This is a genomic window from Jeotgalicoccus aerolatus, from assembly GCF_014635205.1.
Classification (GTDB): Bacteria; Bacillota; Bacilli; order Staphylococcales; family Salinicoccaceae; genus Jeotgalicoccus; species Jeotgalicoccus aerolatus.
Map to the genome: position 1 here is coordinate 1 of NZ_BMCN01000002.1, position 57,536 is coordinate 57,536.

The window sequence follows — 57,536 nt, forward strand, 5'->3', positions numbered from 1 at the left end:
CATGATTGGAGAACTTAAACTTAAGCTCTGTTGATACTGCTGACAGTATCTCGTTTGCGTTTATATTGTTCGCCTCAATCTGTGCTCCTATATAATAGAAGACTTCTTTATTCGGAATTAAACGTTGACATATTGTCATTCAGTTTTCAATGTTCTTTGTGTTAAACTTTGTGTTTTTTCTGTTAAGCTCTTGTTGACTGCTTTATTAGTATAGCATGTGAGGTTTTCAATTGCAAGCACTAATTTGTTTCTTTTTGTTAATTTCTTTGTTGTGTTTTGTTGCGCGCTTGTTTCGAACCCGACAAGAGATAACTATACAGGACAATCGAAAAGAACGCAACCCTTTATTTAAATTTCTTATAAAAAAATTATAAGAGCCTTTCGGCTCTTATATTTCGGTTCTATATTCAATGGCTTTTGACAAGGTCACTTCATCCGCATACTCAAGATCTCCGCCTATCGGCAGCCCGTGAGCGAGCCTGGTCGTCTTAATCCCTATCGGTTTAATCAGACGTGTTAAATACATGGCTGTAGACTCCCCTTCTATATTCGGGTTTGTCGCGAGGATCAGTTCATTAACTTCCTCGTCTTTTAAACGTTCTAATAATGAAGGGATGTTTATATCTTCAGGACCAATACCGTCCATTGGGCTGATTGCCCCCTGCAGTACATGGTACAGTCCATTATACTCGCGCATTTTTTCCATGGCGATGACATCTTTCGTATCCTGCACAACGCAAATTGTTGACCGGTCTCTATTTTTATCTTCACATATATAGCATGGATCCACATCGGTGATGTGACCGCAGACGCTGCAGAACGTCAGCTCCCGCTTCACCTGCATCAGGCTCTTCGAAAAGTCGACAACGTCGTCTTCTTTCATATTAAGTACATAAAATGCCAGGCGCTGAGCTGTCTTTGGCCCAATACCTGGCAGTTTCATGAAGCTGTCTATCAGCTTGGATATCGGTTCAGGATAATGCATTTACATCATCCCTGGAATATTTAAGCCTTTAGTATGCTTGCCTAAACGTTCGCTTGACAGTTCATCCGCTTTATTTAAAGCTTCGTTTGTTGCAGCTACGATTAAGTCCTGCAGCATATCGATATCATCAGGATCGACAACTTCTTCTTTGACGATAACGTCGATGACTTCTTTATGTCCTGATACTACGACTGTCACCATACCGCCGCCAGCTGTACCTTCAACTTTTTCTTCTTTTAATTTTTCCTGCTCTTCTTCCATTTTCTTTTGCATTTTCTGCATCTGTTTCATCATGCCTTGCATGTTATTCATACCACCGCGCATGTTTTCATCCTCCGATACATTATTTTTATCACTTACATATTATATATGATTACTATCTTTTTACAAACTATCAATCATTAACTTCTACGATATCTCCAAACATTTTTTTAGCAATGTCCGAAGACTTTTCCGGCTGCTGTTGCTTTTCCTGAATATCGTTTCTGTGGTTATCGATATAATTTTGGCGAACTTGCTGCCAGCTCGAGTCAGGTACTCCGACAACCTGCACCTTTTTCCCTATAATAGTAGGAATTAAATTTTCAAGTTCTTCTTTCTTCTCTGCGTTCTGGTTAATCAGCTCTGAATGAACATCGTTATCGAACTTAATCAGCACGTGCGTATCACTCGCTGCGACTGGTACAGAGTCTTTAATCAGTGCACGAAGAGACTGAAGACCTTTTTCTTCTATATATTGATACACACCGGGCCAGCCGTCTTTCAGTTTAACCAGGTCATCCTTATTAGCTGAATTTAATACGCGTTCAATTTTTTCAACTGAGAATCCCTGCTTACTTCTCGGCGCCGAAGGTCTTTTCGGCTTCTCTTTTACCGTCACACCTGACGCTATTTTTTGCTCGAGATGTTTAAGCTGAGTTCTCAGTTCTGCGATTTCATCTGACGATGCACTGCTAGCTACCGCCGCAGGTTCAGGTGCATCGAGCACTCTGATCAGTTTAACGATAACAATTTCCAAGTGGACACTCACGTTAACTGAAAAACGCATGCTGACCATAGCATCATTCAGCACGTCGATCATTTTATAGAGCAGGTCGTCTTCAACGTGCAGGAAAGCAGTTTCTTCTGATGTTTGACCCGAGTGCTTCATCAGTATGACATCTCTTATAAAATATACGAGTTCGTGGATAAGGCGCGTCGGATCTTTCCCTTCATCAATCAGCTGATGGAACTTTTTAAACGCCGCTTCAGAATCCTTCTGTTCAACTGATTTCATCCAGTCGTTCAATTCATCTCTTTCAATACCGCCTGTGATCATTACGGCATCCTGCATTGTTATTTTATCATTTGAAAATGCAATGACCTGATCCATGATTGACAATGCATCGCGCATACCGCCCTCGGCAATACGCGCAATATATAGAAGGGCGTCTCTGTCGTAGGATGTGTTTTCCTGCTCGGCAACGAATTCAAGACGTTCTGTAATTTCATTCAAATCGAGTGATTTAAAATCAAAGCGCTGAGTACGCGAAATAATTGTTGCCGGTATTTTATGAGGTTCTGTTGTAGCCAAAATGAAGATAGCATGCGCCGGCGGTTCTTCCAGCGTTTTTAACAGCGCGTTAAATGCGCCCGTCGTTAACATGTGCACTTCATCTATAATATATACTTTAAACTCCGCTTCAGCAGGAGCGTATTTTACTTTATCTCTAATATTGCGAATTTCATCTACACCGTTATTACTCGCAGCATCGATTTCAATGACATCATTGGCACTGCCGTCAGTAATAGAGACACATAATTCGCATTCGTTGCACGGCTCACCGTCTTGTTCATACTGACAGTTTAAAGCCTTGGCAAACACTTTAGCAATACTCGTCTTGCCGGTACCCCGGGGGCCGCTGAACAAATAAGCATGCGATTCTTTATTTCTTATAATTGCATTCTGCAAAGTTTTTGTGACGTGATGCTGGCCGACGACATCGCTGAACTTCTGAGGCCGAAAAGCTCTGTATAACGCCTGGTACTCCATTAGTATGGCACCTCAACTTTTCATAATTTCTAGCTGTAATTATAACACACAGCCTGCTCTAAATTCCTTTTTTAGGCATAAAAAAAGACCTCATCCAATATGAAGTCAAAATAAAAACCGTGCACCACTTTGTCGAATATGATGAACAAGCGTTACTCGACAGACCAGCTCAACCACGGCAACCCTACGGCACATAGAATGGGCCACTTAATGCTGCTTCCTTCCGGACCTGACATGATTCATGACGTTCTATTGCATAGGACCGCGATCTCAGCACTGGAACTGTCGAGGCAGTCCTCACACTTCAAATCCTCAAAAGTGGAATTCAGCCTTGCTAGAGCGGATTGCAAGTACAGGGCACCGCTACCTCCCCACTTAGCACGGTATGTTTTATAATACCAAAATAGCTTAAGTGATGCAAGAATTCTTTTATCGCTGTGATAATTTCCTGAATAAAGCAATACCCACCGCTGCGAGCAGAAGTATTGTACCTGCTGAAATTAAAATCAGCTCAAACGCAGACATGCCGTCGGACGCATCTGCTGACTGCTGATCTGTCTCAGCTTCTTCTACAGGCAATTCCTCTTTAGTTTCTTCTTTTTCTTCAGCTTCTTCCTCAGGCGCTTCCGCCGGCGGCTCAGTTTCTTCTGCAGGTTCTACCGTAATTTCATAACCCAGCTTGTTGCGATTTTCGACTGTCACTTCCAGAGGTTCCGACACCGCTTCATAGGCATCGCTGTCAGCCGCAGACAATGTATAAGTCCCGTTAGCAACGTCAGTAAAAACAAACTCTCCGGATGCGTCAGAAACAGTTTCGATCGTATCACTGCCGTTCGAAAGTATAAGTGTGACATTTTCAGCCGCTTCATCACTGCCTGTCACAACACCGCTGACAGTATAGCCTTCTCCCTGCACTTCATTAATAGAGAGTTCAGGTTCCGGTTCAGACTGCACTTCCGGCTCGGGTTCCGGTTCAGGCTCTATATACACCTCGGGTTCGGTATATTCTTCTTCCGCTTCCTCATAAGGTTCAGTGTAGGGCTCAGTATATGTTTCTGCGGGTTCAGTTTCTGTATAAGGCTCGGTATATGGTTCAGTATAAGACTGTCCATTTTGATTATTATAACTTTCATTACCTGTACCGTTATTATAGCTTTCATCATAGCCATTATTAGCTCCGCCGCTATTCCAGTCTGTGCTATTTTCAGCACTATTATTCTGATCTCCCCCGTTTTGATAACCTCCATTGTAACCCGGGTCTTCATATGTATTGTTGTACTGCGGTTCTTCGTAGTAAGTATTTCCCTCTGCACTATTGTCGTACATAGTATTCTCATCGCCCTCTACTGCCAGAGCACGTTGAGGAAGAAACATTAATAGTGCTGCCGCTAATGTTATTGCAAATTTCTTAGTCATTATTACCCTCCGCATCATTTACAACCAGCCATGGTCTGTCATTTTCAAAAAATACTTTAACTCGTGTTTTGTACGTTTCACTCAGCAAATCACTAGTCAGGACTTCCCGCTTCGGCCCTGCTGCAACGATCTTTCCGTCTTTAATCAGAAGCACATGTGAAATTGCACTTGTTAACTCTTCGATATGATGTGTGACGTAAAGCAGATGCCTCTGTTCTTCAGGAATGCGCTGTACAATTTTTAAAACATCTTCACGTGCACGTATATCCAGACCGCTGCATGGTTCATCTAATATTAAAAGCTCCGGGCTCGCCATTAATGCACGCCCAATTAAAATTCGCCGTCTCTCACCTTGTGAAAATGTATGATACGTTCTGTCAGCGAGGGACTCCAAACCTAGATCCCTCATAATCTCTTTCGCTCTTTTAAAATCGTCTTCATCAATATCCTGATAAATGCCAAAAGACGAAAACTTACCGCTCAGTACGATATTCAGACCTGTCTCTTTGTTCAAAGTCTGATGGAATTTATCTAAACTCGAACTGACATAACCAATCTTTTTACGCATTTCAGGGAGACTGGCTGCACCAAATTCAGTACCGATTACTTTCGCACTGCCGCTCGTCGGATAGTTATAGCCCATAATAATATCGAGTATCGATGTTTTGCCGGCACCATTCAGCCCAAGTATCGCCCACTGCTCGCCTTCATTTACTTCGAATGTGACATCATCTAAAATTGTATCGCCATGTCGCCGCCAGAAGACATTATTTAATGAAAGAACTTTTTGCATCGTCATCACTCCAACAACATATTCTTTTCTATTATAACCAGAAAATGAAGGTTACAGCATTATAAAAAACGGGATATTTACCGAAGTATTACATTCGGTAGATATCCCGCTGCTGTTCCTACTCTTCGACTTCAGTATAACCTTGCTGCTCCAGCATTTCTGCGGAACGTTCCATACTGACTCCTTCAGATGGATCTCCTTCACCTTCAAAGTTCATACCTTGTACGCCTTCTAATTCTTCTGAGTCAACCTCATCGTATACGATGGTCAATGTTTCAGTCGCTTCTTCATCACCAAATTCAAAACTGTGTTCTACGCCAGATAAGCCTTCGTACTGCTCAGCCATACTGCCGAACATTTCTTCAGCCTGCGCTTTATCCATCCCAAGTTCTTCATAATTAATGATGTTCTCCGTTGATTGACTGATGACTTTATCATCATCATGAGTATAAACCAGTGTACTTTCGATACCCTGATCGCTCATTTCGAATGTTCTGGTCTCCTCATTGCTGCCGCATGCCGTAAGTACAATCATCACTGCGGCAAATAAAAATAATGCCCACGCTTTACGCATAATTATCCTCCTAGTTTCCTCTTACTATTATACATACCTTATACCGCATCAAATAAACCAGCAAAATAACATTAATAAACATTCTCTTATGTTTCAGAAAAAAAGAAGCGGGTAGATTACTAACTGTGACACAGATGATTAAAAATAATTATTATCAAATTGAAAAAAACTATCTCTTGGAGGGGAATATTAATGAGCAGAATCGAAAATTACGTTACAGAAAATGATGCCTTAACACGTGTTGAAGAATTACGAAATGAAGGTATCGCAGACAGTAACATCACGGTCTTATCACAACAGCCTATCCAAAATGATGCTTTTGCTAACAGCGAAGTAAACTTTAGAGATGCAGAAGGTTCAGCTTGGGATAAATTCGTTTCATTCTTCTCAGCAGATGATCCAGAAGAGAAAGTTTTAAATGACTTAGGACTGAGCGAATCAGAACAAGTACAATACAGAAATTCACTGAATGCCGGCGAAGTTTTAGTTTATGTTGATGCAGCAGATCACACTGAAAATGCAGCCGCTATGGACTACGGAGAAACTCGCAGCACTTCAAATGATAATTATGACTATAACAACACTGATACTGCAGCTGCGGGTATCGCAGGTACAGCAGGCAGCAATGCAGATAATAACTACAATGCTACTGAAAATGCAGGTGCTGAATATAATACGTCTGCAGATAACGACTCCGAACTTGATGCACGCGCAGTTGAACGTGAAGACGGTCTAACTGAAGAAGAGAAAATCCAGCTTCGTGAAGAACGTGTCAATGTCGAGAAAGAAAACGTTCAAACTGGTGAAGTCAAAGTTGATAAACACGTTGAGACTGAAACACAGGAATTTGATATCCCTGTAGAACGTGAAGAAGTAGTCGTTGAACGTAATCCAGTTGACAGCGAACCGGTAGAAGGCGGCCTACCTGAACAAGAAGATGTGGACGAAGTGCGCATCCCTGTAAATGAAGACCGCGTGAATGTGAATAAAGAAAATGTTGTGAATGAAGAAGTAACTATTAGAAAAGAAAGTCATGAAGATGTAGAACATGTTTCTGAAAATGTTCGTCATGAAGAACTGGACGTTAATGAAGACGACCTTAGAAAATAATATTTAAAGATTAATGTTACCCGGGAAATATCCCGGGTATTTTTATGTTTAAATGACTATAATGAAATTAAAGACAGAGGAGGTTTGTTATGACTTTTGATGAATATGCTGAAGCTGTAGATGACAAGTGGAAGGATGCATTTTTAAAAACATGGGAGACAATTGAAACTCACCTGCCACCCGGTTTTGAAGTAGCCGTTTCTCATGGCATGCCTGGTTTTCAAGTCCCGCTTGAAAAATACCCGGAAGGATATCACGTCGATCACGAACCGCTGCCGTTTATCGGCATCGCTGCTCAAAAAAGACATCTGGCAGTGTACCATATGGGGATGTACCGCGAACCCGAAATTTACGACTGGTTTACTTCTGAGTATCCGAAACACATGACGACTAAGCTGAACATGGGCAAGAGCTGTATACGATTTACCAACCCCAAAAAAGTGCCCTATGATCTTCTTGGCGAACTTGCAGAAAAAATGACTGTAGATGAGTGGATTGAACTGTATGAATCCCGCCGTACAGGACCCGACGCATAAAAAAACCGGCATTCAGCCGGTTTTTTTACGGTTTCAATATGTCACTCAATAGATAAGGTGTCTCTTTTTTGGGAATAAATGGCGTCATGCCGTTCTTCCTCAGTGCTGTTCCCTGTTTTTCAGGTTCAAATGTATGCCAGGGTACCACGCGTTGTGGATTGACAGATTCTGCAATAGTTAAAATATCTGCTTTAGACGCATGTCCTGAAACACTGTAATCCTTAAATTCAAATTGACTGCGCTGCAGGATTGTTTGCATGATTTCATACCTTGGATCGTAATCTCCAAGCGGCTCTCCGTTCATGTGTATATAAGTCCCTGGTGATAATCCGCTGATTTTTTCAATATCTGAAAAGTGCAGCTGAATCACACGATGTTTTGTATCCTCTAAGTCTGTCCATGTATGCACCGGATCATCCGTATATATTTTCAGCAGTTTTGAAAACTCTGCATCCCAGTATATCGGACGGTCCATTTTAATGCTTAAGCGGTTCAAACTAGTTAGACGATCAATATTCCTCGGATAAGGATTAATCACAATGTTCTTATCCTCATCGATGAGAAGCTGTGTAAAATCATCCAGTAAATCACGCTCTGTTCTCTGTACATCATCGCTGCTATCCGATAAAAAACTGAACGATGTGCCTTCTATCATTAACAAATCCACTGGTTGTGCCTGTTCGATAAATGTCTCCATATTTCCCGGGTGATAACCATTTTTACGAACATCACCGCTATGCAGTATTCTTTGATTGCCGCCTTCAATTAAGATGCCGGCAGAACCGATAGTATCGTGATCATTTTCAATAAAAGAAACTGAATAATCACCGACTTGGACCGTTTCATTAAAAGGGACACCGTGCAGGTCAGCGGCAACTTCAACTTCCATTCCGCACATCAATAAAGCGTCGTAAAGATTCTTAGCTGCTTCTGACATATACACATCAGTACCTTCAGGCAGATATTTTAATCCTGAGTTGTGATCTAAATGAAGATGACTCACAAATACTGCCTGACTTTGAAATTCACTGTCATGAATTCCCGGAAATCTTTTAGTAAATTGACGTGTATCAAATAAATAGGGTATTTTCGGCAGTTTCCCTGCTGATATTAGAGCTTCAGCTGCCGGCATACCTGAATCATGATCGTAATTTTCATCAGGCATGCCAAAATCCATAATTACACGATTTTTTCCGTTATCTAAAGAGAATATGTTGGAACCAATTGTATGGAGTCCATTCCAGAATGTAATGCAGTCCACATTTTCAGCCCCTCGTCATTAGTTATTTTCTTCAATAATCTGTGTTGTTTCTTCCTGCAGATTCTGCATTGTTTCTGTCACTTCTGCACCATCGATTAAAATTGCATCCTGAGCCTGTGTCATTGCATCGCGGTATTCACCAGAACCTGCAAACATCGGTGATGCGATTGCATATTCAGTTTCTGCTGCAGCCGCTGCCGCATTCGGGTTTTCTTCCAGATAAGTCTGATAGACTTCTGTATTAATTCCTTCATTCGTGACCGGTACATAACCTGTCGCCATTGCCCATTCCGCAGTATTTTCAGGCTGCAGTAGGAAGTTCATGAATGCAGCTGCACCTTCTTGTTCCTCGTCAGTTGCTGAAGAGAAGACAGTTAAATCATTACCTGCTAATAACGTCAGAGGCTCTCCGCCGCCGTATACTGGCAGTTCAGCTGTCGACCATGAAATTCCACTTTCTTCAGCTCCTGGCTCAACGTGTGATAAACCTGCTGAAGATCCTAAGTACAAGGCAACATCACCGCGGCCAAACGGACCAGACATGAAACCATCTTCCCCAGCAGTTCTTGCCCATCCTGCATCAATTCCGTCTACGATGTACTGCATTGGTTCTGTCGCATTTTCTTCACCGATATCTACAGTCGACAAGTCATCAGAAATCCATTCTGCTCCATTTTGTCTTGCCATTGTTTCTAATTCCATTTCAACACCTGCTTCTAAACCAAGTGCAAAACGATCATCTCCAGCAGCCTGCATTTCTTCGCCAAGTGCTTGAATATCTTCAAAACTTGCTGGTACTTCAGCGTCATATTCTTCTAAAATATCATCGTTAACGTACATAATTCTAACTGATTTCGCAAAAGGCACAGCCATCATCTGATCCTGGTATGACACGCCTTCCAGAAAGCCCGGGATAATATCATCTAACACTTCCTGATCGAAGTTTTCACCTGCTAATAAATCATCTAAAGGGACGATTAAATCGTTAGATGCCCAGTCGGGAATATTTGATGCAGTTGCCTGAGCAAGTGTCGGCAGATCATCTGAGACACCTGAAGCCATAATGCTTTGATTTAAAGTAGAGTAATCGCCCTGATTTTGTTCAACAACTTCAAACTCGTCCTGTGATTCGTTAAAATTATTTGTTAATTCAGTGATTGCTTCCTGATGCGGTCCGTTCATTGCATGCCAAAAAGTTACAGTTGTTTTATCACCGGAAGCCTCATCTTCGCTTGCATCCTCAGTCGTTTCAACCGCTTCATCACCGCTTGCTTCCTCTTCTGACTCAGTTGACTCTTCACTGCTATTTCCACAAGCTGCTAAAACAAACACAAACATCGCCAGCATTAAACCAAGTAAAAATTTCTTGTTCATTATAAATTATCCTTTCGTTCCGGTATTCGCGATACCTTTAATAATGTATTTTTGGAAAATCATGTAGAACACAATCATTGGAACAATGACAAAAGTTGATGCAGCCATCAGCAATTCGAATCGTGTGCCTGCTTCAGTCGTAAATGACTGGAGTCCGACAGGCAACGTTCTCATCTCTGTAGCATTCGTTACAAGAAGCGGCCATAAGAAAGCGTTCCATGAACCGATTACTTTTAGGACAACCATCGTAATAATTGAAGACCTGCTCAAGGGTACCAGCACTTGCCATAAAAACCGAAAGTCAGAACACCCGTCAATTTTTGCTGCATAGTACAAATTATCCGAAATTGATTCGAATCTTTGTTTGACGATAAAGACCGAAAATACACTGGCCAGCCAAGGTACAATCAGTGCCATGTAAGTATTAATCCAATCCAGATTTGCCAGCGTAACAAAGTTCGGGATAATCAGCAGCTCCCCTGGCACCATCATCGTTGCTAAGAGCAGTGCAAACAGAATATCTTTGCCGTAAAAGTTTAAGCGCGCGAAAGCAAAAGCTGCGAGTATCGCTGTTAATACTTCACCAATAGTGCTGAGCAATGTAACAAAAACACTGTTAAGTAAATATCTGCCGAACGGTGCGACCTGGAAAGCTTCAACATAGTTGCTAAACTGCATTGAGCCCGGCCACCAGACCGGCGGCATAGCTGTTGCTTCTCCTGCTGTCTTTAACGATGTTGCAATCATCCAGTAGAAAGGGATTATCATCGTTAATGCACCAAGTCCAAGCAGTATATAAATCAATGTTTTTTTGCTGATTTGTGCCATGAATGCCCTCCTATCTGTAATGAACAAATCGTTTATTAAACCAAATCTGAACAATCGTAATGACGAAGATGATTAAAAACAGCACAATGCCGGAAGCCGAAGCAACACCGTAATCAAATTCGGTATAGAACTTTTTATACAAGTAATATACAACTGTAATCGTCGAGTTGGATGGTCCAGGCTGCCCGTTGAACAGGGCGTATATTTCATCAAACACTTTGAAATTATTAATAATCGAAATAATTGATACGAGGAAGATCGTCGGACCGAGCAGCGGCACTGTAACGTTGACAAAACGCTGCCAGGCATTTGCTCCATCAATTTTTGCAGCATCATAATAAGTCTTTCCGATATTATTAAGCCCGACTAAAAATAAGAGAATGTTAAAACCTAAGCTTTTCCAGATTGCCATAATAATTGCTGCAGGCATGGCCCAGTCAGGATTCGTCAACCAGTTTATCGTGTCGATGCCAAATAAACTGAGCACGTAATTAATCAGCCCGTATTCGGAGTGGTACAGCCATCTCCAAACAATTGATATCGCAACTGTACTGGTAACAAACGGCAAAAAATAAATCGATTGAAAGATTGGCTTTAGCCGTTTGATGTTGTTGAGCAGTATTGCGACGGCCAATGCTAAAATAATCGATATCGGCGTAACAAAGAGCACATACACAAATGTGTTCATCAATGCCTCAGCAAACTCCTCATCACTGACCAGAGTTTCAAAGTTAGTTAAACCGTACCCTCCGATTTCACCGGAAAAGATATTGAAATCATCATAGAACGCCATAGCAAACGACTTAATAATCGGATATATATTAAATACGCCGATAATTATAAACAGCGGCAATATATACCAGAAAGCCTGAAATGTTGCTTTCCAGGTTTTTTTATTCTGCATCGGTTGTCACCACGCGATTTCCATCACCGTCAAAGAAAAACATATTCGATATGTCCGTTCCAAAAGATACCATATCTCCTTCACGGAAATTAATCTCTACATCAGCAATATCAACCATCTGTCCGCTTTCAAGAACCAGACTGACCTTGCGTTCTTTACCGACAATTTCTATACGTTCGGTTATACCTGTAATGACAGCCTCTTCGGAGTTTGTATGTATCCAAGACTCGGGACGGATACCTGCAAGGACCGCGCCCTGCTGCTTAAGTCTGCCTGAAATGTTTTGCGGCAAGCTGTCTTCAATGTCTTCCATTTCGAATATATTCATCTCTGGACTGCCTAAAAACCTTGCTACAAATAAATTGTCCGGGTCATCATACAGCTGCTGCGGATTGCTGTTTTGCTGAATCACTCCTTCATTCAGGACCATTACTTTATCAGAAATACTGAGAGCTTCTTCCTGATCGTGAGTGACAAATACCGTCGTTACACCAGTTTCCTTTTGAATTCTGCGGATTTCTTCGCGCATTTCTGTCCTTAACTTTGCATCAAGATTGGATAACGGTTCATCCATCAGCAAAATAGAAGGCTCTTTGGCAAGTGCCCGGGCAATAGCAACACGCTGCTGCTGACCACCTGACAACTGTCCCGGTTTTTTGTTCAAGTGCTCTGAAATCTGTACCAGATCCGCAAGTTCCTGTGCTTTTTCTAAACGTTTCTTTTTGTTTACTCCTGCCATTTTTAACGGGAACATAATATTGTCCTGAACTGAAAGATGAGGATACAGCGCGTAGTTCTGAAATACCATTCCAACTTTCCGCTGCACTGCATCTTTTTTAGTTACATCTTTGTCGTCGAAAAATATTTGTCCATCCGTCGGAAAGAGCAGCCCTGATATAAGCATGAGTGTCGTAGACTTACCGCACCCTGACGGACCAAGAATGGACACTAAAGAATGATTTTCTATATCAAAACTCATATCCTTTAATACTGTTTTATCATTTTCATCATATTGCATAGATACGCTGTTAAATCTGACTTCCATGTAAATCCTCCTTGCTCCGTCTCTCTAACCGGGCATCTCTAAGTCTAACAAGCCACTTTTAAACGTATGTAAATTTAAAGAAAAGTTATTGTTTCCTTGGATGTTTTGTTGTATTCTATAGTGCTACTCTCTTATAGATTTCTAATATTTTTATCGATTAATCCCTTTATAACTGCCATCTAAGGCTTGAAACCGTGAGATAAAAGCCGATTCAACACCTCCGCTTTGTTAAGAAGGTGTAAATTCCTCATGAAAATGTACTGTGTTTTACTCATTATATTCAGGGTAGATAAAGAGAGAGATGAATCTCTCTAGGAGGGGATAGAATTGGCTAGATTAGAAACATATGTAAACGAAGATGATTTACTGAACCGTATTCACTTATTACGGAGAGAAGAAAACGTAACGAATAATCAGCTGACTATTTTTTCGAATACTTCATTTGAAAGTGTTGAATTAAACGAAGACGTTAAAACGAAAACAATCGACGGTACTGCCGGCGATAAGTTCGTCACTTATTTCTCTGCAGGTGACCCAGAAGACCGGCGTATCGCTGACCTCGAGTTGACACATGAACAGGAAGCGCTCTATGAATATGCACTTGACCATCACCAATTTATCCTTTATATCAATAGTCCCGATTTAAACGGTGTGTTTAAAACAGAATTGAAAGACATGCCTTACGATGAGGATACAGATGTCGTTGATATGGATAAAGTCCGTGATGACGGCAGCAGAAAATAAATTTTTAATGGCAGGTTGACTAGTCAGCCTGTTTAATTTTATGAAAAAAACTGCCTCGTACGCTTAAAAAGCGCCCGAGGCAGTTTTGTTTATCTATATCTTTTTATTAATTAGCACCAGCGACTTCTCCAGCTTCAGCTAATTGTCTGTTGTCTTCTAAATACATTTTAATGCCGTCTGCAGCTCTGTATGCAAGCGCACCGACTGTACCTGTCGGGTTATAACCGCCGTTATGCGGGAAGTTTGAACCGCCGATAACGAATACATTATCTTCATCCCACATTTGAAGGTAGTTATTAACTACGCTTGTTTCCGGATCGGCACCGATAATCGTTCCGCCGACAATATGGTCATTGTGTGCAGGGAAAATATCAAAGTGTTCCGGAAGTTCTCTTCGATGTGTTTCAACGGCACCCATTTCAGTTAAGATTTCTTCAATTTTTTGTCCGATAAAGTCATGTGCTGCTCGGTCATGATCTGTTAAATCGTAAGTCACTCTCAGCAATGGACGTCCGTAATCATCTTTATACGTCGGATCCAATGATAAGTAATTGTTTCTATGAGGTAATGTAATCATTTGAGCATGCGAAGACAATGATTGAGTAAAAGCTTTAATTGATTCTTTTTTAAACTCTGCTCCCCAGTTTTTAACGCCGGGCGGAACAGTGTTCTGTTCAATTGGACGTTTACCTGTTTGTTTCAGTGCAATGTTAGCTCCATGAATAAAATCAAGGTCTGTATGATCAAAGTTGTCATTATTAAATTCATCAATACATATACCAAGCGCACCAGCACCCGTAACTGTATTAAATTCTTTATCGAAGAAGCCTGTCACTTCCGGCGTAATATGAAGACAATAGTTCTTACCTACAGAACCCTCCCCAGTTTCAGGGTTATAAGGAGTACCAAGGTCTGAGTGAAGAAGCAGCTTAGTATTATTTGTCGTATGACTTGTAACGACTACAACATCTGCAGGCTGGAAAACTTCTTCCTGAGTTAATGTATCAATATAGAGTACACCTGTAACTTCATCGTCTTCTTTAACGATTTCCACTACGTTTGCATGAGTACGCAGTTCAAAGTTTCCAGTCTCTTTTGCTGTAGGTATCGTAGTGACGATTGGTGATGCTTTAGCACCCCACTCACAACCAAATTTTTCACAGAAGCCGCAATATTGGCAAGCATTAATTGTCTGCCCATCAGGGTTAACGAACTGTTGAGAGATCGTAGATGCTGGAATCATGAAAGGCTGATATCCTAATCGTTCACATGCTTCCTTATATTCTGTCAGAACCGGCACTTCTTTTAGCGGCGGTGTCGGATAAGGCTCTCTTCGCTCTGGTCCCATCGGATTTTGCTCACCGCTGACACCTGAATTCAATTCATATTTTAAGTAGTACGGTTCGAGTTCTTCATAAGTGATACCCCAATCCTGAATTAGGTAGTCATCAGTTAATTTATCTTCACCGTATGTTTCATCAGTCATTGATTTGATTTCGAAATCGTACGGGTGGTATCTCCATGTATCACCGTTCCAGTGAACACCGCCGCCGCCGACATCTGTACCGATTAAAAACGCACCATAGCGTCTCATCGGCAGAGCTTCCTCATCTGTGCTGTTTCGGTAAGTCAGTGTTTCTCTGGATAAATCCTGCATCATTTCATGACCAACAGCAAATCTGTATTCATCGTGTGCTGTTAAATAATCTTCGGTTTTCTTTTCTTCTCCGCGTTCAAGTCCTACGACATTCTTGCCATCCTTAGACAGCTCAGCAGCAACGATACTGCCTGCCCAGCCAAGACCAGCGACGACAACGTTTGTTTTTTCTAATTCTCTAGCCATGATTTTTCCTCCCGATAATTATTCCTGTGATTCAGCGTGACTTGAAAGCGGCATTGTTTCAAGTTCAACAGGTCCATCCTGTTCTACTTCATTGATGTAACTCATATGCGCACCAGGGAATTTCTTCATTTCCCAGCCTTGCATTCCTTTATTTCCTCTATACAGCGGGTCTGAATATACGCCTGACAAAGTAGCTAAGCGCAGTTCTTCAAAGAAATCACTCGCTTTGGCACCGCGCAAGGTAAGTTCATCTGACTCCAGCTGCGTTAAAATTTCATCCTGCTGTTCAGCTTCCAATTCATAGAATAACTGCTCGTGATTTTCCTGTGCAGTTTCGTTCATGACTCGTATCGCTTCCATATACAAATCTTTACGCAGTATCGGGTACTGTGGTCCCTGGAAACCCGTGCCTTCTTTAAAAGGTCCTTTCATGTACTCGCGGGCATTGACACCATAGCCTCCAGCAAGTTCATGATCAATAAACCAGCCAACGCCAAGAGCCAGCGCTCCAGGCCCTAAATCATCTTCGGGGAAAATGCGCTCTGATGCAGCCTCTATCGTTTTAAAATCATCGGCTTTCGAGAAGAATTTGTATGCACGTGTGTAATCTTCCTGCGGCGCAGCTTGTTCATTGCTTTGTCCGCTGTCTTCAGAAGCTGTTTCTGTTTCAGGACTTTCTTCCGACTCATTCGTGTCGAGAAGAGATCCTAAATATGTACCTGCGACTAATGACCCTGTTGCAATACCAGACATTTTAAGGAATCCGCGTCTGGAAAAAGTTTTTTCAGTTTCATAATTGTCAGCCATTTTCCCACCTCAAGTTATATATTAGTATATGATTATATTAAGTGACTAATTAATCTTATCGTAAATTCTGTATATTCTCAAGATACCGGCAACTTGTTTTTTCATTTTAAAAAAGTTAGACATTTTTCACTTTTTTTATTAAAATGACCATGTTAGGGAGGCAGGAGACATGAACATACCATTCAGCAAGTTTTTTAATTATCTATTTAGTCATAATCCAAATGTCGATGTGAAGTACAAAGAAGAACGATACAGCGGGGATATAAAGGTAACCAAATTTTTGGCCACTGACATCGCAAAAAATCTTGGTGAGAATGAACAGGATACCTATTCCGAATTCATGAATAATATTACAAAAGCTGTCCGAGATCAAATCAGACAATCTAATCTGTACCGCTTCGTCGCTGTTATCGGCTTGCTGGTTGCAGTACTCGGTCTCAGCATGATTGTGTATTTTACTACCGGCAATACTTGGGTTATTTTTGGCGGCGCCTACTATTCTTTCTTTGCTTACCTGCTCGTCGAGGCTTATATCCAAGCCAACCGCAATTATTTTGAAGATCAGCTTTATAAAAAATTGAACACCGAATATTTAACTGAACTCAGTAAATAGACAGTTTAGAATTAGAGAACTTGTAATTTGATTCACAACGGGAATCCGCCGTTGCCGCGCACAAATCACTTTCCTTATAACAGACTCAGAAAGTTCCTTGACTTGAAGCAAAAATAAGAGGCATGTTTCCTGTAAGTTACAGGAGACATGCCTCTTTTAAAATATACAGCTAAAAAGTGCGCGTCCATTCAGCCCGCAGAGCTCATCTCAAGAGGACTCTCGGGCTTTAACTGATTTCCACACTCTATATCAATGTTTCAAATACTTCATTTAAAATTTCATGTTCGGGTTTTGATCCGAGGTTTTTCGTTATAACACCTTTTAGCTTGCCTGAATTCATATGAGATTCCAGCTCGGAGACCGATTCTTTACTCCCGATCAGGTACATACCTTCCAGACCACGGTCTTTCACTTCTTTTTCAAGCTGTGCAGCCAGACTCTTATACCAGCGATGCTGATTTTCTTCAAAACGGTGCTGGAATTCATCTTTCCCTCCGCCTCTTGCTAACGACTGGGCAGCTTCTTCAGGATCTACCCAGTTTTCACTTTCGACATCCCAGCTGTATTTTTTAGTGTCCCTAATAATCCCGAGTGACGTTTCGATAAATGTCACCTTCGCCTGCTGGACTACGACTAGTGCCGTTTCAGGGAATTGCTGTTCCAATGCTTCAATCTGCTGTGTTTCTGCAGTTTTACCCCAGTGGAAGGATGTGGTTACAGGCACTTGCAGCACGCGCGCTCTCCACAGTTCCCCGTCTGCAGATGCAATCAGTATAAATCCTTTGCGCATTTCTCTCTGATGCACCGCAATTTCTGTTTCAACTTTATCTTGTAATTTTTTCAATGCTTTCAGCTCTGACGGCTTATCTTTAACGTCCTCTTTTAACTCTTTCAATCCATTTTTTAAATGGATTTTCCATTCTCCGTTAGATAGATTCCCCGAGCTCGCATCTGTATTTAAGTGAATGGTCAGTACCCCTGTTTCATCATGCTTTGATTTAATTTCTTCAATAATTTTAGCTAATGACATAATCTCTTCTGCCCCTTTCTTAAATTACATAATTCCAATACATTACCCTTATACATTCCATATAAAACAAAAATTCACCCGCCAAAATTTTGACGGGTGAGCTCTCTATAAACTGCCGGTTTGAGTCAGTTTTTTATCATGCCGGCCGTGAAGGAAGTAATAAATAATGATGCTTGCAAGAACTACAAAGCCGAGTGTTAAATACATTCCTCTGTATCCAAGCGCCGGGACAATATATCCTAAAATGAATGGCCCAAATCCAAGACCTAAATCCAGCGCGATAAAATACGTTGTATTCGCCAGGCCTAAACGCTCCGGCGGTGTGACTTTAATCGACAAAGCTTGTGTAATCGACTGGACGTTGCCGTAGCCAAAACCGATAAACACTGCTGCCAGCAGGAAGACCAGCGTAACCGAAGCCTGGCTGATTACGATCATGCCGAGGCCAAACATAATAATCGCCGGGTACATCACAACATTGGCACCTTTTCGGTCCAGGAGCGGCCCTGTAATTGGACGCGACAGCAGTACTGTCACACCATAGACCGTAAAGTAGATACTGCCGGCCTGAATAAGATTAATGCTTTCAGCGTAAGCCGTTACGTAAGATAGAATACTTGAGTAAGCCAGCGCCATCACAAACATGACTAATGAAATCGGCACTGCTCTCTTCTCGAAAAATTCCCAAATATTGAATTTCTGATCTTTTTCTTTTTTAATAACTTTCATAGGCGGTGCTTTGACCGTTAATCCAAGAATTAAGCTGACTACAGCCATAGAAAATGAAAAGAGAAATATACTTGTATATCCGTATGCTGAAATTAAAGATACACCGATTAGAGGCCCGATTGCTGTTGCCATCACTACTGACATACTAAAGTAACCGATGCCTTCACCATTTCTGCTCGGCGGAATAATTTGTGCAATAATCGTTCCTGTTGCTGTCATTGCATATCCCATCGCTGCACCATGCAGTATTCTGAGGAGAATAAACAGATATATTCCCATAGGAATTAAGTATGAGGCCGTTAAAATAACTATCAGCACGGAACCGATAATCAGCATTTTCTTGCCGCCCATTTCGGTAATATGCTTCCCGCCAAATAATCTTCCAATCAATGATCCTATGATAAATGAACTGGACACGAGTCCGGCTATTCCCACCGATGCATTATATTGTTGTGCTGCGTACATTGCCATTGTCACGAGCAGCAGATACTGTGACATCATCAGTGCAAAGTTCACAAGTGATGTATTGATAAAATCTTTCGTCCACAATCTCTCTTTATATACTTCTGACAATTTCATTGCACTTCCTTAATATTTATTGAATCACTCTATTTTCCATTAAATAACAGGTTCTGTCTATAGTCTGTGAGAAATCGCTCAAATCAATCTTCATAATTGTTCAAAAAATGGTTCACCAGATCTTCTGTTTCTTCAGCCAGCATCGCGACACCTTTAATTAGATAATCCGACCCTGCTGTCAGTGCACCCATCGTGTAAAAATGCGGCATAGTCCCAAATCTGGGACTGATAATTTCATGGTCTTTAGTCACCAGCACGCCGCCGAATTCATCTGCTTCAAGCAGCAGACTGTTATACAAATTCTGCAGCAGCGGCGTATTATCTTTTTCAATGTTACCGACCGGTCCTGTAGCATTAATCAATATATCAAACTGCTCTGTCTGATGATTTTTAAAAGTCACTGTAAAATCATGATTGACTTCAACATCAGACATGCCATGCATGAACACCAGCTTGTCTTCATCAATCCATCGAAGAATACGTCTCGCTCCATCCGGCGGCATTGGAGAATGATTACTTTCTACATATGGATGGTACTCTTCTAAATATTCCCGCTTATCTTTTCTCGATAAGTATTTAAACAGCGTTTTAAATGCATCCTGCAAGTGTACGATTATATATTGCAGCCGCCCGATTGAATCAAGATGCTCAAGATCGTATTTCAAATCAATTTCCGGCTGATCTGTCTTACGTTCAAACAAAGTCATATCCACATCGTGTTCCAGCATTTCCGCTTTAAACAGTTCGAGCAATTTATCCAGCGGAATCAGTCCATTTTCTAAATACTTAAAGGCATTATCCAGAGTAAAATGCTGAGGTGTGAACTCATAATCCGTCCCTCTCACCGAAGGCATTTCACCGCTTCTCGATAAAACATACACTTTGTCATGACCGTGCGACAGCAAATATCTGAAACTGTCTATCGCAGACAGGCCGCTGCCGATAATGCCGATTTTGCCCTGCAGATGATTTAAATGATCTGCTAGAGGATAGGGATTATAAAAATAATTATCTTTACCCTTCAGCTCGTACGGATCACTGTAAGACATTTCACCGGTCATTAAAAATACTGCATCGTATTCTTGTTCGTTGTCATTATATTTTAGCGTATATGTCTGGGTATCCTCATTAAATAAAATATTGTCAGCGTAATGTTCAATAACATTAATATTGTCATGCCCAGCAATCAGTGATTTTAAGGTGCTGTGCATGTATTCACCGTAAACCTTCCGGCTCGTATAGCTTTCTGCATCATAGCCATGCTGTTTCAGCCAATTCGTGTAATCATCAGGGTCAGCTGTCAGAGACATTTCCTCGGCCGGTAAATTAATAATTAATTGCGGATCATCATCTTGATAAGCATAACCTCTCCCTGCTGTTTTAGGTGCATCATATAAATCAATTTTAAAATTTTCATTAAATCGCTGATTATTTACAAAAAATTTAACAACCGAAATTCCGGAAACACCCGCTCCGGCAATCGCAATTCTATTCATGGTCATCACCGTCTCTTAAACAAAGTTAACGTACATACTAATTATATGGATAAAATGACCATTCCGCCACCCGCTGAATTGTAAGCGTTATGTTTGTTGTTAGAATATTCTTAATATAATATTGGGGTTAGAGAGAATAAGCTAGATATAGATACTTTCCAACACCTCTACTCTATATATGTATGATAAAATTCATATATTATTAAAATCGGGGTGTACATATGAACTTTAATGATCTTTTAAAAAGTACTGAAAAGATGACAGGTCCGTTTCCAAAACCTGATCAGACAATGACTGATCATCCATTCGATAAATTACATGAATGGTATCTCTATGCATACGAAGACAAGGTAAAAGAACCGCATAGTATGGTACTGAGTACGACAGAAAAAAATAACGCTGCTGATTCACGGGTTGTGCTGCTAAAAGCCGCTGATGACAGCCACCTTTATTTTGAAACGGCAAAATCTCGTGAAAAAGTGACACAGCTTGCTGACAACAGCAGTGTCGCCTTAAATTTTTATTGGCGTGAGCATGGCAGACAAATTCGAATCAGAGGGACAGCCTCGCCTGCTGAGGATATTTCACATATCTCTGATTATTTAGATGCTTCCGTCCGGGATTTAAATGCTTATAAAGTATCACCATCATCTTTTGAGTTTTACCAGACTTTATCCGAAGGCGGTAATTCCAGGTTTTCTTATCAGCTAATTGATGGAAAATGGCAATATAAACAGCATGATTAAGGGGTGTTCTAATGACTGAGACGATTAGAAAATGTACAATCAGCGACACTGATGCGCTGTTAAAATTAAGTTACGATACTTTTTACGAAGCTTTTGCTTCACAAAATACGCCTGCAAATATGAAAGCATATGCTGATTCTGCTTTCACTCAAGGTAAAATCAGAGGTGAACTCCAAAACCCTGAATCTCATTTCTATTTTATTTATGACGATGATCAGCTTGCCGGTTATTTAAAAGTCAATATCGGGTCAGCTCAATCAGAAGACATGGGCAGCGACTCATTGGAAGTTGAACGTATTTATATTCTTGAAGCATTTCACAAAAAGGGCTTTGGGAAAGCCTTGCTGAATCTTGCTTACGACATCGCAAGGGCTGAACAGAAGAAAAAAGTTTGGCTTGGTGTCTGGGAAAAAAATGAAAATGCACTCGGCTTCTATAGAAAGCAGGGCTTCAAAAAGACCGGCTCCCATTCTTTCTTCATGGGTACTGATAAACAAACTGATTATATTGCAGAAAAAAGCTTGGAATCATAACATCGGAGGCTGACAAGCATTGAATCATTCACTCGATCAATCCGCGTACAATAATAAAAATTTAAAATGGCTGTTAATTATCGGCGTCATTTTAGTCGGGGCCAACTTGCGGGTGCCCCTGACTTCAGCGGGCGCGCTTGTTTCCTTTATAAGAGATGATTTTGGCATCAGTAATGCGCTGGCGGGCGCCATTACTACATTGCCTTTAATCGCCTTCGCTCTGCTGTCGCCGTTTGCGCCCAAGCTAGCCGGTAAGTTTGGCATGGAGCGGACTATTGGTATATCGTTAGTTCTCTTGTTCGCTGGAATTCTCATTCGTTCTGCTGGAGGGATTGAACTTCTATTCTTCGGCACCTTACTAATTGGTCTTGCAATCGCCATAGGTAATGTTCTGATGCCCGGCATCGTTAAAATGAACTTCCCGCTTCAAATTGGTTTAATGACTGGACTATACGCCATTGTAATGAACGTTTTCGGTGCACTCGGGTCAGGTCTCAGTATACCAATCGCATCCTCTGGAAATTTCGGCTGGACAGGTTCTCTTTTAGTTTGGGGCGTTCTTACATTAGTAACTATTGTAATTTGGCTGCCGCAGCTTAAGAAATCTCGTCCGGCTGAAAATAGTTCAGTACAGGCGACATCAGGCAGTTTAATGCGCTCATCGCTTGCCTGGAAGATTACATTATTTATGGGTGCCCAGTCCCTCATTTTTTATACATTGATTACCTGGCTGCCTACAATTCTGACTGCTAATGGTTATGATATTCATTTGGCTGGCTGGGGTGTCTTTATTTTTCAGTTTGCAAGTATTCCTTTTACATTTATCATCCCTGTCATTGCAGACAAGATGAAAAATCAAGTACTGATTGCTCTGGCTGCCAGCGGGATGATTATTGTCGGTATTCTTGGTCTTCTAGCCGGTTTAACCCAATTGACTCTCCTTTGGATTGTCCTGCTGGGGATGGGTAACGGCAGTGCCTTTTCATTATCTATGATGTTTTTCACACTGAGAACAAAAGATGGTTACCAGGCCGCTGAATTGTCAGGCATGGCACAATCATTCGGCTATCTGCTTGCAGCATTCGGTCCAGTTTTGGTCGGCGGACTTCAGGATATTACAGGCAGCTGGACACTTCCGCTGTTATTAGTCACTCTCGCCGCAGCTGTGATGCTGATCACCGGTATTGCGGCAGGTAAAAACAGGCAGGTCAATTAAAAAAGCAGCATGTGCAAAATTACTGCACACGCTGCTTTTTTTATCTAATCATTATTTCTCATTTGTTCTTCTTTTAACTTTTTAGGCGTAACATCATTTCCAAGCGGATCTATAACAGTCAGGCCAGAGAATGAATCCAGCACCTGACCTCTAATTTGACGAAGGTAATCTTCTCTTAATTCTTTTTGTTCCAGTTTTTGTTCTTCAGTCAATCCCACTGTTTTTTGCAATCTTGCCAATTCATTTATTCTGTCCAGTCCTATGATCATCATCTGACCCTTCTTTCTTTTTAAAATTGTATATAACATTATAGGCCCCTTCCGTCAGCATCGCAATTTATATACCTGCAAGGTTTAAAAGTCTGAAAGAAAAGGGAATATATAAATACAAGCTTTTATCGTAAAGGAGGGAATATCATGGGTGTCATACGGGGAATGAACCATATCGGAATGACTGTTCCGGATATTGAGTCTGCCACTGATTTTTTGAAAAAAGGGCTGGGTGCCAAGATTTCTTATGATTCACAGACACTTAAAGATCGTCCCAGAGGCGGTCCCCTGGTAGAAAAATTGCTCGGTATTCCTGAAGATTCATATATAGTAAAAAAGAGAATGCTGACTATCGGCAATGGTCCTAATATAGAATTGTTTCAATTTTATAATGTCCACTCCAGAGAACCGCTGAGTCTTGAAGACTATGGCTATACTCATCTTTCTTTTTATACAGACGACATTCAAAAATCGTTCCGTCAAATGGAGGACGCCGGCGGTGTTCCGCTGTCAAATGTTCATGCAAATACAAGATATGAAGATTCTGAAGGAAATGGCACAGTATACTTTAAAACGCCCTGGGGCAGTTTAATTGAACTTCAGACTGTGCCGGAAGGATACTATTATCCAGAATACAGTGAAGCTGATGTCTATATACCAGAGAAAAAGCAGTCTTCTGACTAATTGTCAGAAAGACTGCTTTTTACTTTAGCCATCCTTTGTCCATCGCTTTACTAATGGCTTCAATTCTATTATTAACATTTAACTTATCCAGTACAATCGAGACGTAGTTTCTAATCGTTCCATTCGATAAGTACAATTCCTCAGCAATCGTTTTCGTTGTTTTCCCATCTGCCAACAGCTGGACAATTTCTATTTCTCTCGCTGACAGCGGATTATCTGATTCAAAAGCAATATCGATTAATTCAGGCGAATAAATCCGTTTGCCATTCATAATCTCCCTGATGGATTCAGCCAGCGTTTCACTTGGTGTGTCTTTCAGCAAATATCCGCTGACACGTGCTTTTTTAGCACGCTCAAAGTAGCCTGGTCTAGCGTAAGTCGTAAGTATAATCACTTTGCAGTCCGAATCCGCCAGCTGTTCAGCAGCATCGAGTCCAGTCATCACAGGCATTTCTATATCCATTAAACAAATATCCGGCCGTTCTGTCTCGACGAGTTCCAGAGCTTCTTTACCGTTTGCCGCTGTTCCTGCAACAGTTATATCTTCCTCTAAGTTAAGCAGTGAGCTGAGGGCTCCCAGCAGCAAATTCTGATCTTCAGCCAGTACTATTCTAATCATACAATCTCTCCTCTATCTGCCTCAGCACTTTAGGCACTGACATATTCACTTCAAAGCCTTTAACCGAATTATGAATCTGTACTTCTCCGTTCACAAATTGCAGACGTTCTTTCATACCCTGCAGACCGTTGCCATAGCCAAACTCTGTATTTGCAGTTCCATTATCGGATATTTTTAAAAATATGTCTTTTTCAGATTCAGTCAAAATAATCAGGCACTGCGTCGCGTTACTGTGTTTTAAAATATTTGTCACTGATTCTTTCAGACACATGCTTAAAACATTTTCTACAAGTATGGGAATCGTTTTAAAGTCCATTTCAATACTGACTTTATATTTTATTTCTGCTGTATCCAATATGAGTTTAGTATGTGCCAGCTCTTCTTTAAAACTGACCTGTTTCATATCGCTGATCATTTCACGGACTTCTTTTAAAGCATGTCTGGCCGCATCCTGTATATCCTGCAGTTCATTTTTTGCCTGCTCCGGATGACTGTCAGCAAGTTTTTTCGCTAAATCACTTTTTAAGCCGATCATCGATAATCTTTGACCGAGTGTATCATGCAGATCCCGGGCAATACGGTGGCGTTCTTCCAAAATAGCGAGCTCTGCAATTCTTTGATTCGCATCTTTTAACTGGTTCTCCAGCTCATCCTGTTTAATTCTGTTTCTTTTATTTAAGGGGATTAATATAACCCCGAGTATTGTCATAATTAAAAATGGAAGATGATTTAAAAATATCATGTAATTAAAAAATGATGCATACACGATAGACAGCACCGTCGTCACAAGTAAAATCACATACATTGTAATGAAGCCTGCTTTGCTTTTAATATTACCGATATAAATAGCGATAAATAAAGCAAAGTACACATAACTGAATAAGACCGTCATGATGATATTGATAATAATTTCTATGCTGACACCGATGTAAACCAGCGCCCCTTTTGAATTAAAGGTCAGCCAGTATACCCCGAAAAATATTAAGGTTGTGACGATGCCGGTAATAATTTCACTGAGCGAGGTCGCGCGAAAAATAAAATAAAATGGCAGCACACAAAAAATAATCCAGATATATAAGCTTAAGCCCGTGTTCGATGGAAATATATGATACCAGTCTTTCACTGTCATTCGCCCTTCCCGTTCGTCTGTTTAGCCCAGTATATCAAAAAAGGCCGTTAAGAGATGAAACATCCTCCTATAATCACATAGGAGGATGCTGGATATTCTTATTCTGCTGCTGAAGTCTGGACTGATTTCCCTGCCAGACGTTCCTTCATCTTTCTAAATGTAATGAAGGTATTATTCTCTTCATCGTAAAGTCTGAATTTTATAGATTCCAGACTGGTTTTCAATGTAATTGTCGTCGCCTTATGAAGCGGCGGCGTACTTTCATGTGCCTGTTCCAAATGGTAGTTCGGCACGCGCGGCGCTAAATGATGGACATGGTGATAACCGATACTGCCGGTCATCCACTCGAGCCATGCAGGCAGTTTATAGTATGAACTGCCGTCTACCGCAGCTTTTACGAAGTCCCACTCCGACTCATTTTCAAAGTAAGAGTCTTCAAACTGATGCTGAACGTAGAACAACCAAATACCGGCCATGCCTGCAAAGTAAGCAATCGGCAGCTGAACCATTAATAATACGTGCCAGCCTAAAGTGAAACCAATTAATAAGTAAATCGCGACAGAAATCGCTGTCAGTACATGTGTATTAATTCTCTCCGGGCGTTTTGCCGCTTTACGATTCACACGATTCGCAATCAGGAACAAGTACAACGGTCCGAAACCGAACAGAACAATCGGGTTGCGGTATAAACGGTATTTAAATCTTTCCCATTTAGTTGCTTCCTCATATTCTTTTACTGTCATGACCCAAATATCACCCACGCCGCGTTTATCTAAGTTACCGCTAGTAGCGTGGTGAATCGCATGTTCTTTTTTCCATTTTTCATAAGCAAAGTGAGTAATAACTCCTGTAATATTACCGAATAAGTTGTTTAACTTCTTGTTTTTGAAAAATGATCCGTGCGTACAGTCGTGAAAAATAATAAATGTACGAATCATAAATCCGGATGCCAGCAGCGAGAACGGCAAGCTCAGCCAGAATGAAACGCTAAGTGACTGGTAGGCTAAAAACCATAGTAAAAAGAATGGCAATATCGTATTCAGCAGCTGTATAACACTTGTTTTAGTTTGTGATTTTGCATAAGGCATCACACTTTTTCTCAGTGCAGCCTGTTTTTCTTTAGTCATTGGCTTTCCTCTTTTCCATGTCTATTCACAGATAATTATGAATGAGAGGCGCCTTCCTATATAGACTAAACTGTCAGTACATTCACATGACATTTGTCATATCATCCGATTTTTATATTCGTTGCCATTCTTTCAAGTGCAGCAAAGACACTCAAGGCTGCTAAAGCGCTTGTTTTTGGGTTTTCCGGCAGCGGCTGGTTGCTGATTGTAAACTCAGCATCGCCGAAGCCGCCCGACACATTAATCGTATGTGTATTTTTACTTGCTTCAGGATCTGCGATCAGTACGACTTTGGTTCGGTCAATCCCAAGTCCTGCCAATGATAAAATAATTGAGACATTCATGTTTTTAGGGAATTTATCGATTGCATCTTTTGCTTTCCCTTCAAATACAATTGTTTCATTGGTGATGGGCTGAGAAACGAGTGAAGCAGCAGGTTTACGAGTCGTTAAAGTCACCGACTCTAAATTTCCAAGTGCCTTAGCATTCTGTACTAAGTCAAGACCGCCGATTGCTCCCGACGGCAAGTGCAGCGTCTTGCTCCCTGCTTTAGAAACAGCTTTAAGCAGTGCTTCATCTGCAAGTGCACCGATACTGATCAGCATGACATCTTTAACTTTAATCATTTCAGGCAGCAGAATCTTACTGGTTTCTACGTTTGCCGCCTCTACGATAATATCTGTTTCCGCATTTAAAAAGGCTTTAAAATCTGTAAATACTTCTACATCAAACTGGTCTTCCAGATGCTGATACTTGTCGTAATTCCTTACAAAAACCGATGTAATATTTAAGTCACTATGTCCCTCTGCATGTTTTAGCAAGTACTGGCCAATAGCTCCCGCACCGATTAAACCTATTTTCATGTCCGTCACTCCTCATATAAAAATGACACCGTTTAAGAGGTCATTGATGAACTTTTTATCCAAAGAAAGTAGTTACTGCATCTATCATACTGTAAATCCCTAAGAATGAAACAACTGCGACAACTGCAAAGCCGATGACATTTAAAATCGGACCATTTTTGTGCTGCCCCATGAATCCCTTCTTATTAATAATAATATAAATTAATATCGCAATAACCGGCAGGATAATACCATTTAAAGCCTGGGCAAGGAGAATCACTTCCAGCGGTTCAAAACCAATTGCCGATGTCACTACCCCTATGATGATGACTAAGCCGAATACCATTTTAAATTTCTTGCCTTTCATTCCGCCTTCCCATTTAAAGAAAGAGCTGACCGTTGCTGCTGCACCCATTGGAGATGCCAGTGCAGATGAAAACCCTGCTGCAAACAATCCGACACTTATAAATATCGGCGCCCATGTTTCACCTAAAATAGGAACCAGCGGACCGGCGAGTGCAACAACATTGTCCACATCCTGTCCGTAAATTAAGGCACCGGCTGAAATAAGTATTGCCCCGGAAATAATTCCCCCGATACTGATAGAAATAATCGTATCCCAGCGTGCTAGATTCAAGTCTTTCATGCCGTTAAATCTTTCCTGCACTGCATTGGCGTGCAGGAAAAAGTTATACGGTACAACAGTCGTACCAATCAGTGCAATCACCATAATAATCGAACCGTCAGGAATCGACGGAATAAAGGCGCCGCCGAATACTTCTCCCCAGTCCGGCTGGACGAGGAACATTGTCGTAATAAACGTTGCACCCATAATCACCATTAAAACGAGCATAATTTTTTCAACGATTTTATAACTGCCGAGTAGACCAATCGTAAGAATGATAATACCGACGATTGGTGCAAGTATGTTTGTCGGTATATCCAGCAAATAGCCCAGTCCGAGTGATGTACCGAGCAAGTCACCGCTCATGTAAGCCGCACACCCTATGGCTACTGCCAGCATAGAGATCCAAACGATAAGGAATTTCCCTAGAGTGTTATTAAATAAATCGTAAATTGCTTCACCGAGACCGCGTCTGGTGACTAGTGCCAGACGGATAATCATTTCCTGCAGAACAATCGTTGCTATAACAGAAAACAGTACCGCCCACAGCAAGCTGTAACCAAAACCAGCCCCTGCACGTGTCATTGTCGTTACAGTTCCCGGACCGATAAATGAAGCTGTAATAACCATACCGGGACCGAGCGCTTTAATAACTTCCTTAAATCTGTTCATAGAGTACCCATCCCCTATTTAATCAGATTTTATTTAAATATTTTAAGTGTCCAGCTAAAACGTAAAGCACAGCGTAACTGACGAAGTGTGCGGACTGCTGATTTGTATCCATCATCGGATAAACTTCTACGTAATCCATACCGATTAGTCCAAGCTTGCCGAATTCATGAATTAAAGTTAGCAGTTCGTAGGACGTTAAGCCGTTGCCATCCACTGGCCCGCCCGGATTGTAAGCAAAGTCTAATACATCACTGCAAATTGACAGATAAACGACATCAACATCCTTGGCAGCCATGTCGTAAATCTCTTTCGCATAAGCATGTAAATCTTTTGCTTCTTTAATATCGTTAATCGTGATCGTTACCGCGCCGTTTTCTTTAGCAAAGCGGCCGGTTTCAGGTTTGTTGCGCGGACCGTGAATACCTGTATGAATAATCGATTCGTTGCGCACACCCTCTGTTTCATATAAACGCATGAAAGGCGTGTTGCGGGCGTATAATTCGCCTTCATAATCCGGCATGTTATCGTAATGTGCATCCAAGTGAATAATCCCCACCGTTTTTCCGCTGTCTGCCAATGATTTTAAAATGGGATACGTCACACCGTGTTCACCGCCGAAACCAACTAAAAATTTACCAGTTTTCCATAATTCGGCAGAAAAATCCTCGATATTTTGATAGGACTGTTCATTATCATGTGCCACAAATGGAATATCACCTGCGTCACCAAAAGATAAATGCTCAGTCACATCAACGTGATCAAGTTCAGGCAAATAGCCGCTGTAACGTGCTGAAGATGAACGAATCTGTTTTGGACCCAGCTCTACACCCGTGTAATCTCCCCATGTGCTTTCCCCTTCAAACGGTGCGCCGTAAAAAATAACATCCGTATCATAAACACCTTTTTGAACTAAATTCTCTGCGCCTAAAAAACAAGGTATATTGCCGTAAATATTATCTTTCATAATATAATCCCCCTGGTTAGTTATTAGAATATACTTGCATTATATATGCTTTAGCTGCACGATTATAATTTGATAATTCTAATTTATCAGATTTGAAAAAGATGCACTAATCGATTGGATGACTTTTGAAGCCGTCACAGATTCAATCGCTTCACCCTGCTTAACTAAACAATCTGCTGCATATCCGTGCATATACACTGCACTGGACACAGCCGGCTGAACAGCCTTATACCTGCCGAGAAAGGCTAGAATCATTCCCGTTAAGACATCGCCGCTGCCGCCCTTAGCCAGGCCGGCATTCCCCGTCGGATTAATCCAGAGGGCTCCATCCGGATCGGCAACAATAGTGTTCTGACCCTTCAGGACTACAAAGATGCCGTAATCTGCCGCAAGATTTCCTGCAGCCTTAGACCGGTTCGCATTCACATACTCAATGTCTTTACCGAGGATTCGGGCCATTTCACCAGTATGCGGTGTAATGATTAACGGGGCCGTCCGCTTTCTAATCATTACTTCGTGCCTGTTTAAGTGATATAAACCATCTGCATCAATGACGAGCGGACCCTCAAAATTTGCAATTAAGTCTTCTATCACATCATCTGATAAGCGCCCGATACCCGGACCAGCAGCCACTGCATCTTTACCATCCAAAAATTCATTTAAATCATCGTCTCTGTGATAAAACGTCGATTCAGGGACATATGCTGCCACTACAGGTATTACCGATCTCACGGTATTTACAGAAGTTAAACCCGCCCCGCTTTGAACAGCTGCAGCCGCACATAACGCTGCCGCACCCGGCATCGTCTCACTGCCGGCAATAATACCCGCCTTGCCGTGGTCTCCTTTATGAGAAGCAGGATCCCGTTTTGGCCAATGCTCTATAACCTGCGATTCGGTCCAGATTATCTCACTCATAAAATCTACCTCCAAAAGAATCTACCACTCTTTTTCTACCCTATTCCGTTCTAACTCACAGCTTCTTTCGCTGCCAGTCTTTCTTTCTCCATCTCAAGCACTTTTTGAGTCAGCGATGCTTCTGATATTTCCTCTGTTTCCTGAGCAATATTGGCCACTTCAGATTCTCTGGCATAGTCGTTAAATAACTGCGATTTTTCTGCCAGTACTTCCAGCATACTGCCGTCGATACTGTCTTGTGTCAGTAATCTGTATACCATGACATTTCGTGACTGCCCCATTCTGTATGCCCGGCTAATGGCTTGTTCTTCAGTTGACGGTTTCCACTGCGGTTCACACAATACAATAATGTTCGCAGCCTGAATGTTTAAACCGACTCCGCCTGCTGTAATTTGCGAAACCATGACTGCACCGGGTTCTGCACTCGTAAAGTCATCGACAATTTTCTGCCTGTCGCTATTCGGCACATCTCCTGTAATGGCAGGGAAAGTCTGACCGGTTAAGTGTTCTTGTATCGTCTCAATCACATCTCTAAAGAATGAAAATACGAGCACTTTATGACCGTTTTCTCTAGCCGCTTCACATATCTCTCTCAACGCATCCAGTTTCGGTGATTTGTCTGGACTGCCGCCTTGCCACGCTGCCCGTCTCATCGTCATCACTTTGCCGTTTTCAACAGCCTGATTGTATAAAACTTGTTCTTCCTGACCAAAGTCAGACCACTGTTCTATAATTTCAAGCTCCGGCAATTCTCCAAGAACATCTGCACGATTTCTCCGCAAGTACACTGCTGCGACTTCTCTTTTAAATTTCTTCGGTTCCAGAAGGTGCAGTTCATTAGAAATTTTATCTGCTATATTTTCCTGCAGCACACTGATCAGCTGCTTCATTTCTTCTAAGCGGTTTTCCATCGGTGTACCGCTCATAAATGATACATATTCAGCTTTTTCAGCAAGTTCATATACACTGATTGAACGCTTAGCTTCCGGATTTTTTATATAGTGTGCTTCATCTACTATTAGGGCGTCTATGTGGTCTACAGCGTTCTTATCAATATTACGAGTGTGAGAAAAAGTTGTAATCAGTATGCCCTTTTCTTCTTGCCACTGTTTAAATACTTGATCCCTGTCTTTACCGTGGTAAATCAATGCATTAAGTTTGGTAAATTTCTCGGTTTCCCGCTTCCAGTTGGCAACCACACTTAAGGGACACACGACGATAAAAGCCTGCTTGCCGTCATGATTTAAATGGTTCAATACTGCTAGCGCCTGCACGGTTTTACCGAGTCCCATTTCATCTCCGAGCAGCACCCGTTTGCTGTACAGCATATATTTCGCTCCGAATGCCTGATAGTGTCTTAAAGTCAGATCCAGTCCTTCTGTATTGAGTTCTACAGCGTTCACCGCCTCAACTAATTCAGAAGGAATATCTTCCGCATCTTTCTTATTCGTCTGTCCAGTCAGCAACTCAATCTCCGAATAATATTTAATATTGTTCGCAATAAAATCTGCTTTTAAAGTCTGTTCATCGACTTTAAAATTGATAACTTTTAAATAAGCATCCTCAATATCTTTAAAGCGACCTGTAACATTACGATCGTTCAGAGACTGGATACTTTGCTGGATTTTATCTTTCTTTTCTTTCGACTGAAACAGACTGACTATGAAGTTGCCCTGTTCTTTAACACTGTCGAAATCTTTCTGAAAATCTGCTCTAAAATTTTGTATGTCTTTAAGAATATGTTCATTTTCAATTAAAATGTGATGTTTAAGATAAATGGCCTCCAACGCATCGTAATCTAGCCGTGTTAAGTCATCCGGATTAATTCTGCCCGCCGTCCCTAAATGAACAGACTGTTTGATTTTCTCAACAGACGATTTAAGCGGGTGGGCTGACTTGTCGCCGATGCCTTTCACACTCAAAAACTGATTCACTGTAAATCTCGAAACATCGTAGACTGTCTGATAACCTGCATTAATCAGCTGATTAACGGGCAAACCTTTTTCTATCGAAGAAATCGTATCGATCGGCATATTTTTTAATTTTTCGTCTGCCTCTCTTTCTTTTATGTACTGCCATAACTCAGTAATACGCTGATTAAATTTAAGTGCGTCGTTACTTTTAAGCTCTGCTTCAATTGAATTCAGCTTTGATTCCAGTTCGATGACGTCTTTCTTCTTATTAATCATGTAATCACCACTTATTTTTTATAGATTTCACCTCTAATATATACAAAAAAGACCCCTTTCAAAAACAAATAGAATTTTTTGAAAGGGGTTTGACACCTATTTATTATACTTCTTTCAAACCTGCCTCTAAGTCAGCGAGGATATCTTCGGCATTCTCTGTTCCAATAGATAAACGAACTAACTCAGGCAGCACGCCTGAAGCAATCTGTTCTGCCTCAGACAGCTGCTGGTGTGTCGTTGATGCCGGATGAATCACTAATGATTTAGAATCACCGACATTCGCAACATGAGAGAACAAGCCTAAACCGTCTACAAACTTCGCAATCTCCTCAACAGAACCATCGATACCGAATGTCAGAATCGCCCCCTGGCCTTTTGGTAAATATTTTTGACCAAGATCGTAATACTTATTGCTCTTCAGTCCCGGATAATTCACCCATTTCACTTTAGGATGATTCTCCAGATACTCTGCAATTTTTTGAGCATTCTCTGAATGACGCTCCATACGAAGATGCAGTGTTTCCAAGCCTAAGAGGAATTGCTGAACGTTAAATGGCGAAACTGCTGATCCTAAATCACGCAAGAGCTGAACACGCGCTTTTGTAATGTAGGCCGCAGGACCGACATCATTCACATAAGATACACCATGATAGCTCTCGTCCGGTTCAACCAGACCCGGGAACTTACCGTTATCCCAATTAAACTGTCCGCTGTCGACAATGACACCGCCGATTGACGTCCCGTGACCGCCAATAAATTTCGTCGCTGAATGCACAATAATATCTGCACCATGTTCAAACGGACGCAGTAAATACGGTGTCGCAAAAGTACTGTCGACGATTAATGGTAAGTCATTGTCATGCGCAATCTTTGCCACTGCTTCAATGTCCAATACATCGATTCTTGGATTACCGATGGTCTCTGCAAACACTGCGCGGGTTTTATCGTTAATCGCCGCTTTAAAGTTTTCAGGGTCAGAAGGATCAACGAAATGTACTTTAATGCCCATTTTCTTAAAAGTGACATTCAGGAGATTGTAAGTCCCGCCGTAGAGATTCGCTGAAGCAACAATTTCATAACCCGTTTCTACAATATTTAACAGCGATAAATGAATCGCCGCTTGGCCGGAAGACGTCGCTAAAGCACCCAATCCGCCTTCTAAAGCAGTTAAACGTTCTTCAAAAACATTTTGAGTCGGGTTCATAATACGCGTATAAATATTGCCCGGCTTCGCTAAAGAAAATAAATCCTGAGCGTGTTGAGTATCATCAAAGACGTAGCTCGTTGTCTGTGTAATCGGCACCGCACGTGATTTTGAATCGTCAGTAGTCTGCCCTGCATGTATCGTTAAAGTTTCTAGTTTCCAATTATCGCTAGTCATATTAATCCTCCGTTTATATTGGTTGAATTTTCTGAAATTAAAACATGTGTAAATCATACTATCTCACTAGGTTATTTGCAAGAGAAGTCAGACTTTTCTTTACATCAATTTTATCTATGTATACTGTAGAGATAACTCCACACTAATTAAGGGGATATAATATGAAAATAAAAATCTTTCAATTCAAAGTGGTCGATGGCGATGTGAAAACAAATATGAATAAAGTCAGCAGCCTGTTTGCAAAGACTGATTTAAATGAGACAGATGTTGTTGTACTGCCGGAAATGTGGACGTCAGGTTATGATCTTAAGAATATAGACGACCATGCAGCGAAAAATTTGGAACCTGTAAAAACATTCATTTCCAAATTAGCAGCAGAACATAATGTAACCGTTGCTGCGGGTTCCATTCCAAATAAATATTCAGATGATGATGTATATAACACTGCCTTTACAATTGATCATCAAGGTCACCTTATTCATGAATACTCTAAGATTCATTTAGTCCCTATGTTAAATGAACCTGAATTTCTAGCTGGAGGGAATAAAGCTGCGGAGGTATTCGAAATTAACGGAGAAAAATGCGGCGTTGTGATTTGCTACGATTTGCGGTTTCCGGAAATATTTAGAGACTTATCACTATCCGGTGCAAAAATAATATTCGTCGCAGCTGAATGGCCGATTGAACGGACTGAGCATTGGATGACCTTATTAAAAGCGAGGGCAATAGAAAACCAATGTTATATTGTCGCGTCAAACACTATCGGCAGCCAAAGCGATGGTACAGTATTTGCAGGAAAATCGATGATTGTTAACCCTTTTGGAGAAATCATGGCCGAAGCAGGAAAAGATACGGAAGAGATTCTGACAGCGGATTTAAATTTAGCATATATCGATCAAGTCAGAACGGATATTCCAATTTTTAAAAGCAGACGAAAAGAGCTATATAAATTTTTATAAAAAAAGAAATCCGTTATTCAACGGATTTCTTTTCCTTCTAAAACACCATCTGCACTAATATCATATAAAATATCGTGCCGCCTGCAATCGACAGCAGCATACTATTTTTCCAGTAATGCAGAATAATGATAAGAATCACAGCCAGCGTTTCAGGCATAAATCCGCTGACTGACGTTATTTCAACTGCTCTCAAGGCGTACACTACCAGCAATCCAAATACTGCAGGCGGCAGCATATAGCCTAAATATTTTATGTAAGGCGGCGTTTCTTTATCGTTATTAAATATAATAAATGGTAAAAATCGCGTCGTCAGTGTCCCGAGTACAACACAACCGATAATGATGATTTGCTGGGTTAATGTCATTACGAGATCACCTCTCTCTTCTCAATCATTTTTCTAATCAATGTCAGGGCGATTAAAATAATCACCATGGCCGGGATGATAAAGTTCTCAGGTCCAAATATCACCAGGCTGAAGACAGAAGCTCCGATACCGATAATCGAACTGATATGGTAGCGTTCCTTCATCCACTGATCTAAAAATATAACGACAAACAGTGCCGTCATAACAAATTCCAGTCCTTCTGTATTAAAGGTCACTGCTGAACCGAACAGACTGCCGATGGTCGTGCCGCCGACCCAGTAAATCTGATTCAGCACCGTTACATAAAACATGAACCAGCCTGAGTTAATATGCGCCGGTGCCTTTTCAGTGCTGTTAATGACAAATGTTTCATCACACATTCCATATATTAAGTAATATTTTTTCTTCCCGGTCCCCTTGAATTTATCCAGCATGGAAATACCGTAAAACAAATGCCTCGCATTAATCATCAACGTTAAAAGAAAAGCACTTAACGGATTAAAAGCACCGAGCAGCATACTGCCGGCAACAAATTCCATCGAGCCTGCAAAAATAAATACACTCATCAAAATTGCATACCATGGCCCAAAGCCAAGCGAGTTCATATAAATACCATAGGCAATTCCTAAAAATGAAAATCCGGCCAGTATCGGTATGGTTTTCGGAAAAGCGTATTTCAATGTTGAGACATGGTTATCAAAAGACATTTCTGCCACCTGCTTTATTTATATTTTATTTACTGTAGTACATCACCATCGTCATTTTCACCATGACGTCTCCATCATTTTTATAAATGTGCGGCTGACTGCCGTCAAAAATCATCGCCTCATCTTCACATAGATGTGTCTGTGTTCCGTTAATATCCATAGTCAGTCTGCCCTTATTAATAAATATATGTTCTTCCACACCAGCAGTATGAGGTTCCGAATGATGCGCACTATCCGGATCGATTTCAAGGTTATAAACTTCAAATAATTTTTCCGGTGAAAACGGCACAACATTGTAGACGCGATACTGTTCGTTATTTTCTGTAACCAGCTGTGTATCTTTTTTTCTAATCACTTGGATTGCTTTCTGCGGGCGGGTAATCAGTGAAGAAAAAGACACTTTGAAACCATCTGCTATTTTCCACAATGTGGTCACTGTCGGCGTTGAGTCCCCTCTCTCAATTTGAGCCAGCATTGCTTTGCTGACACCTGTAAGCACGGAAGTTTTGTCCAGGCTCAACCCTCGTTCTTTACGGATACTTTGCAGATTACTGCCGATAAAAGCTACATTTTCTGTCATATAAAGCACTCCTGATTATTTAATTTAAATCACTATAGCATATATTTGTATGCTATAACATACAAATATAATAAAAAAACAGCATATTCTGAAAATATGCTGTAAAAATTTTTATTTTTCTTTTGCAACCGGTGCATGATGATAATTTTTGAATCTGATTTTCTTCTTTTCATTGAAGTCGTATTTAGCAAGTTCATCAATGTCCTGCAGATATACATCAAGTGAATCCGTCAGCATTAAGTTTACCGGCGCTTCTGTTACAGGATCTTTTTCCTGATATAAAAGAATAAATTTATTCAATGCCTTACCGTAGCCGATTTCAAACGCTGTACCTGGGTCTACATGTTCACCTTCATAATCATGAACAGCGACAACAGCATCGCACCACTCAACGTGTTTAATGTCATTCGCGTAAACAAAATCACGCCACTCATCAGAACCATGTTCGAGATGCTCAACCTGCTGCAGACGCGGTGAAAATACTTCCGTCACTGTCGGATTAGCTGCTAAAGCTTTTTCTACTCTCTTTACTCTTTCAACCTGTTCGTCATTAAAAAATGGACTGCCTAAATAAATTTTCACATGATTACCTCTATTCTTTTACTAAAAGAATATCATAATTTACATTTAATATGACGTTTTAACTTTATCTTCTGTACTTTCATCATCTTGTTCTTTTTCATAGTCATCTTTATCGAGAATGAACAATCCAAAGTAACCATATATTAATGTAATTATAATAACTAGGAATCCATACCAGAAAAAGGGGATGTATGCTAGTGTTGCGACACCGAGAGTCGCCGCCATAAACACTCCACCATCTGACCACGGTACCATCGGAGTAGTTACTGTACCTCCGGCTTCAACGTTTCTCGAGAGCAGTGTTCTCGACACATTCTTTCTGTTATAGTTTTCTTCAGTAATCTTAGTTCCTGTTAATAGGGATACGTACGCCGCACCGCCAAAAAATACCCCGAAAAAGGAAGCTATCATTGTTGTTAATGTTAAATTTCCTGTATTAGTTGCCCATTTGGCAAAAATATCCCCTATAACTTTAAAAGCACCAATTGTTTGTAGCAATCCGCCGACACCCAATGCGAGAATGATTAATAGTATTACTTCCAACATGAAGGTAATGCCTCCACGATTAAGTAAGCTGTCTATAAATACAATTCCCGTCGACTGTGTACTTCCGGAATACAATGTTTGTATTGCTTCTATGAAACCATACCCTTGGAATATCGCTGCCCAGAAACTTCCAATCAATGCTCCAAAAAGTATTACTGGCACAGAAGGCAGTTTGAAAAGAAGCATAATTACAACAACTAAAGCTGGTATTAACATGATCCATGAAATTTCAAATGATTCCTGCAGTCCAGCCATTGTATCTTTAGCAATAGTTAAATCACCGTTCCCTTCAGATAATACTGCACCGGTAATCCAGTATGCTATCGCTGCAATTATAAAAGCAGGAACCGATACATAAGCCATGGAACGAATATGTCTGAATAAATCTACTTTAGATAGTGTAGCTGTCATGACAGTTGTATCTGATAAAGGAGACATTTTATCACCCACATAACAACCAGAGATTACTGCACCGGCAACTAGGTAAATTGGCAGTCCAAAACTTTCTCCGATCCCCATCATTGCGATGCCTGCTGTTCCTGCAGATCCGAATGACGTCCCAGTAGCAATAGCAGTAATTGCACAAATAATCATTGCCGCCATCAGGAAAATACTTGGACTAATAATACTTAATCCATAGTAAATCATCGTTGGGACAACCCCGCCAGCTATCCATGAACCGATTAACGCACCTACTGCTATCAGTATTAATATTGCGCCCATACCTTCGTATATCCCTTTAAGCAATCCTTTCTCCATCTTTAAGTATCCGTGTCCGAGGTAAAGACCAAACCCCATAATCATAAACCAGACGACGAGCAATGCCAATTGAATAGGTAATTCCAGTATTACGATAAACCCGAACATAATTACTACAAATAACCCCAGTATTGTAAGTAGTATCGCCAGGCTCGGTAATCTTGGTTCTTTTGCCATAAATATTTCCCCCTAGTTTTATTTAATAATAAATCCTTCTTTATAAATATCTGTATCATCGATGTAAAATTGTGAATTGGACACCAAATAATATTTATAATTAACTTTATTATTTTTAATTTCAACATTGTCTCCCGTTAATGCTGTTAATTGCGCTCCTTGGTATTTTCCAGTCAACAATGAAATCACTTCTATAACCGGATATGGAATAATTCTTCCATTTTTGTTTACTGATATAAATTTGCCTTTATTATATAAAACTAAAAAATCAAAATCATGTTCAATTTCTGCAATTAAAGCTTTGATGTCAGTGAGATTATTCACTTCTATTTGCAGTTCAGTTTCTACAATTTTCAACGTCTTACCATTTATTGAATAGCTATCATTGTTTTTATTTACCTCATATATAATTGAAGAACACAGTTCCTCATTACTATATGCCAGCCCCTCGCCATCCAGCAGTAGTGAATATTTCTCTCTTTCTTTAATTCTCTTTCGATCTACTAATGATTTAACAAATGATTTAAGTAATAGCTCTCTATTATCAATTATGTCCGAGCTATCCAGTGTTATTTCTAAAATATCATTCTCAGGATTTTCTCTGTAAGTAATTAAATTGATGTATTTGTTTCCTCTTGGTTCATTTATCAACAATGTTTTACTGTTAAATGGGGCTGCGCTGCCTGTAAACTCTCCAGCTTCTACTACTCTCAGCAACTGCCCGTTAATCTGAATATCATAACTGTTAATTATTTTTGTAATCATCTGCCTGCCCCCTATATTTCAGGTATCAATAAGTAGCCTTCATTCATTGAATCAGATTCATGCATGTAAAAATCATGTCTCGCCATCAGCCACGCCGACCCCGTAATTGAAACTTGATTATAAATAATACCGTCCTTTTCTTTTGCATCAAGAAGCTGCGCTTTAAATTGCGACCCTGTGATACTTTCATGTATAAAAGTATCATTTATGTCCATCCTGTCTTTTTTAAATAATGTAGCTACTTTGGCACATGTACCTGTTCCGCAAGGTGAACGATCTATACCTCCCGGTGGAACAATTACTGTATTTTTAGTCACTTCGCCTTCTTCATACAGTTCCATATGTGTCAGTTTATTGATAAATTCATATTCTGGATGTTCAATTTCATGTTCGGAATTTATAATGTCCCTCACTTCCATCGCTTTCGCTACAATTTCTTCCGAACGCGAAACGTCCAATGTCACTTCTAAATCAGAAGCTTTTATAATGCCGTAAAAGTTGCCGCCATATGCAATATCGCAATGAACTATTTTATTGAGATAATTCACCTCTACGGTTTTTAGATGAAATGAAGCTGTACTGTTAAATGTTACCTCTGTTACTTTTCCATCTGCCACCTTACATTTTGCGTCTACTATTCCGGCAGGTGTATCCAGTACTACTGATGTAATTGGTTCTTTCCTTTCAACATAACCAAGCTCTACAAGTGCTGTACACGTGCCGATTGTGTCATGACCGCACATTGGCAAATATCCACCAGTTTCTACAAAAATTACACTGAAATCTGCTTGTTTATCTATTGGAGGCAACAGTATTGTTCCACTCATGACATCATGCCCTCTTGGTGGATTAACAAGAAACTTCCGGATATAGTCATAGTTTTCTTTCATATCCAGCATCTGCTTCTGTATGGTATCTCCCTTCAGACGAGGCATGCCCGCTAAAACTGTCCTTGTAGGGTTTCCGCCTGTATGTGTATCGACTGTTATAAATTGCTTACTATTTAAATTCATACCTTAACCTCCTTAAATCGATTAATACTTAATGGACTAATATCATCCTTCAAAGTGTTTGTCATCATTTGTGACATCCATAACCCTGTAATTGCTGATAAACCGATACCATCTCCCTCGTGACCCGCCGCAATATAAAATCCCGGAACAACAGTATCAGAAATAATCGGCAAGTTGTCAGGGGTCCATGGTCTCAATCCGGCGTAGCTTCGAATAAAGCTCATATCCTTCATTGGTGGAAAATATTCAATGGCGCGCTCCGCGATAAGTCTGATGACCTTATGATTGACATTAGTGTTGTAACCAACAAATTCTCTGCTGCTTCCAATTAAAAAATTCTGACTCTGTGTTGCTTCATGAACAAGCGCAACACCATAATCATTCATCTCTTTAGAAGCTTGTCTTTCTTTACCGAATTTAGTCATTAAATAACCAAATTCCTGAATTTTTCTTGAACCCAATAATTCAGCTCTGGATGATACTAAAATATGACCTTTTCTAGGTACAACTGGAACTTCGATATCCAATAATTTTCCTACATGCGGTGAATAAATCCCTGCTGCATTAATCACCTTATTAGCTTTGAATACTTTTTCATGAGACATTACTTTAAATTCACCATCCTGAATATGCTGAATATCAGTTACTGGTGTCATTTCAAATAATGAGAAATCATATTTTTTTGCCTGGTTAATTAATGAGAATGCAAGCATATAAGGATTTATAGTAGAATCATTTGTGCATTCTATTCCGCCAATAAGATGATCTGAGAAATACTTGGAATCATTTTTCAAATCCTCTTTAGTCAATTTCTTAAAAAACTTATCTTTCCCGTTTTCTTTATTGTGATAATCCACCCAGTTATAACCCTGCTCGATTTCATCTTCATTTGCACATAAGAAAATACTTCCCGGATGCCTGAATTCGAATTCCATTTCAAGTTCTGTCGACAATTGTTTAATCAAAGCCTGACTTTTAATTGCCATTCTGCTGTCAAATCCAGGCTCTTTATCGATAAGCAGTACATTACCATCACATTTAGAACTCGTACCCGAAGCAACCGTATTACTTTCAAGTAGAGCAACTGATAATCCGGTTTTAGCGGTATAGTAAGCGATACTCGCACCGATAATACCGCCGCCAATAATTAATACATCATAAATTTTGTTATCCATTATTCCACTCCTGCCTAATTAATAAGCTTGTTAATAATACATAAGAAAATAACGTGCCAGCTATTTAAAATAGAATGTCGTTAATTTTGCTTGAATTAGTAAAGAATTATATAATTATTATGAATAATTTAACTATTAGGGGTTGGAAGTATGTTGGACAAAGAAATTATAAATATATTAATTAATTTTCATAATTACTCTTTCACAATTATTGATAAAGAAGAAAACGTAATTTACTGGAGTGACAGAGCTGCAAAAATTTTTAATATGGATAACGATTACGTAATAGGTAAAAAAATTACAGATATTTTTGCAGAAGATAAATTAATTATGGTTAAGTCTTTACGCGAAAATAAAGTGATTGAAAAACAGCAACATAAGGCAACTGAAAATGTTTATGTCGATATAAAATCTGTACCCATTTGCATCGATGGAAAAGTAGAAGGTGCGATTGTCTCAGAAGTAAATGTAACGGAGAAGATACAGCGTGAAGAACAAATTGAAATACTGAAAAATAAAGTAAGTTCTCTCTCAGATATTATGCAGCAGCTCAACAATTCGAATTTTAAAAATATCATTTACAGAAGTTCTGTAATGGAGCGTGTCAAAAGCCAGATAGAACGTGCAGCAGAAACAAATGCGAACATCCTGATTACTGGTGAAACAGGTGTAGGTAAAGAATTATTTGCGCAGGCGATTCACAGTACAAGTAAAGTAAAGGGTGATATGGTACCTATTAATTGCGGAGCAATACCCAGCCATTTATTTGAATCAGAACTATTCGGTTATGAAAAAGGAGCCTTCACAGGTGCTAACAGAGCAGGAAACAAAGGTAAAGTCGAACTCGCAGAAAATGGCACACTGTTCCTTGATGAAATCGGTGAAATGCCTATTGATATGCAGGTGAAGTTCTTACGAGTACTCCAAGAAAAACAGTATTTTAAACTAGGTGGCAACAAAGAAATTAATACTAATTTCAGATTGGTTTCAGCAACGAATAAAAAGATTTCAGACTTACTATCCTCGGAAGAATTCAGATTAGATTTACTTTACAGAGTCAACGTTGTGAACATTCACATTCCACCGCTTCGTGAGCGCCCAGAGGACATAGAGGCATTATTTTATTATTATTTATACAGTATGAGTGAGAAATATGATATGTCCATAAAATATGCCAATAAACAACTAATCAGTGAACTTAAAAAGTACCCTTGGCCGGGCAACGTCAGAGAACTGATGAACGTCATAGAACGTCTGGTAATTTTCTCTAATGAAGAAACGTTAAATAATGAAATTTTCCATCAGTATTTAACCGAAGTTGGGGAAGACAATTCTATTTCAAAAAATATAATTACCGATGAAACAATCGAATTAAAAGATTACGTTGAAAAAATTGAAGCAGATTATATTAAATATATTCTCGATGAAAATAATAATAATATTGAGAAATCCAGTGAAATCCTTGGAATCAGCAGACCTACACTTTATGCAAAAGTTAAAAAGTTTGGCTTATAAAGTAATAGTGGCATGGTTTTTTCTTATAACCTTTAATAGTTAAAAGAGGTGCTTAATATGAGAAAAGAAGAAGACTTCGTAGTATGCAGATGCGAAAATGTATATTACTCAGAACTTATTGAAATTATGGAGGATGGTGCCAGTAATTCGAGAGAATTAAAATTAAAATCACGGGCTGGCATGGGCTTTTGTAACTCCAGAACATGCGGTCCCCTTCTCGAGTCAATGACTGATGATAAAAATAATGATTCTCCCCACTATGTTCATTTAAAATCACAGCCGCCAATCCGAACAATTTCTCTGCTCAATCTGGCAAGGGGGAATAATAATGACTGAAAGAATTACAAAGCATAAAATTTTAGATGATCTGGAATTAAATATTGTGCCTTTTACTTGGAATAATCATACGCTCTATGGCAATGAAGGGGAAAGCGTCACTGCTGCTCTTCTCGCTAACAATATTAGAAAAATACGAGAGCATGAAAAAGACGGACAACCTCGCGGTATGTATTGTAACATCGGACATTGTTCAGAATGCCGGGTTACCGTAAATGGTAAAAGAAATCAGAGAGCATGCCTCACACCTTTAGTACAAGATATGGTAATAGAACAACAATTTGAAATCCCTTATGTCGTTAAGGAGGGAAGCCCTTATGTTTGATACGATTATTATTGGCGCCGGCCCAGCTGGATTATCTGCTGCTAAAGTGCTCCAGGACAATCAAAGAGTACTGGTAATTGATGAATATTACCATGCCGGCGGCCGGCTGCTTGGACAGCTCTACGAAGAGAAAAAAGGGAAATGGTGGAACGGATTAAAAATTGCAAAAGAATTAATTTTGGAAACTGAAAAGAAAAGTGAGATTCTAATCAATACTTCTGTATACGATGTAGAATACAACAATAACTATACTGTACATACTACTGCAGGGGTGTTTGAAGCCTCTCACTTAATTATTGCAACTGGGGCCAGAGAAAAATCTACACCTTTACCAGGCTGGGATCTTCCCGGAGTTATGACAGTAGGCGCTGCTCAGATACTAACGAACTTTAATCGGGTAAAACCCGGAAATAAAGGAATTATAATCGGCATTAATCCATTATCTATGGTCATTGCAATGGAACTTGGATATGCGTATATTGAGGTTGCTAAAATCTGTATGCCGCAAAGAAATATTATAAATACAAAATCACCAAAAGATGCATTTGAAACACTGCTTTCATTAGGCAGCTCTGCCCCATCGAAATTTATTTCTGCAGGAGTAGCAGTCGCTGATAAAGTGAAACCTTTACACCAAACTGCATTAAAATTATTTCCTTCTTCAGGAATCAAAGCATTAGGTTTACCTATTTCAATTAAAGAACAGGTTGTTAGTATTAATGGAACTGAGAAAGTTGAATCTGTTACAGTTCAAAAAACTGATTCAGAAGGTATTCCTATTCCAAAGACTAAATATGATATAGATTGTGATTTCGTCTGTATTTCAGATGGACTCGCACCACTCAGTGAAATTGGTTCTCTGTTGAATTTAAAACATGTCTATATGGAGTCGTTAGGTGGCTATGTACCGCTCCATAGTAAAAACATGCAGACAGAATTACCAAACTTATATGTGGCAGGTAACGTTACAGGTATTGAAAATGCAAAAATCGCGATGCTTCAAGGAAGAGCTGCTGCTTTTAACATATTAGGATATAAAGGAAGATTGTCTGATACATTACGACACATTAATGATGAAAGAAAAAATGCAAAAGTAAAATTCCATGCAGATTTGATAGCCGGACGTGAAATACTTGAGAATATGTGGCAATCACAATAATAGAGAGGTTCATTCCGTCTGGAGTGAACTTCTTTATTTTTAATTTTACTTTTTGTAAAGAATTATATAATTTATTAATATATATAATCCGTATGGTAGTATAGCTGTAAGTAAAATATTAGAGGATTGATATAATGATTAAGCTGGAAAACATTATTACCAACGACCTAAATATCACTTTAAATAGTTTTTTATATAATTCTATCAGTTTATTTAAATATAGTTCAGACGAATTAAATGACTATATTATAAATACATGCCGTGACAATCCATTAATCTATATTGATGAGGATAAAATTCCTCTTACTGTTTTATCATACAGAAACGAAATTAAATCCGATGATATTCTATCAGAAATACTGCAACATTTTAATTGCTTTCTTTTAGAGAAAGATCAATTAACGATGAAATATATAATATATTCGTTAAACTCCAAGGGATTTTTGGAAGCGGATACAAAAGAAATTTGTTCAATAATGCATACTACCGAAAATAACGTCGAACATTTGATTAATCTTCTCCAAAATTATGAGAATAGAGGTATAGGATGTAAAAACATTGTTAACTTCTTATCTTTTCAGTTAAAACATAAAAAAATTTATAACAATTATTTATTTTCAATTTTTATATCTCATATGGATGATATTCAAAAACAGAATTATTCATTTTTGAAATCTATTGATGTGAACGAAACAGATTTTTTATCATATGTGGATTTAATTAAAAATTCCTGCGAATTATTTCCAGTTAATGGTGAAGATACGTCATATCTAACTCCAGAAGCATCGATTTTATTAGATGATAATAATAACTTTGTTATTCAGGTTCATGATTACTTATTAGAATCCGTGACGTTTGAGCCCATTAACCTAACTACAGCTGAGAATTCATTCACTCGTAAAATGGAAAGCTATAAAAACGACTATGAAGAACTAGTATCGATATTAAATGCTCGAAAAGTCTATCTGGCAGATATACTAACAATTATCGCAAATATACAAACTGATTATCTGATGGGGAATACATCGTTCTTAAATACTTTAGATCAAAATATGCTGGCAGAGTATACATCACTCAGTCCTGCTACAATAAGCCGATTGCTGTATAACAAATTTATCGCGACACCAAGGGGCATTTATCCAATTAAATCTTTATTGTCAAAAAAATGTTATAAAAACACTTCAGTCAGTTATGTAATGTACCTCATTAAAAATTTAGATGACTTCGAAAATATACCCGACAACAAGATTTCAGCAATGTTGAATGAACAAGGAATTTCAATCTCCAGACGTACCGTCAATAAATATAAAAATCAATTGCTTGGAAAAATTTAATATAAATAAAAAAGAAGCATAAAATCTTAAAGATTTTATGCTTCTTTATAAATTAATCTAGTTTTTCCATTAGTTTTTTCAAATTATTCACTTCGTCATCCGTTAAACCTAATCTTGGTTTACGTGATGGTCCTCCATTTAATCCTTTTAAATCCATAGCCTTCTTAACGATTTGTACGTATTTCCCTGAGTCCTCGAGGAATTCACAAAGAGGCAGTAAGTCTTTATTTAATTTTCTGGCCGCTTCATATTCTCCCGCTTTAACATGTTCATATAGTTTCTGTGCACTCTTTGGTGCAATATTCGCTGCAACCGAAACCCATCCAGTTGCTCCCTGCACAAATGATTCATATGCTAGATCATCAGAACCACAGAAGAATACAAAATCAGTATTATTAATAATTGCTCTTACTTTACGAATATCACCGCTCGATTCTTTAATGTATTGGACTTTATCCAGTTCTTTATCGATTTTATAAATAGTTTCATTCTCTAAATTCACATTGGCTGTAAATGGGTTGTTGTACATCATAATTGGTAATGAAACGCTGTCATTGACATCTTTAAACTGTTCAAATGCCTCTTCTTCAGTCGGTGTCTGGTAGTAAGAATTAATCAACAGCAAACCATCCGCATTATTATCTTCTGCAATTTTTGCGTACTCTAGTACTTTACTCGTTCTTTCATCTGCAATACCTACCAGTAGTTGAGTCTCTGAGTCTTTCACCATTTCACCCACGAGCTCAACGATTTTCTGTTTTTCATCATCGTCTAATGAAGCAAATTCTCCTGTACTACCAACAATAATAATGCCTGGTACTTTCAGATCCAAATAGTACTGCACATTTTCTTTCATGCCATCATAATTTACTGAATAATCCTCGTTCATTGGTGTGATTAATACTGGAAATGCGCCTTCAAATGTTTTAGTCATAATAATTTTCCCCTTTTGTTTTTACTGTGTGTGAAATTTTAATTTATAGAATAAGCATTCTTATAATATTGATTAAAAGAATGCTTATAAAGTTATTTTTTTGATGATGATACTAATAATATTTTTGTCACTTCATTGGTGCCGTTGTACCAGTGATGTGCAATTGATGAGTCGATATGAATAGATTCATTTTCATAGAGTGTTTCTTTTCTGCCATCCAGTTCAACTTCCAACTGACCAGTCAGTACATACACAAATTCCTGTCCGGCGTGCTGGTATGGCACTTGCTGAGATTCATTAGATTTTAATTCAATGATTGCCGGTATGAAATCAGGATGTGATATTTGTCCAGCAAGACTTGTATATGAAAATACTTCACTGTTGATTCCTTCCTGAATTACCTGTTTCTTAACATTCGAATTACTGTTTCCGAAGAAGAAATTGACATCGACTTCTAAAGCATCAGCTATTTTATTTAAAGATGTGAATGTTAATGTGCGTAGGCCTCTCTCGATTTGTGATAGAAAACTAATCGACAAATCACTCCGGTCACTGAGTTCTTGAAGTGTCATCTTTTTACTTTTTCTAACTTTTCTCAGTTCACTGCCAAATGAATCTTTCATATCTTAACTCTATCCTCTCGTTTTCTAATCTACTTTGTGGTTAACAAATACACTTTTCACTTCAACGTAATTAGAAATGCCGTATTCGCCGCCCATTTCTCTGCCTATACCTGATTTTTTATAACCGCCGAATGGCATTGTTTCCAGTTCAAGACCAAAGTCATTTACCCAGACAGTCCCAGCTTGTAATTTACTCGCTATATGATGGCCTTTCCTGATACTTTCTGTCCATACACTTGCAGCTAGTCCATACTCACTGTCGTTTGCACGTTTGATAACTTCTTCTACTTCGTCAAAAACAAATACTGACATTACAGGTCCGAAAATCTCTTCTCTCGCTATCGTCATGTCGTCTTTTACATCAGCAAAAATTGTTGGTTCTACAAAATAACCTTTGTCCCCTTTCCGTGAACCACCCACAAGTAATCTTGCGCCTTCTTCTTTACCTTTCTCAATATAACCAAGGACCGTATTTAACTGTTTTTCAGAAACTAACGGACCATATTCAGTGTTATTATCGAGTCCTGGTCCAACAACCGCCTTACCAGCTTTTTCTTTTAAAGCTTCAAGAACATCGTCGTAAATTTTGCGCTGCACGTAAATACGTGTTGTAGCACTGCAGTTTTGACCTGAGTTATACATAGTTCCATCAAAAATACCATCGAGTGCTGTATCAAGATCGGCATCTTCTAAAACTACTGCCGGTGACTTTCCACCAAGTTCTAAAGTAATACTTTTAATATCATCTGCAGCATTTTTCATAATTGAACTGCCGGTTTTAGTTGATCCAGTAAAGGCAACTTTGTCGACATCCTTATGAGTAACCAACGCATTTCCCGCAACACTTCCTGATCCTGGAACGACATTGACAACACCATCCGGAAATCCTGCTTCTTTAAATAATTTTGCTGCATATAGTAATGAAAGTGGTGTTTCTGAAGCCGGTTTAATTACTATCGTACAGCCCGCAGCAAGTGCTGCTCCCATTTTCCAACCTGCCATTGCCAGCGGGTAGTTCCACGGTATAATCTGACCGACAACACCTACGGGTTCATGCACTGTATATGTTAAATAACCCTTCAATACATTTGTAGTCTGTCCCGAAATTTTAGTCGCCCAACCTGAGTAATACCTGAAATGCTGAATTGTTCCATCAATATCATCTTCCAATGCCTGCATATAAGGTTTGCCGTTATCCAATGCTTCGAGCTGTGCCAGTTCTTCACGATGCTCCTCCAGTAAGTCTGCAAATTTGTAAATAATATGTGAACGTTCTGCCGCTTCCATCTTTGTCCACTCACCATTATCAAATGCTTCCCTTGCAGCTTGTACAGCCTTATCGATATCAGATTCATCAGCTTCTGAAACTTTAGCTATAAGTTCTTCTGTTGCCGGATTTAATACATCGAATGTTTTCCCGTTTTTTGCTGGTATATAACTGCCGTTAATATACAATCCTTTATCTCCGTCTAAGAATTCCTGAACGCGCGACTTCAATGTTTCAATTGCCATGTGAAAATTATCCCCCTTTAATAGTTTGATTCTTACGACAATTCTAATATTATATCTAATAAAAATCAAATATTTTTTCACTCTGTGTGAAAAAAATGGATAAAAAAACTGCACAAACCAAATATAATTCGGTTCATGCAGTATTTAAAATTTTACCAGCTGGCCTTTTTCACACCTGGAATCTGGCCTTTGTGTGCAAGCTCTCTGAACTTAATACGTGACAGCCCAAAGTCTCTGATGACACCTCTCGGACGACCTGTCAGCTGACATCTGTTTGTCAGTCTCGTCGGCGATGAGTCTCTCGGAAGTTTTCTAAGTCCCTCATAATCACCATTCGCCTTCATTTCAGCTCTCAGCGTTTTATATTGTTCAACCATTGATTGTCTCTTCATTTCTTTAACAACTTTTGATTTTTTGGCCATTTCAACCCTCCTTATATTATAAATCGTAACAATTACGCTTTATAATATAACACAGCCTATCTATGACCTCAACAAAATTGTTTTAACGTAATATTTTCTCCATTTTTTTACCCTTAGCCAGCTCATCGATCATTTTATCCATGTAACGGATTTCCTGCATCAACGGCTCTTCGATATCTTCGACTCTGACACCGCATATGACACCTTTCACTTCACGGCGTGCAGGGTTTAATTCAGGTGCCTGATCAAAAAATTCTTCAAAGTTTACTTCTTTCTCGATTTGAGCTTGCAGTGCCTCATCAGAATAACCTGTCAGCCAGCGGATAATCTCATCGACTTCTTCCTTAGTCCGATCTTTTCTTTCTACTTTTTTTATATAGAGCGGATATACTTTGCTGAAACTCATCTTATAAATTTTATGCTCTGCCATAATCATTCTCCTCTTAAATAGTCATTCGATGACATTTTTCACTTTTTCATTTATAATAATATACGAACATACGTTTGTACAGGGTGTGATATTAATGACTTGGGAAGCTGAAGAAGTACTGTTCCTGCATTTCATTAACGGTAAAACTAAACAGCAGGCTATCCAATATGATTTCTGGGAAACTGAATATCACCGTAAACCTCTGGACCTTTTAAAGCAGCTGACTGCAAAGGGTGCTATTCATCAGTCGGACGATCTTTCTTTTACCCTGACGCAGTTTACAGTTCCTATTATAAAAGACTTGCTGAAAAAAGCAGGACTTAAAGTCTCAGGAAATAAAATAGATTTAATAGAACGGGTCAAAGCGCACCGGGAATTTATCGATTTGTCACATTTGAATATGGAGAGCGTATATACAGTTGATGAATCATTAGAAACTTTTTTGCACGATACCATATTTTTAAACTATATCAGCCTGCACGGTCCCGTCACAATTGATGATGCGTATTCATATTACCTTCGGCACCAGGATTTAAACGCATCCGAGCTGATTATCGCCCTTCATGAAAGGCGTATTGAAGAGAGTCTTTTGCAATCCAACAAGTATGAAGCAGTAAAATGTCATCACCTGCTGTCTGAATATTACATCAGCGAATTACATGATAATGATAAAAGTCTGTATCACCTGAATCATTTCAGTATGCTGATTGTTCTCGAGTCCATTCAAAGATTTCAGCAGCTGAATCCTGCTGAAAAAAAAGATACTTTCTTTAATATTGATAATTACACAATAGAGAAATACCGCAATATGTTAATCATGAAACAATTAGACATTAATATGCTGTACAGCATATTTTTAGAACACTCGGTACAGCTGCCCTACAGTGAAGAAGAGACTCTTCTCGCTGTTCAATTTATTATCCGCTGTATTATCGGCAGTGAATCTGCAGAAGAAAAGCTGATAGATGATTTAGCCGCATTAGACTAAAGTCTGATTGTTTCGAATTCTAAGCAGTCTAGCGAGGAATTTTTTTAATTTTGTGTTGCTTTTGAATAAGAAAGAAATTTATTAAGGAGTGTTAATTCATGTCAAAACGTTTTGAAGACAAAGTCATTATCATTACAGGTGCCGCTTCCGGTCTCGGACAAGATGCAGCTGTAAGAGTTGCTTCTGAAGGTGCAAAATTAGTATTGGTCGATTTAAACGAAGAAGCACTTAAAGAAACTGAATTACTGATTAAAAAAGAAAGCAGCGATGCTGAATTACTGACAGTAAAAGCTGATGTTTCTAATGAAGATGAAGTTAAAAATTATGTAGATCAAGCTGTGAAGACATTCGGTAAAATTGACGGCTTCTTTAATAATGCCGGTATCGAAGGAAAACAAAATCTGACAGAAGATTATGGCTCAGATGAGTTCCAAAAAGTAGTAAACATTAACTTAAACGGTGTATTTTTCGGTATGAAACACGTGCTTAAAGTAATGAAAGAACAAGGCACTGGTTCAATCGTCAATACAGCTTCAGTCGGCGGTATTCGCGGAGTCGGTAATCAATCAGGCTACTCTGCAACCAAACATGGAGTCGTCGGTCTGACACGCAACTCAGCTGTTGAATACGGGCAATTCGGTGTAAATATTAACGCAATTGCACCAGGTGCGATTATGACAGCAATGGTCGAAGGTTCATTGAAACAAATGGATCCGGATAACTGGGAAGAAGCCGGTAAAGAATTCGTTTCAGTCAATCCAATGAAACGCTTCGGTAAACCTGAAGAAGTGTCAGCACTCGTTGCTTTCCTGCTGTCTGAAGCAGGATTCATCAATGGTGCAGTCATTAACGTCGACGGCGGTCAATCTTACAAATATTAATATAAATATTTAACTTTACGGAAGCAGAGACCTGCTTCCGTTTTTTTATGAGATTTTATCCGATTAATCTTTTATTTCAAATTATTTTGACTTGATAAAAAATTAAGCATATAATTTGGCATTATCCAGTATTTAAATCAATCAAAGGAGATGGAGAAATAATGGAATCTTTATTTAACACATTAGATGGCTTGAACGAGGAAATCATCTCGATCCGAAGACATTTACATAAGCATCCTGAGTTATCTTTTGAGGAAGTAGAAACACCGAAATATATCGCTGAATTTCATGAAAATTTAGGTCACGATGTCAAAACCGGTGTCGGCGGCAACGGTGTCCTGGCCTATTTAAAAGGCAGTCACGATGGTCCGACCGTCGCTCTGCGTGCTGATTTTGATGCCCTGCCTATTCATGAAGAGACAGGTTTGGATTTTAAATCAATTCATGACGGTGTCATGCATGCATGCGGACATGACGGACATACTGCAACTCTGCTGGGTGTAGCCAAAGCTTTAAACAAACATAAAGAAGACCTTCACGGTACGGTCGTTTTTATTCATCAACACGCCGAAGAACTGCCGCCGGGCGGTGCAAAACCGATGATTGAAGATGGTGCACTTGAGGGTGTCGACGTTATTTTCGGAACACATCTTCAGGCACAGATGCCTTTATATGAAATTAATTACAGAACCGATGAGCTCCAGGCGTCTTCTGATTCTTTCGAAGTCACTATCTTCGGTAAAGGCGGACATGGTGCAATGCCCCAAGATACTAAAGACAGTATTTTAATCGCATCTCAACTTGTTGATAATTTCCAGCAAATTGTCAGCCGCCGGGTTAATCCGCTTCAGTCAGCTGTTTTATCGGTATGTTCTTTCGAAGCCGTCGGTCCATATAACGTAATTGCAAACACTGCAAAAATTAAAGGCACTGTCAGAACATTGAATGAAGAGACCAGAGAATTGATGGAAAAAGAAATGCTAAGAGTCATAGAAGGTACATGTCATTTAAGCGGAGCGGATTTTGAGTTTAATTACGACCGCGGTTATCCGGTGTTGATTAATCACAAAGAAGAAACTGAATTTGTTATGAACGTCGCTGAAACTATACCAGAGGTAAGAAGAATTAAAGAAACTGAACCGATCATGGGCGGCGAAGACTACTCCTACTACCTTCAAGAAGTAAAAGGGACTTATTTCTTTACTGGTGCTCAGCCGGAAAATAGTAACAATCCATACCCTCACCACCATCCTAAATTCGATATCGATGAAAAAGCATTGGTCATCGCTGCAAAAATACTGGCTAAGTCAACAGTCGAATACATGCAGAAAAATAAATAATTAAAAGGAGATTCCTATGGATAACACTTCAACACATTTATGGAAAGACTGGCGGCTTCATCTTGTCGTCGTTGCGATTGTTATCATTACAGAGCTGATTGGGACACATGAAATCGCAGTCGGTGCAGGTGCAATCCTGCTGCTGCCGATGCTATATGCAGTTATTCTTGGACTGGCAGCTTTCTTCACACCTTTAATTAATAAAAAGCAATCCAAAAAAGCAGAGACACTGGTCTTTATGTCTGTCACACTTTTAATTGCAAAATTTGGTGTTCAGGCTGGACCGGCCTTGCCTGAACTCATCCAGGCAGGTCCTGCACTGATACTTCAAGAATTCGGAAACCTTGCGACAATTCTAGTCGCTCTGCCGGTCGCTCTTCTTTTAGGCTTAAAAAGAGAAACCATTGGTATGACACACTCAATTGGCCGGGAAGCGAACCTTGCTTTAATATCGGAAAAATACGGCATATCTTCACCTGAAGGTCGCGGTGTCGTCTCCATGTATATTTTCGGTACGATATTTGGTGCTATATTCCTCGGTCTGACGTCCGGACTGTTTGCATCGCTTCTGCCGATCAGTCCGCTGTCCTTTGCGATGGCAACCGGTATCGGCAGCGGCAGTATGACCGCTGCCTCACTCGGACCATTAGTGGCTATGTATCCAGAGCAAAGCGAACTGATTACCGCGTATTCCGGTGCCAGTAACCTGCTTACTTCCGTCACAGGTTTATACATGAGTATATTTATCGGACTGCCGTTAGCAGAAAAATATTACGCTTTACTCAATAAGCTGAAATCTAAGAGAAGAGGATAAAACTATGTTAGAAAAATTAACAGACTGGACCTTAACACTTTCTCTCGTAGCTGCCATGACATTACTCGGCAACTTTATCGGCTATGAAGTCATGCCCCTGACTGCCTTGCCAGGCATTATTAGTTTGATGGTTATTGTATTAGTCGGTATGGTTATCCATGAATTGCTGCCGTTCAAACTGCCGGCTATCGCTTATATTGGAATACTGGCTTTCATCGTTACAATACCCGGCGTTCCCGGATCAGAGAAAATTGCTGAATGGACGGCAGAAGTGAATCTGTTAGCATTGACGACCCCAATTCTTGCATATGCCGGCGTATCTATCGGTAACTCTTGGGCCGATTTTGCAAAGATGGGCTGGAAAACGATTATTATCGGTATGCTCGTATTGATCGGCACTTACTTGGGATCAGCAATCATTGCAGAAATCATCCTTAGAATTCAAGGCATAGTATAAAACAAAGATGCTAGTATAAAAGTTCATAGAATGTAATATGTTATATGTAAAAATGAAATAATCCGTACGTTAGACTCATGAGCAAATCGCACCAGGAAAGCTGACGTACGGATTATTTATTCTGGAGATATTTATGTTCCAGCCGCTTTTTATTCAAAACTGTCTTTTTGAAATGCTTTATAACCTGAAACTTCTTGCGTTTCAAAAAACTCTTCAAAGCGTCTTAGTACTTCTTCATAGTCTAATTTATCCAGATGATATATTTTTCCATATTCATTCGTTTCCATTGCAGGCAAGGCTTCAAATGTATAACCTTCCTCCGTTTTGACACATTGGATCGTATCAACTTCAAGACCATAGTTTATAAATGACAGTGTTGTAAAGCTGTCTTCTGCTACATCGATATCGCTCAACGCACTTTCAATCTGCTGCCAGCTCGGGTTTTCAAAATCATCCAGTCCTGTAGACAATTCCGAATAGGGTTCTTCTGATTTCGGTTTGATGTTATCCTGGTCATCTTCATTTTTGAAGAAATCCATTATCCCCATAATCTATACACTCCTCAATATATTTCCGTTAGTCCATAAAATTTATATATTTTATAATTCCCCGTTTTACCGCTATTGTAATCATAAAAAAACACGTCCGGTATTTACCGGACGTGTTCAAAAGTTTATTTTATATTCTACTATTTTTCTTCATTGCTTTCCGCTTCAATTTCAGGCGGCTGTTCATCTGGCAATGTTTCTTCAAATGCTTCACGTTTTTCTGCCAGCTCTTTCTCTGTTTCTTCTCTGTAGTCCGATTCAAATATGAGCTGCTGTTTCTCCAGCTGAATAATACCATGTTCGCTGCGCAAGGCTTTGTACAGTGATATCGCCAGCATGATAACGATAAAGGTGAATGGGAATGCGGCAATCAGCATCGCCATTTCCAAGGCGCTTAAACCGCCGGATAATAACAGTACCATTGCAGTACCTGCTAAGATTGCACCCCATACTAATTTAATTTTCAGCGGCGGGTTCAATGAACCGCCAGTTGTCAGCATACTGAGTACGAATGTACCGCTGTCTGCTGAAGTAACGAAGAATGATGCAATCAGCAGTATTGCGATACCCATAATCAGCGGTGCTGCCGGATAATTTTCAAGGAAAGCGAATAATGCCACTTCATTACCTTGTGTTTCAATCAGGCTGTATAATCCTCCGCCTAGAATGTTGTCACTTTCAATACCTGCGACACCGAATACTGCAAACCAGATTGCACTGAACAGTACCGGAACACCCATAACACCGATGATGAATTCGCGGATTGTTCTGCCTCGTGATACGCGGGCGATAAAGCTTCCGACGAATGCAGCCCAGCCGATCCACCAAGCCCAGTAGAATAATGTCCAGTCATTCAGGAACCCTCTGTCACCGACGAATGAGTTCATATTGAATGTCATGCTGACTATGTTCTGTAAATAATTTCCTGTATTTGTCATGAATGATTCTATCATTGTTATTGATGAACCAAAGATAAATACGAAAATCATTAAAGCGATGGCAATAACAACGTTACTCATACTTAAGTAGCGGATACCTTTGTTAACACCAGTCGCAGCTGATGCGATAAATGCAATCGTAATAATAATAACGACAATCATTTGTGTGAATAAGTTATTCTCAATAGCATCGAAACTGTAGCTTAAGCCGGCTGTAATTTGTGTTGCACCCAGCCCGAGTGACGTTGCGATACCGAAAATTGTCCCGAATACAGCAATAACATCCACAGTTGTACCCATCCAGCCTTTTGATCTGTCTCCGATTAATGGAGACAGAGCTGAACTCATTAAGAGTGGCGCATTATGTCTAAAGTTGAAATAAGCGAGCGCCAGTCCGACAACTGCATAAACTGCCCAAGGGTGCAGTCCCCAGTGGAACAATGTATATTGAAGTGCTTCCTGCTGTGCAAGTGCTGTACCGCCTTCAGTCACCGGCGGATTGTGGAAATGCGTTAACGGTTCGTTAACACCGTAGAATACAAGACCGACGCCCATACCTGCTGTAAATAGGAAAGAGAACCATGTGAAATAGCTGTACTGAGGTTTCTCGTCCTGTTTACCCAGACGGATTTTCCCGTAAGGACTAATAATAAGATAAAGCGCGAATACTACAAAGCCCGTCATAGCGAGCAGATAAACCCAGCCAAATTTATTAGAAATGAAATCGTTGATCGTTCCTA

General features: G+C 39.7%; 60 protein-coding genes and 1 other RNA gene (1 of these 61 running past the window's edge). 19 read left to right on the plus strand and 42 right to left on the minus strand.

The window, feature by feature from the left end; translation table 11 throughout:
- Positions 1-388: 388 nt before the first annotated feature.
- The 7 genes from recR to IEU81_RS06215 form a co-directional block, all read right to left on the minus strand.
- Positions 389-985 (minus strand): recombination mediator RecR, encoded by a 597-nt coding sequence (gene recR, locus IEU81_RS06185; protein ID WP_035810375.1) that lies wholly within the window; start codon positions 983-985, stop codon positions 389-391.
- Positions 986-1,309: a YbaB/EbfC family nucleoid-associated protein gene (locus tag IEU81_RS06190; RefSeq protein WP_092597797.1), complete on the minus strand. Its 324-nt coding sequence runs from the start codon at positions 1,307-1,309 to the stop codon at positions 986-988.
- A 70-nt stretch (positions 1,310-1,379) separates the two neighbouring features.
- On the minus strand, positions 1,380-3,017 hold the full coding sequence (dnaX, locus tag IEU81_RS06195; RefSeq protein WP_186089704.1) for a DNA polymerase III subunit gamma/tau: 1,638 nt from the start codon (positions 3,015-3,017) through the stop codon (positions 1,380-1,382).
- A gap of 117 nt (positions 3,018-3,134) precedes the next feature.
- An RNA gene (gene ffs, locus IEU81_RS06200) (signal recognition particle sRNA large type) lies at positions 3,135-3,401 on the minus strand.
- A 45-nt stretch (positions 3,402-3,446) separates the two neighbouring features.
- Positions 3,447-4,433, minus strand: coding sequence for a carboxypeptidase-like regulatory domain-containing protein (locus IEU81_RS06205; protein ID WP_186089702.1), 987 nt, complete (start codon positions 4,431-4,433; stop codon positions 3,447-3,449).
- Positions 4,426-5,226, minus strand: coding sequence for an ABC transporter ATP-binding protein (locus IEU81_RS06210; RefSeq protein ID WP_092597788.1), 801 nt, complete (start codon positions 5,224-5,226; stop codon positions 4,426-4,428). Before IEU81_RS06210 ends, IEU81_RS06205 begins: the two co-directional genes overlap by 8 nt.
- 118 nt (positions 5,227-5,344) lie before the next feature.
- Positions 5,345-5,800, minus strand: coding sequence for a YehR family lipoprotein (locus IEU81_RS06215; RefSeq protein WP_092597785.1), 456 nt, complete (start codon positions 5,798-5,800; stop codon positions 5,345-5,347).
- Between the two features lie 192 nt (positions 5,801-5,992).
- Between IEU81_RS06215 and IEU81_RS06220 the strand changes: the two genes are divergently transcribed.
- Positions 5,993-6,910: a DUF2382 domain-containing protein gene (locus tag IEU81_RS06220; protein WP_092597782.1), complete on the plus strand. Its 918-nt coding sequence runs from the start codon at positions 5,993-5,995 to the stop codon at positions 6,908-6,910.
- An 89-nt stretch (positions 6,911-6,999) separates the two neighbouring features.
- The gene (locus IEU81_RS06225; protein WP_186089700.1) at positions 7,000-7,446 is read left to right on the plus strand and encodes a DUF1801 domain-containing protein; all 447 of its coding nucleotides are present in this window, start codon (positions 7,000-7,002) and stop codon (positions 7,444-7,446) included.
- Between the two features lie 25 nt (positions 7,447-7,471).
- Here IEU81_RS06225 and IEU81_RS06230 read toward each other — a convergent pair whose 3' ends face one another.
- Genes IEU81_RS06230 through IEU81_RS06250 form a run of 5 tightly spaced genes read right to left on the minus strand, consistent with a single transcriptional unit; the run spans position 7,472 to position 12,858 of the window.
- On the minus strand, positions 7,472-8,707 hold the full coding sequence (locus IEU81_RS06230; protein ID WP_186089699.1) for an MBL fold metallo-hydrolase: 1,236 nt from the start codon (positions 8,705-8,707) through the stop codon (positions 7,472-7,474).
- 18 nt (positions 8,708-8,725) lie between these two features.
- Entirely contained in the window at positions 8,726-10,081 is a 1,356-nt protein-coding gene (locus IEU81_RS06235) for an ABC transporter substrate-binding protein (RefSeq protein ID WP_231957196.1), read from the minus strand.
- 6 nt (positions 10,082-10,087) lie between these two features.
- Entirely contained in the window at positions 10,088-10,909 is an 822-nt protein-coding gene (locus tag IEU81_RS06240; protein WP_186089697.1) for a carbohydrate ABC transporter permease, read from the minus strand.
- Between the two features lie 10 nt (positions 10,910-10,919).
- The gene (locus IEU81_RS06245) at positions 10,920-11,813 is read right to left on the minus strand and encodes a carbohydrate ABC transporter permease (protein ID WP_186089696.1); all 894 of its coding nucleotides are present in this window, start codon (positions 11,811-11,813) and stop codon (positions 10,920-10,922) included.
- Positions 11,803-12,858 carry an ABC transporter ATP-binding protein gene (locus IEU81_RS06250; protein WP_092597773.1) on the minus strand — a complete coding sequence of 352 codons (1,056 nt, stop codon included), beginning with the start codon at positions 12,856-12,858 and terminating at the stop codon, positions 11,803-11,805. The genes IEU81_RS06245 and IEU81_RS06250 overlap by 11 nt, the downstream gene beginning before the upstream one ends.
- A gap of 327 nt (positions 12,859-13,185) precedes the next feature.
- Between IEU81_RS06250 and IEU81_RS06255 the strand changes: the two genes are divergently transcribed.
- A complete protein-coding gene (locus IEU81_RS06255) occupies positions 13,186-13,602 on the plus strand; it encodes a hypothetical protein (protein ID WP_092597769.1) in 417 nt (138 codons plus the stop codon).
- Between the two features lie 106 nt (positions 13,603-13,708).
- Here the strand turns inward: IEU81_RS06255 and IEU81_RS06260 are convergent, their stop codons facing one another.
- On the minus strand, positions 13,709-15,445 hold the full coding sequence (locus IEU81_RS06260) for a GMC family oxidoreductase (protein WP_186089694.1): 1,737 nt from the start codon (positions 15,443-15,445) through the stop codon (positions 13,709-13,711).
- A gap of 18 nt (positions 15,446-15,463) precedes the next feature.
- A complete protein-coding gene (locus tag IEU81_RS06265) occupies positions 15,464-16,252 on the minus strand; it encodes a gluconate 2-dehydrogenase subunit 3 family protein (protein WP_186089693.1) in 789 nt (262 codons plus the stop codon).
- A gap of 169 nt (positions 16,253-16,421) precedes the next feature.
- Here IEU81_RS06265 and IEU81_RS06270 point away from each other — a divergent pair, with 169 nt between their 5' ends.
- Positions 16,422-16,865 carry a hypothetical protein gene (locus IEU81_RS06270; protein WP_186089691.1) on the plus strand — a complete coding sequence of 148 codons (444 nt, stop codon included), beginning with the start codon at positions 16,422-16,424 and terminating at the stop codon, positions 16,863-16,865.
- Between the two features lie 244 nt (positions 16,866-17,109).
- Here the strand turns inward: IEU81_RS06270 and IEU81_RS06275 are convergent, their stop codons facing one another.
- From IEU81_RS06275 to IEU81_RS06285, 3 genes are all read right to left on the minus strand, one after another.
- Entirely contained in the window at positions 17,110-17,895 is a 786-nt protein-coding gene (locus tag IEU81_RS06275; RefSeq protein ID WP_186089689.1) for a VLRF1 family aeRF1-type release factor, read from the minus strand.
- Between the two features lie 105 nt (positions 17,896-18,000).
- Positions 18,001-19,203 (minus strand): MFS transporter, encoded by a 1,203-nt coding sequence (locus IEU81_RS06280; protein WP_186089688.1) that lies wholly within the window; start codon positions 19,201-19,203, stop codon positions 18,001-18,003.
- Between the two features lie 83 nt (positions 19,204-19,286).
- Positions 19,287-20,705, minus strand: coding sequence for an FAD/NAD(P)-binding protein (locus tag IEU81_RS06285; RefSeq protein WP_186089686.1), 1,419 nt, complete (start codon positions 20,703-20,705; stop codon positions 19,287-19,289).
- A 215-nt stretch (positions 20,706-20,920) separates the two neighbouring features.
- Here IEU81_RS06285 and IEU81_RS06290 point away from each other — a divergent pair, with 215 nt between their 5' ends.
- The 3 genes from IEU81_RS06290 to IEU81_RS06300 are packed head-to-tail and all read left to right on the plus strand — an operon-like array spanning position 20,921 to position 23,194.
- A complete protein-coding gene (locus IEU81_RS06290) occupies positions 20,921-21,445 on the plus strand; it encodes a pyridoxamine 5'-phosphate oxidase family protein (protein ID WP_092597757.1) in 525 nt (174 codons plus the stop codon).
- An 11-nt stretch (positions 21,446-21,456) separates the two neighbouring features.
- Complete coding sequence (locus IEU81_RS06295; RefSeq protein ID WP_092597754.1) at positions 21,457-21,978, plus strand: GNAT family N-acetyltransferase; 522 nt, start codon at positions 21,457-21,459, stop codon at positions 21,976-21,978.
- A gap of 19 nt (positions 21,979-21,997) precedes the next feature.
- Positions 21,998-23,194 (plus strand): CynX/NimT family MFS transporter, encoded by a 1,197-nt coding sequence (locus tag IEU81_RS06300; RefSeq protein ID WP_186089684.1) that lies wholly within the window; start codon positions 21,998-22,000, stop codon positions 23,192-23,194.
- Positions 23,195-23,238: 44 nt separating this feature from the next.
- On the opposite strand, the gene IEU81_RS06305 is transcribed toward IEU81_RS06300, so the two are convergent.
- Positions 23,239-23,463 carry a DUF896 domain-containing protein gene (locus IEU81_RS06305; protein WP_092597815.1) on the minus strand — a complete coding sequence of 75 codons (225 nt, stop codon included), beginning with the start codon at positions 23,461-23,463 and terminating at the stop codon, positions 23,239-23,241.
- Between the two features lie 147 nt (positions 23,464-23,610).
- Here IEU81_RS06305 and IEU81_RS06310 point away from each other — a divergent pair, with 147 nt between their 5' ends.
- Entirely contained in the window at positions 23,611-24,147 is a 537-nt protein-coding gene (locus IEU81_RS06310; RefSeq protein ID WP_186089682.1) for a VOC family protein, read from the plus strand.
- Positions 24,148-24,166: 19 nt separating this feature from the next.
- Here IEU81_RS06310 and IEU81_RS06315 read toward each other — a convergent pair whose 3' ends face one another.
- The 9 genes from IEU81_RS06315 to IEU81_RS06355 form a co-directional block, all read right to left on the minus strand.
- Positions 24,167-24,766 (minus strand): response regulator transcription factor, encoded by a 600-nt coding sequence (locus IEU81_RS06315; RefSeq protein WP_186089680.1) that lies wholly within the window; start codon positions 24,764-24,766, stop codon positions 24,167-24,169.
- Positions 24,759-25,895 (minus strand): sensor histidine kinase, encoded by a 1,137-nt coding sequence (locus IEU81_RS06320; RefSeq protein ID WP_245203040.1) that lies wholly within the window; start codon positions 25,893-25,895, stop codon positions 24,759-24,761. The genes IEU81_RS06315 and IEU81_RS06320 overlap by 8 nt, the downstream gene beginning before the upstream one ends.
- Before the next feature lie 98 nt (positions 25,896-25,993).
- Positions 25,994-27,022: a Delta(5) desaturase DesA gene (desA, locus tag IEU81_RS06325; RefSeq protein ID WP_186089678.1), complete on the minus strand. Its 1,029-nt coding sequence runs from the start codon at positions 27,020-27,022 to the stop codon at positions 25,994-25,996.
- A gap of 101 nt (positions 27,023-27,123) precedes the next feature.
- Entirely contained in the window at positions 27,124-27,885 is a 762-nt protein-coding gene (locus IEU81_RS06330) for an aspartate dehydrogenase (RefSeq protein WP_186089677.1), read from the minus strand.
- Between the two features lie 55 nt (positions 27,886-27,940).
- A complete protein-coding gene (locus tag IEU81_RS06335) occupies positions 27,941-29,161 on the minus strand; it encodes an Nramp family divalent metal transporter (RefSeq protein ID WP_186089675.1) in 1,221 nt (406 codons plus the stop codon).
- A 22-nt stretch (positions 29,162-29,183) separates the two neighbouring features.
- Positions 29,184-30,125 (minus strand): agmatinase family protein, encoded by a 942-nt coding sequence (locus tag IEU81_RS06340; protein ID WP_092597735.1) that lies wholly within the window; start codon positions 30,123-30,125, stop codon positions 29,184-29,186.
- A 78-nt stretch (positions 30,126-30,203) separates the two neighbouring features.
- Positions 30,204-31,043 carry an NAD(P)H-hydrate dehydratase gene (locus IEU81_RS06345; protein ID WP_186089673.1) on the minus strand — a complete coding sequence of 280 codons (840 nt, stop codon included), beginning with the start codon at positions 31,041-31,043 and terminating at the stop codon, positions 30,204-30,206.
- 50 nt (positions 31,044-31,093) lie between these two features.
- Positions 31,094-33,232 carry a DEAD/DEAH box helicase gene (locus IEU81_RS06350; RefSeq protein ID WP_186089672.1) on the minus strand — a complete coding sequence of 713 codons (2,139 nt, stop codon included), beginning with the start codon at positions 33,230-33,232 and terminating at the stop codon, positions 31,094-31,096.
- Positions 33,233-33,335: 103 nt separating this feature from the next.
- Complete coding sequence (locus IEU81_RS06355; RefSeq protein WP_186089670.1) at positions 33,336-34,613, minus strand: O-acetylhomoserine aminocarboxypropyltransferase/cysteine synthase family protein; 1,278 nt, start codon at positions 34,611-34,613, stop codon at positions 33,336-33,338.
- A 161-nt stretch (positions 34,614-34,774) separates the two neighbouring features.
- Here IEU81_RS06355 and IEU81_RS06360 point away from each other — a divergent pair, with 161 nt between their 5' ends.
- Complete coding sequence (locus IEU81_RS06360; protein ID WP_186089668.1) at positions 34,775-35,572, plus strand: carbon-nitrogen family hydrolase; 798 nt, start codon at positions 34,775-34,777, stop codon at positions 35,570-35,572.
- Positions 35,573-35,609: 37 nt separating this feature from the next.
- On the opposite strand, the gene IEU81_RS06365 is transcribed toward IEU81_RS06360, so the two are convergent.
- From IEU81_RS06365 to IEU81_RS06400, 8 genes are all read right to left on the minus strand, one after another.
- Positions 35,610-35,936 (minus strand): branched-chain amino acid transporter permease, encoded by a 327-nt coding sequence (locus IEU81_RS06365; RefSeq protein ID WP_186089666.1) that lies wholly within the window; start codon positions 35,934-35,936, stop codon positions 35,610-35,612.
- Positions 35,936-36,643: an AzlC family ABC transporter permease gene (locus IEU81_RS06370; protein WP_186089665.1), complete on the minus strand. Its 708-nt coding sequence runs from the start codon at positions 36,641-36,643 to the stop codon at positions 35,936-35,938. The genes IEU81_RS06365 and IEU81_RS06370 overlap by 1 nt, the downstream gene beginning before the upstream one ends.
- Before the next feature lie 25 nt (positions 36,644-36,668).
- Positions 36,669-37,223, minus strand: coding sequence for a helix-turn-helix domain-containing protein (locus tag IEU81_RS06375; RefSeq protein ID WP_026859008.1), 555 nt, complete (start codon positions 37,221-37,223; stop codon positions 36,669-36,671).
- Between the two features lie 111 nt (positions 37,224-37,334).
- Positions 37,335-37,805, minus strand: coding sequence for a nucleoside 2-deoxyribosyltransferase (locus IEU81_RS06380; RefSeq protein ID WP_186089663.1), 471 nt, complete (start codon positions 37,803-37,805; stop codon positions 37,335-37,337).
- Positions 37,806-37,850: 45 nt separating this feature from the next.
- Positions 37,851-39,287, minus strand: coding sequence for a Na+/H+ antiporter NhaC (nhaC, locus tag IEU81_RS06385; protein WP_092597710.1), 1,437 nt, complete (start codon positions 39,285-39,287; stop codon positions 37,851-37,853).
- Positions 39,288-39,305: 18 nt separating this feature from the next.
- The gene (locus IEU81_RS06390) at positions 39,306-40,052 is read right to left on the minus strand and encodes a hypothetical protein (protein ID WP_186089661.1); all 747 of its coding nucleotides are present in this window, start codon (positions 40,050-40,052) and stop codon (positions 39,306-39,308) included.
- Between the two features lie 11 nt (positions 40,053-40,063).
- Entirely contained in the window at positions 40,064-41,065 is a 1,002-nt protein-coding gene (locus tag IEU81_RS06395; RefSeq protein ID WP_186089660.1) for a proline racemase family protein, read from the minus strand.
- Positions 41,062-42,240, minus strand: a complete 1,179-nt coding sequence (locus IEU81_RS06400) for an NAD(P)/FAD-dependent oxidoreductase (RefSeq protein ID WP_026859004.1) — start codon at positions 42,238-42,240, stop codon at positions 41,062-41,064. The genes IEU81_RS06395 and IEU81_RS06400 overlap by 4 nt, the downstream gene beginning before the upstream one ends.
- Positions 42,241-42,390: 150 nt before the next feature.
- On the opposite strand from IEU81_RS06400, the gene IEU81_RS06405 reads away from it, so the two are divergent.
- From IEU81_RS06405 to IEU81_RS06425, 5 genes are all read left to right on the plus strand, one after another.
- Positions 42,391-43,755, plus strand: coding sequence for a sigma-54 interaction domain-containing protein (locus tag IEU81_RS06405; RefSeq protein WP_092597704.1), 1,365 nt, complete (start codon positions 42,391-42,393; stop codon positions 43,753-43,755).
- A 57-nt stretch (positions 43,756-43,812) separates the two neighbouring features.
- Entirely contained in the window at positions 43,813-44,091 is a 279-nt protein-coding gene (locus IEU81_RS06410; protein WP_026859002.1) for a (2Fe-2S)-binding protein, read from the plus strand.
- Positions 44,084-44,416, plus strand: coding sequence for a (2Fe-2S)-binding protein (locus IEU81_RS06415; protein WP_186089658.1), 333 nt, complete (start codon positions 44,084-44,086; stop codon positions 44,414-44,416). Before IEU81_RS06410 ends, IEU81_RS06415 begins: the two co-directional genes overlap by 8 nt.
- Positions 44,409-45,575 carry an NAD(P)/FAD-dependent oxidoreductase gene (locus IEU81_RS06420; RefSeq protein WP_092597695.1) on the plus strand — a complete coding sequence of 389 codons (1,167 nt, stop codon included), beginning with the start codon at positions 44,409-44,411 and terminating at the stop codon, positions 45,573-45,575. The genes IEU81_RS06415 and IEU81_RS06420 overlap by 8 nt, the downstream gene beginning before the upstream one ends.
- A gap of 134 nt (positions 45,576-45,709) precedes the next feature.
- Positions 45,710-46,909 (plus strand): RNA polymerase factor sigma-54, encoded by a 1,200-nt coding sequence (locus IEU81_RS06425; RefSeq protein ID WP_186089656.1) that lies wholly within the window; start codon positions 45,710-45,712, stop codon positions 46,907-46,909.
- 52 nt (positions 46,910-46,961) lie between these two features.
- On the opposite strand, the gene IEU81_RS06430 is transcribed toward IEU81_RS06425, so the two are convergent.
- From IEU81_RS06430 to IEU81_RS06450, 5 genes are all read right to left on the minus strand, one after another.
- On the minus strand, positions 46,962-47,843 hold the full coding sequence (locus tag IEU81_RS06430) for a dihydrodipicolinate synthase family protein (RefSeq protein ID WP_092597689.1): 882 nt from the start codon (positions 47,841-47,843) through the stop codon (positions 46,962-46,964).
- A 92-nt stretch (positions 47,844-47,935) separates the two neighbouring features.
- A complete protein-coding gene (locus tag IEU81_RS06435; RefSeq protein ID WP_092597686.1) occupies positions 47,936-48,466 on the minus strand; it encodes a helix-turn-helix domain-containing protein in 531 nt (176 codons plus the stop codon).
- Between the two features lie 24 nt (positions 48,467-48,490).
- Positions 48,491-49,978, minus strand: a complete 1,488-nt coding sequence (locus IEU81_RS06440) for an aldehyde dehydrogenase family protein (protein WP_186089654.1) — start codon at positions 49,976-49,978, stop codon at positions 48,491-48,493.
- A gap of 152 nt (positions 49,979-50,130) precedes the next feature.
- Positions 50,131-50,400: a 30S ribosomal protein S14 gene (gene rpsN, locus IEU81_RS06445; RefSeq protein ID WP_186089653.1), complete on the minus strand. Its 270-nt coding sequence runs from the start codon at positions 50,398-50,400 to the stop codon at positions 50,131-50,133.
- 82 nt (positions 50,401-50,482) lie between these two features.
- Positions 50,483-50,830 carry a DUF2200 domain-containing protein gene (locus IEU81_RS06450; protein WP_186089651.1) on the minus strand — a complete coding sequence of 116 codons (348 nt, stop codon included), beginning with the start codon at positions 50,828-50,830 and terminating at the stop codon, positions 50,483-50,485.
- A gap of 28 nt (positions 50,831-50,858) precedes the next feature.
- Between IEU81_RS06450 and IEU81_RS06455 the strand changes: the two genes are divergently transcribed.
- The 5 genes from IEU81_RS06455 to IEU81_RS06475 all read left to right on the plus strand — a co-directional run bounded on the left by IEU81_RS06455 (position 50,859) and on the right by IEU81_RS06475 (position 55,310).
- The gene (locus tag IEU81_RS06455; RefSeq protein WP_231957197.1) at positions 50,859-51,818 is read left to right on the plus strand and encodes an SAP domain-containing protein; all 960 of its coding nucleotides are present in this window, start codon (positions 50,859-50,861) and stop codon (positions 51,816-51,818) included.
- Positions 51,819-51,916: 98 nt separating this feature from the next.
- Complete coding sequence (locus IEU81_RS06460) at positions 51,917-52,699, plus strand: glucose 1-dehydrogenase (protein ID WP_186089647.1); 783 nt, start codon at positions 51,917-51,919, stop codon at positions 52,697-52,699.
- Between the two features lie 161 nt (positions 52,700-52,860).
- Positions 52,861-54,039, plus strand: a complete 1,179-nt coding sequence (locus IEU81_RS06465) for a M20 metallopeptidase family protein (RefSeq protein ID WP_092597671.1) — start codon at positions 52,861-52,863, stop codon at positions 54,037-54,039.
- A 16-nt stretch (positions 54,040-54,055) separates the two neighbouring features.
- Positions 54,056-54,853 (plus strand): DUF3100 domain-containing protein, encoded by a 798-nt coding sequence (locus IEU81_RS06470; protein WP_092597668.1) that lies wholly within the window; start codon positions 54,056-54,058, stop codon positions 54,851-54,853.
- A 4-nt stretch (positions 54,854-54,857) separates the two neighbouring features.
- Positions 54,858-55,310: a hypothetical protein gene (locus IEU81_RS06475; protein ID WP_092597665.1), complete on the plus strand. Its 453-nt coding sequence runs from the start codon at positions 54,858-54,860 to the stop codon at positions 55,308-55,310.
- A gap of 149 nt (positions 55,311-55,459) precedes the next feature.
- Here the strand turns inward: IEU81_RS06475 and IEU81_RS06480 are convergent, their stop codons facing one another.
- Both IEU81_RS06480 and IEU81_RS06485 read right to left on the minus strand, forming a co-directional pair.
- Entirely contained in the window at positions 55,460-55,858 is a 399-nt protein-coding gene (locus tag IEU81_RS06480) for a hypothetical protein (RefSeq protein ID WP_186089646.1), read from the minus strand.
- 140 nt (positions 55,859-55,998) lie between these two features.
- A protein-coding gene (locus tag IEU81_RS06485; protein ID WP_186089644.1) for a BCCT family transporter crosses the window boundary here: on the minus strand, positions 55,999-57,536 show its 3' portion. The gene runs 109 nt beyond the window's last position; 1,538 of the gene's 1,647 nt are visible here — the last part of the coding sequence; its start codon lies beyond the right edge, outside the window; the stop codon is at positions 55,999-56,001.

Coding starts and splice junctions, on each gene's coding strand:
- IEU81_RS06330 (WP_186089677.1), bottom strand. CDS start 27,885: ATGAAAATAGGTTTAATCGGTGCGGGAGCTATTGGCCAGTACTTGCTA.
- IEU81_RS06415 (WP_186089658.1), top strand. CDS start 44,084: ATGACTGAAAGAATTACAAAGCATAAAATTTTAGATGATCTGGAATTA.
- IEU81_RS06345 (WP_186089673.1), bottom strand. CDS start 31,043: ATGAGTGAGATAATCTGGACCGAATCGCAGGTTATAGAGCATTGGCCA.
- IEU81_RS06190 (WP_092597797.1), bottom strand. CDS start 1,309: ATGCGCGGTGGTATGAATAACATGCAAGGCATGATGAAACAGATGCAG.
- IEU81_RS06340 (WP_092597735.1), bottom strand. CDS start 30,125: ATGAAAGATAATATTTACGGCAATATACCTTGTTTTTTAGGCGCAGAG.
- IEU81_RS06460 (WP_186089647.1), top strand. CDS start 51,917: ATGTCAAAACGTTTTGAAGACAAAGTCATTATCATTACAGGTGCCGCT.
- IEU81_RS06405 (WP_092597704.1), top strand. CDS start 42,391: ATGTTGGACAAAGAAATTATAAATATATTAATTAATTTTCATAATTAC.
- IEU81_RS06375 (WP_026859008.1), bottom strand. CDS start 37,223: ATGACAGAAAATGTAGCTTTTATCGGCAGTAATCTGCAAAGTATCCGT.
- IEU81_RS06320 (WP_245203040.1), bottom strand. CDS start 25,895: ATGACAGTGAAAGACTGGTATCATATATTTCCATCGAACACGGGCTTA.
- IEU81_RS06225 (WP_186089700.1), top strand. CDS start 7,000: ATGACTTTTGATGAATATGCTGAAGCTGTAGATGACAAGTGGAAGGAT.
- IEU81_RS06475 (WP_092597665.1), top strand. CDS start 54,858: ATGTTAGAAAAATTAACAGACTGGACCTTAACACTTTCTCTCGTAGCT.
- IEU81_RS06210 (WP_092597788.1), bottom strand. CDS start 5,226: ATGCAAAAAGTTCTTTCATTAAATAATGTCTTCTGGCGGCGACATGGC.
- IEU81_RS06275 (WP_186089689.1), bottom strand. CDS start 17,895: ATGTCATTAGCTAAAATTATTGAAGAAATTAAATCAAAGCATGATGAA.
- IEU81_RS06450 (WP_186089651.1), bottom strand. CDS start 50,830: ATGGCAGAGCATAAAATTTATAAGATGAGTTTCAGCAAAGTATATCCG.
- IEU81_RS06425 (WP_186089656.1), top strand. CDS start 45,710: ATGATTAAGCTGGAAAACATTATTACCAACGACCTAAATATCACTTTA.
- IEU81_RS06280 (WP_186089688.1), bottom strand. CDS start 19,203: ATGAAATTGTCAGAAGTATATAAAGAGAGATTGTGGACGAAAGATTTT.
- IEU81_RS06235 (WP_231957196.1), bottom strand. CDS start 10,081: ATGAACAAGAAATTTTTACTTGGTTTAATGCTGGCGATGTTTGTGTTT.
- IEU81_RS06315 (WP_186089680.1), bottom strand. CDS start 24,766: ATGATTAGAATAGTACTGGCTGAAGATCAGAATTTGCTGCTGGGAGCC.
- IEU81_RS06245 (WP_186089696.1), bottom strand. CDS start 11,813: ATGCAGAATAAAAAAACCTGGAAAGCAACATTTCAGGCTTTCTGGTAT.
- IEU81_RS06220 (WP_092597782.1), top strand. CDS start 5,993: ATGAGCAGAATCGAAAATTACGTTACAGAAAATGATGCCTTAACACGT.
- recR (WP_035810375.1), bottom strand. CDS start 985: ATGCATTATCCTGAACCGATATCCAAGCTGATAGACAGCTTCATGAAA.
- IEU81_RS06420 (WP_092597695.1), top strand. CDS start 44,409: ATGTTTGATACGATTATTATTGGCGCCGGCCCAGCTGGATTATCTGCT.
- IEU81_RS06370 (WP_186089665.1), bottom strand. CDS start 36,643: ATGTCTTTTGATAACCATGTCTCAACATTGAAATACGCTTTTCCGAAA.
- IEU81_RS06430 (WP_092597689.1), bottom strand. CDS start 47,843: ATGACTAAAACATTTGAAGGCGCATTTCCAGTATTAATCACACCAATG.
- IEU81_RS06265 (WP_186089693.1), bottom strand. CDS start 16,252: ATGGCTGACAATTATGAAACTGAAAAAACTTTTTCCAGACGCGGATTC.
- IEU81_RS06250 (WP_092597773.1), bottom strand. CDS start 12,858: ATGGAAGTCAGATTTAACAGCGTATCTATGCAATATGATGAAAATGAT.
- IEU81_RS06335 (WP_186089675.1), bottom strand. CDS start 29,161: ATGAACAGATTTAAGGAAGTTATTAAAGCGCTCGGTCCCGGTATGGTT.
- IEU81_RS06350 (WP_186089672.1), bottom strand. CDS start 33,232: ATGATTAATAAGAAGAAAGACGTCATCGAACTGGAATCAAAGCTGAAT.
- IEU81_RS06355 (WP_186089670.1), bottom strand. CDS start 34,613: ATGACTAGCGATAATTGGAAACTAGAAACTTTAACGATACATGCAGGG.
- IEU81_RS06295 (WP_092597754.1), top strand. CDS start 21,457: ATGACTGAGACGATTAGAAAATGTACAATCAGCGACACTGATGCGCTG.
- IEU81_RS06465 (WP_092597671.1), top strand. CDS start 52,861: ATGGAATCTTTATTTAACACATTAGATGGCTTGAACGAGGAAATCATC.
- IEU81_RS06310 (WP_186089682.1), top strand. CDS start 23,611: ATGGGTGTCATACGGGGAATGAACCATATCGGAATGACTGTTCCGGAT.
- desA (WP_186089678.1), bottom strand. CDS start 27,022: ATGACTAAAGAAAAACAGGCTGCACTGAGAAAAAGTGTGATGCCTTAT.
- IEU81_RS06240 (WP_186089697.1), bottom strand. CDS start 10,909: ATGGCACAAATCAGCAAAAAAACATTGATTTATATACTGCTTGGACTT.
- IEU81_RS06410 (WP_026859002.1), top strand. CDS start 43,813: ATGAGAAAAGAAGAAGACTTCGTAGTATGCAGATGCGAAAATGTATAT.
- rpsN (WP_186089653.1), bottom strand. CDS start 50,400: ATGGCCAAAAAATCAAAAGTTGTTAAAGAAATGAAGAGACAATCAATG.
- IEU81_RS06365 (WP_186089666.1), bottom strand. CDS start 35,936: ATGACATTAACCCAGCAAATCATCATTATCGGTTGTGTTGTACTCGGG.
- IEU81_RS06285 (WP_186089686.1), bottom strand. CDS start 20,705: ATGACCATGAATAGAATTGCGATTGCCGGAGCGGGTGTTTCCGGAATT.
- IEU81_RS06390 (WP_186089661.1), bottom strand. CDS start 40,052: ATGATTACAAAAATAATTAACAGTTATGATATTCAGATTAACGGGCAG.
- IEU81_RS06215 (WP_092597785.1), bottom strand. CDS start 5,800: ATGCGTAAAGCGTGGGCATTATTTTTATTTGCCGCAGTGATGATTGTA.
- IEU81_RS06480 (WP_186089646.1), bottom strand. CDS start 55,858: ATGGGGATAATGGATTTCTTCAAAAATGAAGATGACCAGGATAACATC.
- IEU81_RS06290 (WP_092597757.1), top strand. CDS start 20,921: ATGAACTTTAATGATCTTTTAAAAAGTACTGAAAAGATGACAGGTCCG.
- dnaX (WP_186089704.1), bottom strand. CDS start 3,017: ATGGAGTACCAGGCGTTATACAGAGCTTTTCGGCCTCAGAAGTTCAGC.
- IEU81_RS06435 (WP_092597686.1), bottom strand. CDS start 48,466: ATGAAAGATTCATTTGGCAGTGAACTGAGAAAAGTTAGAAAAAGTAAA.
- IEU81_RS06360 (WP_186089668.1), top strand. CDS start 34,775: ATGAAAATAAAAATCTTTCAATTCAAAGTGGTCGATGGCGATGTGAAA.
- IEU81_RS06470 (WP_092597668.1), top strand. CDS start 54,056: ATGGATAACACTTCAACACATTTATGGAAAGACTGGCGGCTTCATCTT.
- IEU81_RS06455 (WP_231957197.1), top strand. CDS start 50,859: ATGACATTTTTCACTTTTTCATTTATAATAATATACGAACATACGTTT.
- IEU81_RS06260 (WP_186089694.1), bottom strand. CDS start 15,445: ATGGCTAGAGAATTAGAAAAAACAAACGTTGTCGTCGCTGGTCTTGGC.
- IEU81_RS06270 (WP_186089691.1), top strand. CDS start 16,422: ATGAACATACCATTCAGCAAGTTTTTTAATTATCTATTTAGTCATAAT.
- IEU81_RS06395 (WP_186089660.1), bottom strand. CDS start 41,065: ATGAATTTAAATAGTAAGCAATTTATAACAGTCGATACACATACAGGC.
- IEU81_RS06305 (WP_092597815.1), bottom strand. CDS start 23,463: ATGATCATAGGACTGGACAGAATAAATGAATTGGCAAGATTGCAAAAA.
- IEU81_RS06400 (WP_026859004.1), bottom strand. CDS start 42,240: ATGGATAACAAAATTTATGATGTATTAATTATTGGCGGCGGTATTATC.
- IEU81_RS06440 (WP_186089654.1), bottom strand. CDS start 49,978: ATGGCAATTGAAACATTGAAGTCGCGCGTTCAGGAATTCTTAGACGGA.
- nhaC (WP_092597710.1), bottom strand. CDS start 39,287: ATGGCAAAAGAACCAAGATTACCGAGCCTGGCGATACTACTTACAATA.
- IEU81_RS06205 (WP_186089702.1), bottom strand. CDS start 4,433: ATGACTAAGAAATTTGCAATAACATTAGCGGCAGCACTATTAATGTTT.